Origin of the sequence: Massilia psychrophila (assembly GCF_002760665.1) — a bacterium.
GTDB lineage: Bacteria > Pseudomonadota > Gammaproteobacteria > Burkholderiales > Burkholderiaceae_D > JAFCUW01.
In genome coordinates this window covers 1-55046 of the sequence record NZ_PDOB01000025.1, presented here as the reverse complement: position 1 = coordinate 55046, position 55046 = coordinate 1, and the positions used below count along the sequence as shown (strand labels likewise).

The following is a 55046-nucleotide window of genomic DNA, read 5'->3' as shown; positions in this document are numbered from 1 at the left end:
GTGGATGATCCGTTCGTTCTTTTTTTACATCCTGTGGCTGGTGATCGCCACCATTCTGTTCGTCACCGTCATCGGCATTCCGCTGGCCTGGCTGATCGGGGTAGTGGCGTGGGTGTGGAAGGCTTACCGGCTGATCAAGGGCTTCGTCGACCTCAACAACAACCGCGCGATGTCGGTTTAGCAGTACGATGCTCGGAGTATCCCTCGCCTCGTAAGACGATATTGCGCCACCTGGCGCCGCCTGAACGGCTTGATGTCGACCCCGGCATGATCAGCCCGGCCATCCGGCTCAAACCGGGCGCGGTGATCCTGGCGGCCGACGACTCGGTGGTGGCGCGCGCGCTGCTGCGGGTGTAGCCGTCGAGGTTTCCAGGTCGTCTTCGCGAAAACGGCGAGCCAATCTTCGTCGCATAGCCACTAAATGGAATCCCCGCTTGCGCGAGGATGACGGTCTTTCAGATATGGCTAGAATTACAGCGTTGCCAGCGCCTGCTCGATGTCCGCAATCAGATCCGCCGTGTCTTCCAGCCCGATATTAAACCGCACCAGGATGCCGCCATCAGGCCAGCTTGCCCGCATCGCCTTGACGCGGTACGGCATCACCAGGCTGTTGGCCCCGCCCCAGCTGTAACCGAGGCCGAACAGCGCAAGCGCGTCGACGAAGCGGTCGGTCTGCGCTTCGCTGTACTTCGCGTCGAACAGCACCGAGAACAAGCCGCCGGCGCCGTTGAAGTCGCGCTTCCAGGTGTCGTGGCCGGGGCAATCGGCGAACGCCGGGTGCAGCACCCTGGTGATCTCTGGCCGCGACTTCAGCCACGCCGCCACTGCGCGCGCGCCGGCGTCATGGGCTTCGAAGCGCAGCTTCATGCTCGGCAGGCCGCGCATCACCAGATAGGCGTCGTCCGGGCTCACGCCCATGCCGAGGCGCATGTGCGCCAGCGCCAGGCGGTCGTTCAGGTCACGGTCGCGTGTGATCAGTGCGCCCATCAGCACGTCCGAGCCGCCCGACTGGTATTTTGTGAGCGCCTGCATGATGATGTCGACGCCAAGGTCGAAGCCGCGCAGCGCCAGGCCCGCCGACCAGGTATTGTCGAGGGCGACCAGCACGCCCTTGTCGTGGGCCGCCTTGCAGATCGCCGGCAGGTCCGGCACTTCCATCGACACCGATCCCGGCGCTTCGGTCCAGATCAGCTTCGTGTTCGGCAGGATTAGCTCGGCAATGCCGGCACCGACCAGCGGATCGTAATAGCGCGCCGTCATGCCGAAGTCGCGCGTGAGCCAGTTGCCAAGCTCGCGGTTCGGGTTGTAGACGTTATCGGGCAGCAGCACGTCATCGCCGGTTTTTAGCAGCGCGAAGTCGACCATCGCAATCGCGGCCAGCCCGCTCGGCGCCAGCAGGCAAAAATTTCCGCCCTCGATCTCGGCCAGCCGCGCTTCCAGCGTGAACGTGGTCGGCGTGCCGTGCAGGCCGTAGGTATAGGCGTTTTTCTCTTTCCAATCGCCCGAGCGCATGGCGGCGACGTCCTTGAACAAGACCGTCGAAGCATGGTGGATCGCGGTCGGAAACGCCGCAAAGCCTGGCGGCGGCGCGTAGACGCTGTGAATCAGCGTGGTCTGCGCGGATTTTTTCGCGCTCATGTTCAGGCCACCGAAGCCCACAGGTCATGCGCGTCGGAACCGGTGATGACGACGTCGGCGAATTCGCCCACCACTAGCTTCTTGCCCGCCACCAGCGAGCGCTTGATGTGGACCACGCCGTCGATTTCCGGCGCGTCCGCCGACGAGCGGCCGAGCGCTTCTCGGGTATTCACTTCATCGACCAGCACGCGCACGGTCTTGCCGACCTTCGCCTCCAGGCGCTTGGCCGAAATTTCTTCCTGCAGCAGCATCACGCGGGCGCGGCGCTCTTCGCGCAGCGCTTCGGGCACCGGATTGTCGAGCAGGTTGGCGGTGGCGCCTTCAACGGGCGAATAGGCGAAGCAGCCGAGGCGGTCGATCTGCGCCTCTTTGAGGAAATCGAGCAAGTACTCGAATTCGGCTTCGGTCTCGCCCGGGAAGCCGGCGATGAACGTCGAGCGGATCGTCAGGTCCGGATTTAATGCGCGCCAGGCCTGGATGCGGTCGAGGTTTTTTTCGCCGCTGGCCGGGCGCTTCATGCGCCTCAACACCTCGGGGTGGGCGTGCTGCAACGGGATGTCGAGGTAAGGCAGCACATGCCCGCCGCTCATCATCGGGATCACCTGGTCGACGTGCGGATACGGATAGACGTAATGCAGGCGCACCCACGCGCCGTACTGCGCCGCCAGCTGGCCCAGCGCCTCGACCAGTTGCGTCATGTGGGTCTTGACCGGGCGGCCGTTCCAGAAACCCGAGCGGAATTTGACGTCGACGCCGTAGGCGCTGGTGTCTTGCGAAATCACCAGCAATTCCCTGACGCCGGCCTTGAACAGGTTCTCCGCTTCGAGCATCAGGTCGGCGATCGGGCGCGACACCAGGTCGCCGCGCATCGACGGGATGATGCAAAAGCTGCAGCGGTGGTTGCAGCCTTCCGAGATCTTCAGGTAAGCGTAGTGTTTCGGCGTCAGCTTGACGCCCTGCGACGGCACCAGGTCGAAGAACGGCTCGTGCGGCTTGGGCAGGTGCAGGTGAACCGAATCCATCACCTCGGCCAGCGCGTGCGGTCCGGTCACCGCCAGCACTTTCGGATGGATCTTCATGATGATGTCGTCACCGAAGCGGTCTTTTTTGGCGCCGAGGCAGCCGGTGACGATCACGCGGCCGTTCTCCGCCAGGGCCTCGCCAATGGCGTCCAGCGACTCCTGCACCGCGGCGTCGATGAAGCCGCAGGTGTTGACGATGACGAGGTCGGCGCCGGCGTACGACTTGGCCGTTTCATAGCCTTCCGCACGCAGCTGGGTCAGGATCTGCTCGGAATCGACCAGCGCCTTCGGGCAGCCGAGCGAGACGAAGCCCACCTTCGGGGCGGCGACGGGAGCGGTCATCATGGTTGCGGTGACGGCAGCGGCGGGCGCGACGGGAGCGGCGGGGATACGGCGAAGTTCAGACATGGTGGGGGTCAATGCAGGCAGGCTAATCCTCCATTGTACCGCGCCCGGCGCCCTCACGGCAAAACGCGGTTCCAGCCAACATTTAAAATAGGGTCAGACCCGTTTTAAAAGCGCTAAAACACGTTCTCCACCGATAAACAAACGGGTCAGACCCGTTTTAAAATCGCCGAAATAGAGTTAAAACCGATAAACAAACGGGTCAGACCCTGTTTTTGGGGCAACTTGATGCAAGGGGAATTATTTCTTTTCGACTGGCGGGAAGGGAAAGGTGCTGAAGATGGTCTTGCTCTGGCTTTGCATCTGTTCCTGCATCTGCACGAACAGGTTCTTGCTCTGGTCGATGTAGTTGTTCATCATCCCTTGCATCATCGGACCCTGGACGTTCATGAACTGGGTCCACATTTCGGGGCTGAAGGGCTTACCTTCGAAACCGGCGGCCTGCCCGGTCGTGAATTTGTTCTGGATATCGGTAAACGCTTGGACATTTTTTTCGAGGTAGGAGCCCATCATGCCCTGCATCGCATGGCCGTAGTAGCGGATGATTTGCGACAGCACCACGCTGGTGAACATCGGCGCGCCATTGGATTCTTCTTCCAGAATAATCTGAAGCAAGATGCTGCGGGTCAGGTCTTCGCTCGACTTGGCATCGATGACGGTGAATTCGTCAGCGTCAAGCACCAGTTGCTTTACATCCGTCAAGGTGATGTAGGAGCTGGTCTGGGTGTCGTACAGACGCCGGTTTGGATACTTCTTGATCAGGCGTTCGGTACTTTTTTTTGCACTACTCATCTCGAGAGTTCCACTTATTGCGCCGCAGCGCTTTCAAATAAAAAGCGGACGGCTGTCCGCTTCACGACAAGCCTACGATCTGCATTATAGGATGGATTTTAGCAAAAATACCATGTTGTAAGCGAGGATCGAGCATTTATTGCGGAGCAACTTCAACGCACTGCGCCGCAACATGCATTGCCCTCACATGTCATCGTTCAATCGGCCCGCACCTTGACGTAACGCCCTGGCGCCGCTTCGATCGGCGTGTACTGCTTGTTGCCAAGCTTGCTACGCGGCTTGACTTCCTTGCCACCGTGACCGGCGAGGAAGGCGGACCACTCGCCCCACCAACTCCCCTTGTGCTCGGTGGCGCCGCTGTGCCAGGCATCGAAGTCGGCCGGCGGCGCGGCCTTGGCCGATTTGCCGCCGGCCCCGTCGTTAGTCCAATAACTGCGTTTGCCCTTGGAGGCTGGATTGATGACCCCGGCAATGTGGCCGGAAGCACCCATCACGAAGCGGTTGTTACCGGCGTTGCCAGGATTGAGCAGCCCGATCGCCTTGAAAGCGGCGCTCGAGGGCACGATGTGGTCTTCGCGCGAGCAATAGATGAACACCGGCGCCTTGATCGCGCCGAGGTCGACAGCAAAGCCGGCCGTGGTCAACGCGCCCGGTTCGCGCAGCCTGTTTTCCAGGTACATATTGCGCAGGTAGTAGCAAAACATCGGCCCCGGCAGGTTGGTGCTGTCAGAGTTCCAGTACAGCAGGTCGAACGGCGGCGGCTCCTTGCCCTTCAGGTAGTTCGACTGCACGTAATTCCACACCAGGTCGTTCGGCCGCAGCGCCGAAAACGTCGTCGCCAGGTCGCGGCCCGGCATCAGTCCGCCTTTTGCCAGGCTCGCTTCGCGCTTGGCAACCTGCTTTTCGTCGATGAACACGTCGAGCACGCCCGTGTCTTCGAAGTCGAGCAAGGTGGTGAGCAGGGTCAGGCTGGCAGCCGGCTGTTCGCCGCGCGCGGCCAGCACCGCCAGCGCAGTGGTGACGATGGTGCCGCCGACACAGAAGCCGAAAGCGTTGATCTTGTTGCTGCCGGAAATGGCGCGGGCGACGCTGATCGCCTCGATCGCGCCCTTCTCGACGTAATCGTCCCAGGTGATGTTGGCCATCGAGGCGTCGGGATTGCGCCACGACACCAGGAACACGGTGTTACCCTGCTCGACCGCGTAGCGCACCAGCGAATTTTCAGGCTGCAGGTCGAGGATGTAGAACTTGTTGATACACGGCGGCACCATCACCAGCGGCACCGCGTGCACGGTGGCGCTGGCCGGCGCATACTGAATCAGCTGGAACAGTTCGTTCTCGAACACGACCTGGCCCGGGGTGGTGGCGACGTTGCGGCCGATCTCGAAGGCCGACTCGTCGGACATCGAGATGCGGCCTTTCTGCATGTCGGACAGCATGTTGGCGAGCCCCTTGGTCAGGCTTTCGCCCTTGGTCTCGATCAGCTTTTGGTGGACTTCCGGATTGGTGGCGAGGAAGTTTGCCGGCGACATCGCATCGACCAGCTGCTGCACGGCGAAGCGGATTTTTTGTTTTTCGCGCGGGGCCGCTTCGACGGCATCGGCCATCGAGGTAAGGAAATGCGAGTTCAACAAATAGACGGCGGCGCTGAAAGCGGATAGCGGATTGGCGCTCCACTCGGGCGCGGAAAAACGGCGGTCCGGCAGCGCCGGCGTTTTCATCGTCGCCATGTCCTGCCATAATGCAGCGACTTTCTGCAGATAGTCATTTTTGATCGTTTCCAGCGAAGCCGGGTTGATCGTCGCATCGACGTCGCGGAGCATGGAAACGAGCGGGTTGACATCGCCCGCTTGAGCGACGGCGGCCGATTCCGGCAGCTTCATCCATGACTGCCATGACTGCAATAGCGCCGGGTCGGCAAACTGCGACATCCAGCCGTTGGCCATGGCGTGAGGATCAGGTGTATTCATGTGCGTAGGTCCCTTGTTTTACAATTGATAAGATTGAAGTTTCTGCAAAAGGATGCGTATGTGGATTGTTGCCGTTGCCTGGATCTACGTGGTTGGCCTGATGGCGATCACCGAGCTGAATGTCGTTGCCGGGGTGATGACGTTTTTGGGTTACTGCGTGTTGCCATTATCTATACTTTACTACCTATCCGGTTCGAAGCGAAGACGATTGCGTAATCAGGCAATGGCCGAGGCAGCGGCGCGCGAGCGGGCGAAGCAGGACCAGGTCGGCCAGGACCAGGCCCGCGACTAAGTAGGCGCCGGAAAATTATTGTAAATTTATAGCGAACAGAAACGGATGCGATGCAAGGCGCCCGCCGCGACGCAGTGCGGGCACTGCTAGCGGTGGGCAACGCAGCAGCGCGCCGTTTATGGCAGCTAGAAATCATAATAATTTTGTGGCGCCTACTTAGGTCTCCAGCCAGATCAGGCTGGCCTGGCGGCCGGTAACGCCGTCGCGCCGGTAGGAATAAAAACGGTCGACCTCGGTGGCGGTGCAATGGCCGCCGCCCCATACCCGCGCCACGCCGTCACGCGCCAGCAGGCCGCGCGCCAGTGCATTCATGTCGGCCAGGTATTTGCCGGGGCGGCCTCCGAACGGCGCGAACGCCGCCCTCACCTGCGCCATTTCCAGGTCGTTGCGCGCGCCCGCCACAAACGTGTCCAGCACGTCGGCGCCCACTTCGAAGTGGGCCGGACCGATTGCCGGCCCCAGCCACGCGGTCAGTTCGCCGGCGCCGGCCGAGCGCATCGCCGCCACCGTCGCGCCCAGCACGCCGGCAGCCAGGCCGCGCCAGCCGGCATGAGCGGCGCCGACCACCTTGCCGTCGAGGTCGGCGAACAGCACCGGCAGGCAGTCGGCCGTCATCACGACGCACACCACGCCAAGCGTCGTGGCAATGCTGGCGTCGCCGACTTGCACCGGCGCACCAGGCTGGACGCTGGCGGCGTCGACGACATCGACGCCGTGCACCTGCGAAATCCAGGCCGGCGTGCCCGGCAGCAAGCCGCGCAGCGCGGCGCGGTTGCGCTGCACGGTTGCCGGATCGTCGCCGACGTGCAGGCCCAGATTGAACCCGCCACCGCTGTCGCCATCACCGTACGGGCCCAGGCTGAAGCCGCCGCGCCGGGTGCTGGCCAGCGCCTTGACGTTGGCCGGCGCATCGGGCCAGTCCGGCTCGACAAGATCGATCGGCCCGGTCAACCCGGCGCTTCCCATGCCACCAATTCCGGCTCAGGAATGCCGGCAGTGTTGATCAGTTCGGCGAAATCGTCCGCCAGCGCCACGATCCATTCGCACTCAGCGCCGGTGGCCGGGTGCACCAAACCGAGGCGGCGCGCCTGCAGGGCCTGGCGCGGAAACACGGGCGCCAGGTGCTGCTTGCCGTACACCGAGTCGCCTACCAGCGCGAAGCCGAGGTGCTGCATGTGGACCCGAATCTGGTGGGTGCGGCCGGTTTCTAGCTGGCACTGCACCAGGCTGACCGGACGCCGGTCGAGCAGGCCGCTGCCGATCAGCTGGAAGTGGGTAATTGCCGGCTTGGCGGAAAAATTGGTCGACACCGCCATCTTGACCCGGTCTTTCGGGTGGCGGCCCATCGGCGCGTCGATGGTGCCGCTGATCCGCGGCGTGCCCCATACCAGCGCAAAATATTCGCGCTTGACACTGCGCGCCGCCAGCTGGCGCACCAAGTCGGTTTGCGCGGCGAGGGTCTTGCCGACCACCATCAGGCCGCTGGTATCCTTGTCGAGCCGGTGGACAATGCCGGCACGCGGCACGCCGGCCAGTTGCGGCGCGTGGAACAGCAGGCCGTTGAGCAAGGTGCCCGACCAGTTGCCGGCGCCCGGATGGACCACCAGGCCGGCCGGCTTGTTGATCACCAGAATGTGTTCGTCTTCGAAGACGATGTTCAGCACAATCTGTTCCGGCGTGTAGGCAGCGTCTTCGGGCGCGCTTTGCGGCTCGATAACGACTAATTCGTCGCCATATGCGGTATCCTTGCCGCGCGCCGGTTTGCCGTCGACCAGCACGTGGCCGGCATCGAACCACAGTTGCAGGCGGCTGCGGGAAAATTGCGGCACCAGGCCGGCAATGACTTTATCGAGGCGCTGGCCGCACGCTTCCGGCGTCAATTCGAGGGTAATGGGCGTGAGGTCGATGCCACGCTCGAGCGGCATGAATTCGACGTCAATCTCGTCGTCGAAATCAGGGTCAAAAGGTAAATCCGCCAAATTCGGCGTTGGAGTTAATATCACAGCAGTCCCATCGGCTATAATCAGCCTTTCGTTGAATCTCGGTAAATACTCTCTTGCAAAAGCTCATGCAAAAAAAATTATCTCTGTTGGTTACTTCGTTTGCTTCGTTTGCTCTGCTAAGTATGTCTGCTTGCAGTTTGTTGCCGGAAAAAGCCGACGAGACCAAAAACTGGTCGGTAACGAAATTATACGCTGAGGCGCGCGATGAAATGAATGGCGGCCACTACGAGGCAGCCATCAAGTTGTTCGAGCGCCTCGAGTCGAGCTATCCGTTCGGCACCTACGCCACCCAGGCGCAGATGGAAATCGCCTACGCGCATTACAAGACGCAGGACCAGGCCCAGGCACTGGCGGCGATCGAGCGCTTCATCAAGCTGCACCCGAACCACCCGCAAGCGGATTACATGTACTACCTGCGCGGCCTGGTTACCTTTAATGACCAGATCGGCTTCCTGTCGGCGATCTATTCCCAGGACCCGACCGAGCGCGACCCGAAAGCGACGCGCGAATCGTTCGCCGCCTTCAAGGCGCTGGTCGATAAATTCCCGGACAGCAAATACGCGCCTGACGCCATCTCGCGCATGAAGTACCTGGTCAACGCGATGGCGCAGTACGAAGTCCACGTGGCCAATTATTACTACCGCCGCGGCGCCTACCTGGCCGCGTTCAACCGGGCCCAGGGCGCGGTGGCCGACTACGGCGACGCCCCGGCCACCGAGGAAGCGCTGTTCCTGATGATTCGCAGCCACGACAAGATGGGCAACCTGCTGCTGCGCGACGATGCCCAGCGCGTTTTCGTGAAGACCTACCCGAACAGCAAGTTCCTGAACCCGAATGCGAAACAGCGCAGCTGGTTTAATTTCTGGTCGAAGAAGACGGACTAGGCGGTTTTAATAGTTTAGCTGGGTGGCTCAAGCCGCCACCTTGCGCCTGAACACCCAACTCGTCGCCGTCGAATCACCCTTGCTGAACGCGTAGCCGTCGACCTCGAATCGCTTCAGCTTTTCGGCGTCGACGATGCCCTTCTCGGCCGCGTATCTCGCCATCATGCCGCGCGCGCGCTTGGCGTAGAACGAAATGATTTTATACTTGCCGTTCTTCCAGTCTTCAAACACCGGGCTGATCACCGGCACGCGCAACAGCTTCGGCCGCACCGACTTGAAATACTCTTCCGACGCCAGGTTGACCAGCACGCCTGCGCCGTTCGCTTCGACCGCGCCGTTGATCGTGTCGGTCACCGTATCGCCCCAGAAACCGTACAAGTCTTTTGCGCCTTCGGTGGCCAGGCGACTGCCCATCTCCAAGCGGTGCGGGTGGATCAGGTCGAACGGGCGCAGCACGCCGTACAGCCCGGACAGGATGCGCACATGCCGCTGCGCGTAGCCGAGCGCCTTCGGTTTGAGCGAACGGGCGTCGAACCCGGCGTAGACGTCGCCGTTGAAAGCCATGATGGCCTGGCGTGCATCCTGTGGCTCACGGCTCCAGCTGGCGTAGCGCGCCACGTTCAGCGCGGCCAGCGGATCGGACAGGTCCATCAGTTCGGCCAGTTCGCCAGGCGAATAGCGCCGCAGCACATCGATCAGCGCGCCGGCGTGCTCGAGGTGCTCGGGCGTGGTAGTCAGCTTGGTGGTGGGGCGGGTGTCGAAGTCGAGCGACTTGGCGGGCGACAGTACAATCAGCATAGTTTTGAATACATACGTTTAATCACATCCGACAAATGGAACAGCCGACATGATACCCGTACCAGCCGAACGCATCGTCATCGATACCAATGTCTGCCTCGACCTGCTGGTGTTCCACGACCCGCGCTGGGCCAGCCTGCTGGCCGCGCTCGAATCGGGCACGGTCGAAGCGGTCACCCGCGCCGACTGCCGCGATGAATACAACATCGTGCTGCACTATCCGCACCTGCCGCTCGACGACGCCAGCCGTCCGGTCGCAGCAAGCCGCTTCGACGCCTTGGTGACCGTGATGGCGCCCGACGCCAGCCCCGTGCGCCTGCCGGTTTGCACCGACCGCGACGACCAGAAATTTTTAGAGATCGCGCGCGACACAAGCGCCAGCGTGCTGATCACGAAGGACAAGGCGCTGCTCAAACTTGCGCGCAAGCTTGGGCAGGCCGGGCTGTTTCGCATCATGCTGCCCGAGGCGTGGGTGAAGGAGCAGTCTCAAGCTCAAACCCTGGCCAAGGCTGAAGCTGAAGCTGAAGCTGCGCTAAAATAAACGCCTGATTACTTCGCATTGCCGCTCATGACCACACCCGTCCTTCGCAGCCGCCTGCCCGCCGTCGGCACCACGATTTTTACCCGGATGTCGGTACTGGCCGCACAGCACGGCGCCGTCAACCTTGGCCAGGGCTTTCCCGACTTCGCCTGCGATCCGGCCCTGCCGCAGCTGGTCACCGACGCCATGCGCGACGGCCACAACCAGTATCCGCCAATGGCCGGCGCAGCGCCGCTGGTCGACGCCATCGCGGCCAAGGTCGCCGCGCTGTATGGGCGCAGCTACCACCCCGCGCTTGAAATCACCGTCACCGCCGGCGCCACCCAGGCCTTGACCACGGCGATCCTGTGCTGCGTGCATCCGGGCGACGACGTGATCGTCATCGAACCGGCCTTCGACAGCTACCTGCCCGCCATCGCGCTGGCCGGCGGCGTGGCGGTGCCGGTATCGATGAAAGTGGGCGAACATGGCTACAGCATCCCGTGGGACCAGGTAGCCGCCGCGGTCACCGCGCGCACCCGGCTGATCATCGTCAACTCGCCGCACAACCCCACCGGCTCGGTGCTGCGGCGCGCCGACATCGACGCCCTGTCCGACATCGTGCGCGGCACCGACATCCTGATCCTGTCCGACGAGGTCTACGAACACATGGTGTACGACGGCGCGCCCCACCAGTCGGTCTGCCGCTACCCCGACCTGGCCGAGCGCGCCTTCGTCGTTTCCAGCTTCGGCAAGACGTACCACGTCACCGGCTGGAAGATCGGCTACGTGGCGGCGCCGGCGGCGCTGTCGAAAGAGTTCCGCAAGGTCCACCAGTACAACGTGTTCACGGTAAACACGCCGATGCAGCACGGCATCGCCCGCTACATGGCCGATCCGGCGCCCTACCTCGCCCTGCCGGCCTTCTACCAGCGCAAGCGCGACCTGTTCCGCGCAAGCCTGGCGGGCAGCCGCTTTACCTTGCTGCCGGCCGACGGCACGTATTTCCAATGCGTCCGGTACGATGCGATTTCAGCGCTGCCTGAGGCGCAGTTTGCCGAGTGGCTCACGCGCGAGGCCAAGGTCGCGGCGATTCCGGTGTCGGCGTTTTACAGCCAGCCGACCGAATCGGGCATCGTGCGGTTCTGCTTTGCGAAACAGGACGAGACCTTGCATCTGGCGTTGGCGCGGCTGGCCAAGTTATAAAATCCGCCCCACAACCGGATACAGTGCGTTGATGATCGATCTGCTTGCGGCATATATATTCATCGGGTTGGTCACGCTCGCCGCGGCCTTCCAGATTGCCTTGCTGGCAGGCATGCCTTGGGGAGAATTGACGCTGGGAGGAAGGTATCGCGGCCGTCTTCCGGGTCGCATCCGCGTCGTGAGCCTGATTTCGGCGTGCCTGTTGATCGTATTTGGCTTCATCGTGGCCACGTCAGCCGGCCTTGTCTTCGACAACATGCACACGGCCGCGACCAAGGCGATATGGTTCGTCGTTGGCTATTGCGCTCTCGGTGTTGTCGCGAACGCAGCGACCCGTAGCAAGCGCGAGCGGATAGTGTGGCTTCCCGTCGTCTCGCTGATGCTGTTAGCATCACTGAGAGTTGCACTTTGACGGTAGGAAATTGCGTAATATTTCACGTAGGCTAAGTTGTTCGTCGGAGGGAGAGTTGCCAACGCCATTCGTCCTCGCGAACGAGGGTGTCGCAAAAGGGCGCTCAACCCTAAGTACCCGCCAAAAAATAAATGTGCATTTTGGCGTCCATAACCGCCGCGCTGCTGTGTTGGCCGCTGCTTGCAGTGCTCGCACTGCGGCGCACCGACCGCCTTGCATCGCATCCGGTTCTGTTTGCCAAAACCTCACATTTATTTCTCGACGAGTACTTAGAGCCGTCGTTTTCGCCATTGACGGAAACGACGCATGCCGGCATATTCAATCTAAGAAAATAAGCAAGCGCCTCGATCGCTGCTCGCTGCAGATTGAACCGGTCGGCCCGAAGCACATATCAGTGACCGGGGTACGCTAAAAACCTTTATTGCCCCAGCTGCAGCAGCTTGCGCTCAACAAATGCCTGCAATTCCGGCACCAGGCTGGCCGACGCCTTGGCCCGCTGAAACGCGTCGCGCGCGTCGGCGTTGCGTTTGTCGGCTTGCAGCGAAATACCGAGACCCATCAGCCAGACGCCGTTTTGTGGATTGGCGCGCAAGGCCGCCATGTATTGCTCAGCCGCTTCGCCGTGGCGCTGCAGGCGTTGCAGCGCGCCGGCCAGGAAGGCGTGGTAGTCGGCATTGCCGGCCGCGTAAGCCAGGCTGCGCTGCAAGGTGTCGATGCCGGCTGCGCCGCGCTCGATCTGCAGGCGCGCCAGCAGCATCGCCATGGCCGGCTGGCGCGGGTCGGCGGCCAGCGCCAGCTGCAACTGGCGCATGGCCTCGTCGGGCCGCTTGTTTTCGATCAGCAGGCCAACCAGGGTCTGGCGCGCCGCTTCATGGCCCGGGTCCAGCTTGAGCGCCTGCTCGAGCGCCGCGATGGCGTCGCCAATACGCCCCTCCTGTAAGTGCGCCAGCGCGCGGCGGTACTCGCTTTCAGCGCGCTGTGGCGCGCTCGTCTGGCGGCCGGTGTCGAAAACACTGGCTGGCGCCGGCGTTGCAGCGTCCGCGGGCACAGCGCGCTGTGCTGCCCGCGGCGCCTTTGCAGCGCCCTGCTCCTTGCGCACGGCTGCGCCGGGCGCTGCGACCGGCACGTCTGCAGCCGTAGCCAAGGCGGCCGGTGTTTGCGGAACCGGTGCCGGTGCGGGCAAAAGTGCCGGTACAGGTACAGGTACGGGTGCAGGTACGGATGCAGGTGCGGACTCCTGCGTCATCAATACCGACGGCGCGGCCGCCACCGCGACGGTCGGCACACGCGTGACGTAGCGCCATCCGAACCAGCCGGCGGCAGCCAGCACCAGCAGCAAGCCGGCGCCCAGCGCCAGCGGCACCGTCATCGGCGCGCGCTGGCGCTGCACCGGCTTCACGTTCGGCTCGGCGGCGTCCGCGTGCGAGCCGCGCGCATCGAGGTCCTGCAGCATCTTGTTGATCAGACTCATTGTATGAATGTCCAGGCGAGTGCGCCGGCGGCGGCCAGCAGCAGCGACCCGGCCGCCAGCCACGGCCACACGTGGCGTTTGCGCACGATGGTGTCGCTGGCCGCATCATTGACGTGGCGGCGGTTGACCTGCGCTTTGCCCTGGCCGAAGCTGAGCATCAGCGCCTTGTGGGCGAGGATGTTGACCAGGCGCGGAATGCCGCCGCTGGCTGAATACAGGCGCGACACGGCGCCGCGGCTGAACAGGCGCGCGCCGGTAAACCCGGCCACCCGCAGGCGATGCGCCAGGTAATACTCGAGGTCGTCGCGCGTCAACGCGCCCAGGTGGTAATGGAACGTGATGCGCTGGGCCAGCTGGCGGATCGAATCGAGTGCCAGCTTGCGGTTCAGCTCGGGCTGGCCGAACAGCACGATCTGCAGCAGCTTGCGCTTTTCGGTTTCCAGATTGGTCAGCAGGCGCAGCGCTTCCAGGCTTTCCACCGGAATCGCCTGCGCCTCGTCCAGGCACAGCAGCACGCGCTTGTCGGCGGCCGCCAGCGCCATCAGGCGATGGGTGATCGACTTGAGCAGCTGGTGCTGGTCGACGTCCTTGTCGAGCGCGATCTCGAGTTCGTCGGCCAGCGCCAGCATCAGCGTGCGCGGTTCGAGGTAAGGATTGGGAATGTAGGCGGTGACGAAGCCTTCGCCCAAGGTCGCCATGAACTTACGGCACAGCAGCGTCTTGCCGGTGCCGACCTCGCCGGTGATCTTGATGAAGCCCTCGCCATTCCTGGCCGCCACCAGCAAGGTGTTGAGCGCCTCCTGCGCGTGCGGGCTGGTAAAGAAATAGCTGGTGTCGGGAGTGATCCCGAACGGCGCTTCGCGCAAGCCAAAGTGGGCGGTGTACATTTATTTGCGTGCCGGGTCGCGCAAATCGAGCTGCTGCATACGGCCCCTGGTATCGAGCAGGTCCTCGTTCCAGCTGCCGGCGCCCTCGACGATGGTCGGCTTGATCAGCACCACCAGTTCGCGCTTCTGATTCTGCTTGGCCTTGTTGCGAAACAGCGCGCCCAGCACCGGCACGCTGCCCACCCCGGGCAGCTGCGACGTGTCGGAGGTCGACGACTGGCGCATCAGCCCGCCTATCGCCACCACCTGCCCGTTCTGGCCGCGCACCATGCTGTCGATTTCCGACGTGGCCGAAGCCGCCAGCGGCAGGGTCAAACTGCCGGCCGCGCCGAGTTTGATCTCCTTGGTGACGGTGCTGACCTGGCTCACCGACGGGTGCACGTGCAGCAGGATATTGCCCTTGTCGTCGATCTGCGGCGTCACGTCGAGCACCACACCGGAGAAAAATGGCTGCAAGGTGACGCTGGGCGTGACCGTGTTGCCGGTGGCGCTGGCGACCGTGGTGGTAGTGACCCCGGTGACAAAAAATTCGTCGGTACCGATCTTCAGTACCGCTTTCTCGTTGTTCATCGCCGTCACGCGTGGGCTCGACAGCACGTGCACCGTGCCCTGCGATTCGAGGAAGGAAATCAAGGCAGCGAAATTGCTCGTCTGGACCGCCAGGCCGAACAGGGAGTTGGCCGCCGCGGCCGCGTTCGACAGCGAGAAGCCAGTGCTGGCCGAAAAGCCCGAACCGGTGCTGAGGACGGGCGGCTGGCCGCCGGCGTACGGCAGCGGTGCCAGGGTGGTGCCGGGCGACAGGAAACCGCCCGAGACGCGGTTCGCGTGGCCGCTGCGAAACGAGGCGAACGAGGCCCAGTTGATGCCGCTCTGAAAACTGTCGTTCAGTTCCACCTCGAGGATCTTGGCTTCGAGGATGACCTGGCGGTCGACCGACAACTGGGTCGCCTTGAGAAACAGGTCGACATTGCGCAGCTCGTCGGGCATGGCGCGGATCACCACCACGCCCGATTGCGGGCTGACCATCACGCTGCGCCCGCTGTCCTTGCCGGTTCCCACAATGGCCTCGATGGCCGCCTTCAGCTCGCCCCAGAAGTCGTTGCTGGAGACGGTATTGACGTTGGTACTGTCCTGCTGCTGGTTGTTGCCGCCGCCGCCGGGGTTGTTTTGGTTGTTGTTCTGGCCGGGCTGGTTGCTCGGGTTACTCGGGTTGCTCGGGTTACTCGGGTTACTCGGGTTACTCTGATTACTGCTGACGGAAAGCGAAGTCGAGCTCACGCGCAGGCTGGACTGGCCCTTGCGACTGCCGATCAGATAGTTCACATGAAACATCCGGGTCTGCATGGTCAGCGGCCGGATGTAAATGCTGGTGCCGTCGATCTTGTAGTCGAAGCCGTACAGCTCGCGCACCGCGTCGAGCGCCTCGGTCAGCGTGACGTCCTTCAGGTTGGCCGTGATGGTGCCGCCGACATCGGGATGGACCAGCATGTTGTAACGGGTGCCGGTCACCAGGGAATTAAAGAACTGCTGGGCCGGCACCTTGTTGAAGGCGACATTGAAACGTTCCTCCAGCGCCGGGCGGGCCTTGGGCAACTGCACCGCCAGCGCGGACACCGGCGGCAGCAGCGCGTTCGCCACCGCCTCGTCGAGCGGCGCGGCGGCGACCGGTTTGGCGGCGCGCGCCAGTTGCTCTTTGATGGTGTCGAGCGTGGTAGGCCGCGGCGCCGAGGTGCAGGCGCCCAGGCTGGCGGCACATCCGAACATCAAAGTTATTAAAAATACATTTCGCATGCGGTTTCTGTCTCTATTTTGGTGATGGCGATCGATGCGCGGCCGCCGGATACAACCGCAACACCAGCTTGTTGCCACCGCGCAGCAGCACCGCCTGGTTGTCGGACACGCTGGCCAGTACCGCACCCTTGAATTTTTCGCCGATGCGCACCGTCTGACCGTCGATCACGGCCACCCTGCGCCCGCCAGGCAGGTGCCCGATCAGCACCGACTGCAGCACCGGCCGAGCGGCCTCGGCCGGTGCTGCGCCGTCGCCGGCCGGCGCCAACTGCGCCGGCGGCAAGGTTGGATCGCGCAAGGCCTGCGCCGATGCGGTGCCGGCCGAGGCCGCGACCCACAACAGCGCCGCCAGCAGGCGCGCGGTCATAGCGCGATCCATGTGCGCTCCAGCCCGAGGGTATAGAGCGTCAGCGTCAGCGTCGCCTGCGGATACTGCGCCGTCTCGAGTACCGCCTTGCCCCAGAACAGCCGGTTCGGCATCGCTTCTAGCGCACTCATGTAGTCAAGCATGTCCAGGTAATTGCCTTGCACGGCCAGCTGCACGCCGTGGCGATACAGCAGCGCGGCGGGCTTGGCGGCCGGCACGGCGGCGGGGGCGACAGCGGCAGTGGCAGCGGCAGTGGCAGCGACGGTGACCGGCGCGGCCGCCGCCGCTGTTTCTGCATCCTCGTCCAGGCTGCTGACCGGCAGCGTTTTCATCGACACCAGCCGCAGCCGTCCATTTGCCTGCAGAATGGCTTCGAGCAGGGGCACGATCTTGTGCGGGGCGACCAGGTCTTTTTGCACGGCGCGCAGTCCGTTGGCAAGCTGGATCGATTCAGCGGCGACCGCCTGCAGGCGCACGCGCAGCGCCGCGTCCGGATCCTGCGCATATTCCCGCACCTTCCGGGTGATTTCCTCGTCGATGCCGGCAATATTGTTACGCTGCTGGGCGATCTGGCCCTGCAGCACCGCCCGCCTCGCATACATCGGATTGAGCGCCACCGCATAGACCAGGAACAGGATGATGGCGGCAGCGGCCGCGAACAGCGCGACGCGCTCGCGCAGGCTCAGGGCGTCGATGCGGCTGCTCAGCTTGAAGAGGGTTTGCTTCATGGCCGCTCCGCGCCCGCCACGGATTGCAGGCTGAATTCGACATACGGCGCCTGCACGGCGGCGCCGCCGCCCTTCGGCGCCAGCATCGCTTGCTCGATCTGAAGGCTGGAGAAAGTCTTGCCGCGCATGATGCTTTCGCTTCCAAGGCGCCCGATGTAGGCCGGCACCAGCGCCGGCTGCGAGGCCCTGCCCTGCACGCCGATCTCGATGCCGGCGCCGCCGATCGACACCCCGGTCAGCCACACACCGCTCTCGCTCTGGCGCGCCAGAGCGCGGAAGTAACCGGAATAGCCGCGCGTATTGCCGATCTCGCCGCGCTGCAGCACCCCGGCGACCTTGTGCAGCGACTGCAGCTCCTGTTCGGTCGCCGCCAGGTTCAATGCAATTTCGGCATTTTTCTGGCGCGGTGCGAACTGGGCGCTGGCGCTCGCCAGGCGCGCCTGGCGCTGTGCCAGCTGCTTGCTGGTGATGGCCGACTCGTCCGCCAGTGCGGTAATGCTGCGCTGGCCGTAGTACGCCAGCGCCAGCACGCCGGCCAGCAGGACACCGAGCGCCTCGGCCATCGGAACGGCGGTGAAGATCTTCTTCTGCTTGAGGAAAATCGGATTGAAGAGGTTGATTTGTTGGCTCACAGCAGCGTCTCCTCAAGCCGCAGGGCGGCGCCCAGGGTCAGGAAAAATCGCTGCTGCTGCTCGACCGCGGCCAGTTCCGGCACCAGCGCCAGGTCCAGCACGGCGGCCAGGTCGAGCGATTCGACCGGCATGTACAGATTGCTCGACAGGTAAGTCTCGAGGCCAGGCGCGACATTCGGCGCCAGTACCAGCTTGGCGACGTTGATAAAATGGTATTGCCGGTCGAAATGGTCGAGCGAGCGCTGCAGTTCCAACGTGATCCGATCGAAGCTGGCATGCAGCTTGTCGTGGTCGGGCTGCATCAACTGTGCCTGGGAAATGTCGATCCGGCGCGACAGGTACAGTTCGCCATTGAACGTCACCGTCAGTAAACCACCATCGGCAGTAAACGACAGCATGGCAACCCCGTGCCCGTCGGGCTCGACCAGGGCCGCGATGTTCCTTTGCGCCATTTCAGGAATATCGATGACAGACAGGGCCAGCTTGGCCGCGGCGAACAGGTTCTGGCGCTGCTCGATCACGCTGTTTCGCGCCGCCACCGCGAACATGCCGTGGCCGGCACGCGCGGGCGCCGCTTTGTCGAGCGGAATTTCGAGCACATCGATGGTGGCATCGTCGACATGGAAGTCGAGCATGTCCTTGAGGCGCCAGCGGACCGCAATCTTGAGCTCGTCGGGCGGCACGTTGGGCGCTTCTACCGCCAGCAACTGGTATTCGCCGCCGCCAAGCAGCGTGGTGCACTGGTAACGGCTCGCCTGCAAGTCTTTCCCGAGCTTTTCCAGCACGTCCGCTGGCGGCACCGGCGCGCCCGGGTAAAACATTGCCAGCTCGACGGCAGGCCTGGCCGGCGGCACGCGCCGGACGCTGACGGCGGCGAGCCCATCGCCGAGAAAAGCAATCGCCAGCGAACCCGCATTTTTCTGTGCTTTTCTAAAAAGACGCATGCCGACGATCAGGATAAGGAGATGAAATGTAAATATTGCGGAAGCCGCATGATTATTTCATCTTGTTAGGGATGTTGAAAGCAATTTTCCACTAGGATAATAAAATTGCTTGTTTTTCATATACTGTCTGCCGGTTTCGCGCGCCAAGCTGCTCAGTATACTTCCCTGAAGTAAATCAACGGACTCTTGTAGATGCCAAACACTAAGCGCCCGGGCGCGACAGGCAGCCAGGACGGGTTGTTCAGCCTGATCTCGACGCTGCCGGTATTGCCGCTGCCGAGCGGGCGCAGGCGAATTTTCCCGGCGCCCGCCACCAGGATGATCTTCGCGCCCGAGACCTGCGAAAACACGTCCTTGCAGTTGTTCGGCGCGGCGACTGCGCTTTGCAGCGCCTTGCTGCAGTTGGAATAGCTGACGTTCGGCGCCAGCGGATGGAGCAAGGTGCTGTTGTCGGCACTGTTGTTTTCCCAGCGGCCGGTCGTGCCGCCGGTCCAGTACTGGGCGCGCAAGTCGACCGGCATCATCATCAGTTCCGAGCCGAAAGCGTTTTGCACCTGTAGCCGGCCGCTGGCAATCATGATGCCGCCTTCGACGCTGCCGGTGGCGCGCTTTGACGTTACCGCCGGCACCGCCGTCTCGCTGGCGCGCAGGTAGATCACGGTCGGCGTGCTCCAGTCCAGCGCGCGCGGTGCGGCGCTGGAAAAAGGCCGCGGCAGGATGTAGGTCAGCGTCGGCGCCAGCGACGCCAGGCTGAAGTCGGCGGTGCCGCGCGTAAAGGCGCTGGTGGCGACGCTATTGCCGGCCAGCGTGCCGCCATTCGGATTGGCGCCGGTGTCCAACCCGGCGGATGTCCAGGCCGTCATGGTCAGCGCGCGCGCAAAAGCGCCTTGGTAATTTTGCACCGTGTCGTTGGTGGCGTTGCGCGCAATGATGCGCGTCGCGAACGACTGGGCCGAGTAGGCCATGCGGCTGATCGGCAGCACGCAGCCCATATTGGCGGGGCAAGCGTTCACGGCGGCAGTCTCGGTGTCGAAATGGTCGGGCACGAAGCGCCCAACGTTGACGGTGGCGCCAGGGACCACGCCGCCGCCGAGGTAGTTGCCGGAGGCAAGGCCGGGCGTCAGCGGCAGGATCCCCACTTCCGGCCACGAGAAAGTGCTGCCGGAAGCGGCGCCGAGCGCAATCGCCCCGAACGTGCCGGACAGGGCTGGCATCTGCGTCATGTCGGGAAATGGGCTGACCACGGGCCATTTCAGCGAGAAAGTCTGGGGTGAGCTTTCGCGGCCAAAATTAGGTGCCGGCACGTTTAGCGCAGTGTAGGCACCGATGGTCATGCTGAACGGCACGCCGGCCGCCACGAAAGCACCGCCGGTGGCATCGACCGGGGCCGGATTGCCAGTAACGCTGAGCACAATCCTGGACGGCATGGAAACGAACGGCAGGCCGCCGACGATGGTGTTGGCCAAGTCGCGCAAGTAGACAGCGACCTTGCCGACATCGTTGTACTGGAAACCGGCCGTCATCGGGGCCGACGGCGAATGAGCCGGGAATGCCGCATTCACGGTCGCTGACCATTCGGCCGCGCCGGTACCGGGAGCCGCGCCGTTTGGCGTGCACAAGGGCAAAATCACGCCCGCAAAGGTTGCCTTGGTCCCCGCAGCTGGATTATAGGTGGTCGGGTTGTGGCAACTGAGGGCAACCTGGATCTGAACGATGGCGTCCTTGTTGCTGAGCGCAGTCGGCACGCCAGTCGCTTGCGTCAGCACCGTCAGGAATACTTTTGACATGACCGTGCCCGCCTCCAGCGGGGCCCAGTTGGCCATCTTGCAAGGCTGGGCGGGGTCGCCAAACGCCTTTCCGGCGACGCAAATCTTATCGGTGAAAACAGCGACCGGCGAAGCCACCGCGCCGGTGTCGCTGTCGCTGTTGTTGGCGGCAACGTTGTCGAACATGCTGCCAGCGACCGTGGCGGTATTGGTAAGCGAGCCGGAGGTATTGACCATTGCCGCCACCGTCAGCGGCGGCAGCGAGGCGCCCACCGCCAGCGCGGCGCTGTTGCGGCAAGTGATCACCTGTCCAGACACGCTGCAGGTCCAGTTGCTGCCGCTGGCCGACACAAAGCTCATCCCCGCCGGCAGCGTGTTGGTGACCACCACCGGCCCCGCTTCGGCGCTTGGGCCGATGTTGCTAACGGTTAAGGTATAGCTGGTGCTGGCGTTCACCTTCAGCTCGTTGTTGCGCACCATCGAAATCGACAGATCGGCCGCCAGCACGTTGGGCATGGCAATCACTTCGACGTTCAGCAGCACTAGGTCCTGGCCCGACTGGTACAGGGTCTTGACTTCGCTTTGGCCTGCCGCGATGACCGGCGAACCGATGGTATAGGCGTCGAAATCGATGCCGTACGACGCCGCGTCGTTGTTGATGTTACTGGCCGAATTGAATTGATTCTCGCTCGGGTTAAGCGAATCGGTCATTTCGACGCCGTTGACCATCAAGCGCTCACCGTTCGCAACCAGCGTCGCGTCGCCCTCCCAGGTGATGTGGGCGACGCGCCCGGTGGCGCTATCGAGCGGGGTGGGAGTGAGAAAATTGCTCAGCGTAAGCGTAAGAGCGCTGTTCAAGATATAGCGAAATCCCTCGTAGATGTTCAGCACGCGATACTGCTCGGCCGGATTGGAATACACCACCAGCAGCGAGAAGCCGCCGATCACGCCCTGCACGCTGCAATACGGGCTGCCGGTATTGACGTTCAGGCCCTTGAAGGTGTAGGTGCCGTTGCGCGTGGCCTTGACCTGCGTGGTGACGTCGGCGGCGCCACCGAAATAGTCATAGCCGACCGTGTTCGAAAAGTAGCGCCGCGTGCTCGGCGCGGACACGCTGCTGCCTTGAAACGTGACGGTATAATCGGCCGAACTGTTCGAGGCAGCCCAGTACAGTTGCGCACTGAGGATGGTGGCGCCGGCGGGGATGCCGGCCAGCGTCGCGCTCAGCTCGGTGTTCGCGCCGACGGCCGCGCACGGATCTTTCGCATTGCTGGCCGTGCGCATGGTTTTCTGGGTGCCGACGAAATTCACGTTGCCGGCGAACGACTGAAACAGCCTGATGTCGGTATCGGCGCGCGCGCCAGTGCCAGCCAGCATTGACGCCGCCGCCAGCAACAGCGCGCAGCAGTGCCGCAACAGCGCCTTCAAAACTGCACCTCGATCTTGCGTTCAACATAGTCTTGGCTAGTGCCTGCGCCCTTGCACGCGGCGCCCGCGATGCCATTGCAGGCCGTCGCCGTCACCCGGAAATTGGCCGGCTGGCCGGGAAACGGATTGGCGTTGCAGGTGACGCTGACCGTAAAACTGCTCAGGCTGGTGTTGGCGGGCAGCGCGAAGGTGGTCGGCCCGGGCAGGCAGGAATTGTTGACGCGCTGCTGGAACAGCGCCCATTCGACGCCGGCGCGCGCGCCCTGGTAGGCGCGCGCGCCCAGCACATCAAGGCTCGATGCGGCCTGCTGCGCGCTTGACAACGTCGCCATTGCCACTGCCAGCCCGGCCAGCACCACCAGGATGAAAATGGCGGTGACGAGGCCGACGCCGGCCTGGCGGCCCGGTGCGTACGAACGTGAGCGGAGTCGGTGGTTCATGGCGTATTGTTGACGTGGACCTGATGCAATAAAGTAAGGGTAGGATCATTGCTGCCGGGCACGCGCAGGCTGATCGTCAGCACCACCAGCGCGCTGCGCCTGGAGGCCGCGCTACTGTAATCGAAGTTGCACGACACCACCCGGTTGGCCAGCAAGGCACTCTTCGGGGTGCCTGACGCCGGGCTGTTTTGCGCTGCACTGATCGGATAGGCCCATTGCCGCAGCAGTGTACCGGCGCCGCCGGTCGCGCCGTTGCAATAATACGTCACCGGCCCCGACACCACGTGGAAACGGGCGCCGGGCGACTGCATCGGCGCGGCCTGGACGGCAAACGGATTGCTGATCAAGGCGACCAGGTTGCCGCCGCTGTTGCCCCTATCGTAGAGCGCGCGATTGGTACCGCTGTAGGCATCGGCCTGGGGAAAATCGGGGCCGAGATTGTAGACCACGATGGCGTCGCCGTCGGCAATTTGCTGCTTGCCTGCCGGCATCGGGCCGATCACGGTAAAGCTCTTCTTGGCCGGGTCGAGAAAGCTCAGGTGCGGGTTGAGCAGGTCGCCGTCTTCGGCGGCCAGGTAGCGTCCGCCGGACTTGGTGAGGAGCATTTCGAGCGATTTGCCGTCGTTGCTGACGCGGATCGAGTTCGGCAGCGCCAGCCGCAGGTCGCGCGAGATGCGGCGCAAGGCGCCGTCGGCGACGTCGCTCAGCTCGGCCCGCGCGACACTGTCGACATAGCCTTGCACCGGGACCCGGATGAACACCGCCACCATCCCGCCCAAAATGCCGATGATGACGATCGCCACAATCGCCTCGACCAGCGTGAAACCGGCCTGCGCCAACCTGCCAGGAAGCCGTCGGTCGCTCATTGGTCGTTCGGCGCATAGCGCGCGCGGTAGCCGTCGAGCACCAGCGCCTGGCCATCGAAGTTGACGGTGACGGTGATGCGCAGCACGTTCTCGTTTGCAGTAACGCCGCTGACGGTGATATTGTTGAGCGCCTCGGGGCGGATCGTCAGGCTGACCGTGTAGCCGGTCACATCGATCGGGTTGCCGTTGGCGTCGAGCGGTGCGCCGTCGGCGCTGCTGACCATGGCCCCGCTCGGCGTGTTGCCCGCGACGACATAGTCGTTGACGTTGTCGTACGGGCGCGGCCCCATTACCTCGCCGCCCGACAGTTGGCCGAATGCCTCCGCAACGGTGCAGTCGCCGGCCTGGGTGGCGCTGTCGGCGTTGTCGGAGGCCGGATCGCAATAGGTGAATTTCGCCATCTGCACCTCCTCCATCACGCTCTCGGCCAGCATCAGCGCCTGCTTGCGGCGCAAGGGATCGGCACTGTGGGCCGCGTTGTAGCGCAACACTTGCAGCACGCCCACCAGCGCCACCGAGACGATGACGATGAACATCAGCAGCTCGACCAGGGTGACGCCGCCCTGGCGCGGCCAGCGCGCGCTAATACACATAGCCGGTTTCCGGCACCACGGTGACGGTGCGGCTGGTGCCGCCAGCGCTGACGGCCACCGTCAACTGGACGAAGGTGGAATCGACGATGAGCAGGTTGTCGCTGCCGGCATACGGCTTGCCCTGGGCATCGAACGCGAAACTGGTCGGCGCCGGCCCAGGCGTGAGCGTATAGCCCAGGTTGGCAGGCAGGCCCTCGCAATACCAGCTGGCATTATTGGCGCAATTGGCCCTGGTGCTGGCGCTGCCGCTGTTGGCGCCGCCGGGAGCGCTCACCAGCATGGTTGCCGAACAGCCGCTGTCGAAACACAGCGCCATGCTGCTGGACGTGAGGCGGACATAGACCGCCCGCCGCTGAGCCACCGCAAGTTTTTGGCCGTAACGCAGCATCGCGCGCGTCTGGTCGGCGATTGCGGCGACGTCGAAGGTGGCGCGGTCAAAAAAGCGGGAGACGCCGAACGCTGACAGAATGCCGATCAACATCAGCGTGACCACCAGTTCGATCAGCGTGAAACCGCGTGTGGCGATGCTTTCATGAGCTTGGCTCGGTAGACCGGATTGACGACTACGAACCGCAATAAAAAACAGGTCAAGGCGCGAGCGGTTTGACCTGTCGATACACATGCGGCGAACCGGAAGCGCTAAATTACTGGCAGTTGCCCACGGTTGGCGCGCTACTGAACGAAGGGGCAGCGCCGGCGGTGCTCGCTTCTGTGTACGTGATACTGCAAGAAGTGCGACCGGTCTGGTCGGACGATACTTTAAGCACCTTAGTGGTGCCAGTGTCCGTTTTGTAGTCGGCCAAGCCTCCAGCCGATACGAGCATGTCGGCTGCGGTCGGGTAGCCATTTATGTACCCGATGGCTACACCCTCTTGCTTAATAGTTGAGGTGGCAGCGCCTGCGTCGGCTGGCGAACCCGCCGCCAACCATTGCGCATGAAAAGTTGCTGATGCGGACTTCATGGCACCAAGCGCACCTTGCATTTTGGCAACACGCGCGTCGGCCCCCAAATCAGCAAATTTCGGCAGCGCGGTCGCAGCCAGTACGCCCAGGATGACGATGACGACGATCAGTTCGATCAATGTGAAGCCCGTTTGGGCGTTTTGGCCTTTGATGCTCAGTTTATTCATATTTTTCTCCGCATCCACATAATTGACGGATCCGACAATCAGCCGATCGTCAGTCCAGGGTTTCCGCTACCTCATTCAAAACAATGCTGTACGGCATGCTTGCAAGAATGCCACGTTCGGACTCTGCACGCAATAATATTTGTTTAAATTTAAGCAATTTTATTTTCTTTCCTTTCAAATCGTTCCCGTTATGCATCAAATAAACCAAGGTATTCGTGCCTGGGTCGTAATACCAACTACCCGATTCCAGGCCTTCGATATCGGGCGAGTAATATTCGCCCAAGTAATTATTTGGCATACTGGTCAGCCAGCGCATCGGATTTTGTTCAGTCAGCGCGATAAACTCCTGGGAATTGCCATGTGCGTACACAACGGCCGCCTTCATCCGTAGCGTGCTGCGCAGCACGCCCACGACCTGTTGCACTTTCGCCAGTTCGGCCTGGCACTGAACCACGTGTATGCGCTGCAGCAAAATACCTACCAGCAGCGCAATCACCGCCAGCACGATCACAAATTCGAACAGGCTGGCGCCACGCTTTCTGTGCAAAAAACAGACAGTGTTGTTTTTTGGCGCAACAGCCGTGACCATCATGGATGCAATGCCGCTTTTCCCAGGTCCCAGATCGGCAGGAAAATGCCGAGTGCCAGCACCAGCACCATAAAACCAAGAAAGGTGATCAGGATCGGTTCGATCTGCGACGACAGCGTCCTTAGTTCGTAGTCGACCTCGCGCTCGTACATCAGGGCGATTTCATCCATCAGGTCGTCGAGCGAACCGGTCTCCTCGCCGACCGCGATCATCTGCAGCACCACCGGGGTGAATACGCCGGCCGTGGTGCCGGTGCGCAGGATGGTTTCGCCGCGCTCGACGCCGTCGCGCATCTGTTCGATGCGTGCTGCCAGATAGGCGTTGTCGACCGTCTGCGACACCACCGTCAGCGCCTGCACGATCGGCACGCCGCTCTTGCTCGAGAGCGCAAAACTGCGGGCAAAACGCGCCATTGTGCCTTTCAGGATGATCTTGCCGGCGATCGGCAGGCGCAGCTTGTTGCGGTCCCAGCTGTAGCGCCCGGCCACGGTCTGCACCCAGGAGCGCGCCGCCAGCATCGAGCCGATTGACAGTACCAGCATCACCGGCCACCAGGCCACCGTGAAATCGGAAAAGCCGATCAGGATGCGCGTCATCAACGGCAACTGGGCATGGAAACTGGCGAACACCTTGGTAAATTGCGGGATCACGAAAATGTTGACGATCGCCATTGCCATCACCATGGCCGCGACCACGAAACCGGGATAGCGCAGGGCCGTCTTGACCCGGTCGCGCATGTCGCGGTCGAATTCGAGGTGGTCGAACAGGCGCAGGAACACGTCCTCGAGCCGGCCCGTCATTTCGCCCACCCGCACCATCGACAGGTAGAAATTGCTGAAAATGTCGGGGTGGCGCCGCATCGCCGCCGACAGTTCGCGGCCCGAGTCGAGCGAATCGCGCAAGTCCTTGAGGATGCGCCCGAACGCCGGGCTGATGGCCGATTCCTGCAACCCGGCCAGGCCGCGCATGATCGGCACGCCGGCCTTGAGCAGGGTGTGCATCTGGCGGCTGAACAGCTGCACGTCCATCGGCGTGACACTTTTCTCGGTCAGGCTGGTCCACCACGACTGGCCGGCGCCGGCATTGCTGGCGCTGCGCTTGGTCGGCGCGATCACCAGCGGCGTCACACCGGTACCGAACAGCTGGTCGGCCACGGCGCCGCTGTCGGCCGCCTCCAGCACGCCCTCCATCAGCTCGCCGCGCACGTTGCGTCCCTTGTAGGCAAACAACGGCATCTCAGTCCTCCAGCTGGTGGCTGATGCGCATCGCCTCGGCCACCGTGGTGCGGCCCTGTACCGCCAGCTGCACCGCGTGCCGGCGCAGCGTTTCGCCCGCCATCTCGGTGCGCGCCGCGCGCAGGAAATGGGCCGGGTCGTGGTGGTTGGCCGCATCGACCACCGTGGCCGTCATCTCCAGCAATTCATAGACGCCGGTACGGCCACGGTAACCCATGCCGTTGCAATGCGAACAGCCTTTGCCGTGGAAGAAGGCGGTGTCCGGACCGCTTTCGCCCGGTTCGGCGCATAGCCACAGCCGCTCGGTCGGGCTCGGAGAATACGGCTCGCTGCAGCTTTCGCAAATCACCCGCACCAGGCGCTGTGCCAGCACCGCCTGCAGCGAACTGCCCACCATGTAGCGCGGCACCCCCATGTCCATCAGGCGCAGCGGCGTGCTGGCGGCGTCGTTGGTGTGCAGGGTCGACAGCACCAGGTGGCCCGTCATCGCCGCGCGCAGGCCGATCTGGGCGGTCTCCTGGTCGCGCATCTCGCCCACCAGCACGATGTCGGGATCCTGGCGCAGCGCCGAGCGCAGCACGCGCGCGAAACTGAGCTCGATCTTGTCGTTGACCTGCACCTGGTTGATGCCGGGCAGCCGGTACTCGACCGGGTCTTCGACCGTGATCAGCTTTTTTTCGACCGAGTTCAGCTCGGACAGCGCGCTGTACAAGGTCGTCGTCTTGCCGCTGCCGGTAGGCCCCGTCACCAGCACCAGGCCGTTTGGACGCCCGACGATGGCGCGAAAGCGTTCGACCAGGCGCGCCGGCATGCCGATCGCGTCCAGCCGCAAGGTCGTGCCGCCCTGGTTAAGCAAGCGCATCACCACCGATTCGCCGTACTGGGTCGGCATGGTCGAGATCCGCACATCGACCCGCTGCTGCTTGACCTTCATTGCGAAGCGGCCGTCCTGCGGCAGGCGCTTTTCGGAAATGTCGAGGTCGGCCATCAGTTTGAGGCGCAACGCCAGCGAGGTGGCGATCTTGATGTCGGCCTCGGTCTGCAGATGCAGCACGCCGTCGATCCGAAAGCGGATCTGCAGCCGGGTTTCCTGCGGCTCGATGTGGATGTCGGAGGCGCGCACCTGGGTGGCGTCGTCGAACACCGACTGCAGCAGCTTGACGATCGGCGCCTCTTCCAGCCCCGGGTTGGCGGCCAGTGCACCGAAGTCGACGACGCTGTCGCCCAGATCCTGTTCCAGCTCGCGCGCAAAATCGGTGATCTCGTCGGTGCGGCGGTAGATGCGGTCGATCGCCTGCAGCACCTCGGTCTCGGTGACCACCGCCAGTTCGACCGCCTTCTTGACCTGGCGCGCGATCTCGTCGTAGGCGAACAGGTCGGTCGGGTCCGACATCCCCACCAGCAGCGAGGTGCGGCGGTCTTCCAGCACCAGCGCGCGAAAGCGCCGCGCCTGCGTTTCCGGCAGCAGGCGCACCACCGCCGGATTGGTGTTGTAGAACTTCAGGTTGATGTAGGGGATGTCGAGCTGGCGGGCGATGGCGCCGGAAATCTGTTCTTCGGTGACGAAGCCGTTTTCGACGAACACCCGGCCGAGCTTGCGGCCGGAGCGTTTCTGGTCGGTCAGCGCCAGCCCGAGTTGTTCCTCGGACAGCAGCCTTTGCTGGACGAGGATCTCGCCAAGTCGGATTTTTTCGGGCCTTGCCATGGACTACCTTCAAATGGTTAAAAATGTTGCTGGACCATTTTATGACAGTTCACACAGGAAAGATTATCTTGAACGCAAATTTTCTTCCCGAGCCCCGGTGATACTATACAAGCATGACCGAACCGACACCCGCCCCGCGCCGCCGCATGTTCCTGATGCGCCACGGCAGCGTCACGTACTTCGACGCCGCCGGCAAACCTTACCTGCCGGAAACCGTTGCCCTCGACGAAGAAGGCCGCGCCCAAGCCAGCGCGGCCGGCCAGTCGTTCGCCGCCGCCAACGTGCGTTTCGACCGCGTGATTGCCTCCAGCCTGCCGCGCACTGTCGAGACGGCGCGCCGGGTGCTGGCCGAAACCGGCCAGGACATCGCTGTCGACTGCTGGCCGGAGCTCGATGAAATCCGCGGCGGGCGCTTATCAAGGATCCCGGACGCCGAATTACGCAACGCGTTCACCGGCGTCTTCGAAGGCATGGTCGGCGCCGACCAGCGCTTCCTCGGCGGCGAATCGGTCGGCGAACTGCTGGACAGGGTCCACCCGGCGATTGCCTGCCTGCGCGCCGATCCGCACTGGGACACCGTGCTGCTGGTGCTGCACGGCGGCGTCAACTGCGCCATTTTGTCGCTGGCGCTGACCGGCCAGCGCCTCTTCCTCGGTGCCCTGGCGCAAAGCGCCGGCTGCATCAACGCCCTCGATGTCGGCCCGGACCACGCCGACTGGGTGGTCCGTTTCGTCAACTACGCACCACCGGCGCCCCTGCATGGCGGCGCGCGCACCACCACGATGGAAGTGCTGTTCGAACAATACATGAAATCTCGGTGATGCGGCCCAAACAAATAGTACGGTCGCTCTATTTCATCAGCTAGAATAAGCAACCAACAAGAGAGCGGAGACAGCATGTTCGAAGAAATGATAGGAACCAAGCCGGTGTCCGAGCGGCAGCGCTTTGACGTGCTGGCGCTGGCCGGATACCTGCGCGCGCACATCCCGGGCTTTCCCGCGGGCGAGGTGACGGTCGAGCAATTCAAGGGCGGCCAGTCGAATCCGACTTTCAAAATTGGCGCTGGCGGCAGCCATTATGTGCTGCGCACCAAGCCGGGACCGGCCGCCAAACTGCTGCCGTCGGCCCATGCGATCGACCGCGAATACCGGGTCATGGACGCGCTCCACAAGGCCGGCTTTCCGGTGCCGCGCCAGTACCTGCTGTGCCTTGACGAGTCGGTAATCGGGCGCGCCTTTTTTGTCATGGAATGCATCGAAGGCCGGGTATTGTGGGACCAGTCGCTGCCCGGCATGGCGCCTGCCGAACGGGCCGCCATCTACGACGAGCTCAACCGCGTGATCGCCCAGCTGCACGCGATCGACTTCAGCGCCGTCAAGCTGGCCGACTATGGCAAGCCGGGAAATTATTTCGCGCGCCAGATCGAACGCTGGACCCGCCAGTACCAGGCTTCGAGCACCGAGACCATCGAAGCGATGGACCAGCTGATCGCTTGGCTGCCGGACAATATCCCGCCCGGCGAAGCGACCTCGATCGTGCACGGCGACTTCCGACTCGACAACATGATCTTCCACCCCACCGAGCCGCGCATCCTGGCGGTGCTGGACTGGGAACTGTCGACGGTCGGCCATCCGCTGGCCGATTTTTCCTACCATTGCATGAGCTGGCACATCGAGCCGGGGCAGTTCCGCGGCATTGCCGGACTCGACCTGGAAGCGCTCGGCATTCCCAGCCAGCAGCAGTACATCGCCAGCTATTGCGCGCGCACCGGCTCCACCATCCGTGCGGAAGACTTCAATTTCTATCTTGCCTACAACATGTTCCGGCTGGCCGGCATCATGCAAGGCATCATGAAGAGATATGTCGACGGCACCGCGTCGAGCGCCCAGGCGCTGCAGAACGGCAAGGCGGCGCGCCCGATGGCCGAACTCGGCTGGAAATACGCCTTGGCCGCGATGGCCTGACCTGACGCATTCCACTTCCTATCTCACTTCAAGGACCAACCATGAATTTCGATTACTCCGAGCGCTGCATGGAACTGCAGGCGCGCCTGCTCGCCTTCATGGACGAGCATGTCTACCCGAATGAAAAAGCGTTCAAGCAGGAGGTGGACCGCAACGGCCTGGAACGAGGCAACCGCTGGATCCCGACCGAACTGATCGAACGCCTGAAACCGCTGGCGCGCGAACAGGGGCTGTGGAACCTGTTCCTGCCCAAATCGGCGCGCGCGCCGGAAGGCCTGTCGAATCTCGATTACGCGCCGCTGTGCGAGATCATGGGCCGCGTGGTGTGGGCGCCGGAAGTGTTCAATTGCGCCGCCCCCGACACCGGCAACATGGAAACGATCGAGCGTTACGGCTCCGAGGAGCACAAGCGCGAATGGCTGGAGCCGCTGCTGCGCGGCGAGATCCGCTCGGCGTTTGCAATGACCGAGCCGGAAGTCGCCTCGTCGGATGCGACCAACATCGCCACCCGCATCGAGCATGACGGCGACGGCTATGTGATCAATGGCCGCAAGTGGTGGATCTCCGGCGCCGGCGACCCGCGCTGCGCGATCTACATCCTGATGGGGAAGACCGATCCGTCAGCAAGCCGCCACGCCCAGCAGTCGATGATCCTGGTGCCGGCCGACACACCCGGCATCACCGTGGTGCGCCCGCTGCCGGTGTTCGGCTACGACGACGCGCCGCACGGCCATTGCGAAATCCTGTTCGACAACGTGCGCGTGCCGGCGTCGAATTTGCTGCTGGGCGAGGGGCGCGGCTTCGAGATCGCCCAGGGCCGGCTCGGACCTGGCCGCATCCACCACTGCATGCGCGCCATCGGCGTGGCCGAGCGCGCGCTCGAACTGATGTGCAAACGCCTCAACAGCCGGGTCGCCTTCGGCAAGAAGATCTCCGAGCAGAGCACCTGGCGCGAACGGATCGCCGAGTCGCGCATCAAAATCGACACGGCCCGCTTGCTGACCTTGAAGACGGCGGCGCTGATGGACAGCGTCGGCAACAAGCACGCGCAGGCGGAGATCGCGATGATCAAGGTGCTGGCGCCGAACGTGGCGCAGGAAGTGCTGGACTGGGCGATCCAGGCCCACGGCGCCGCCGGCGTGTCGGACGATTTTCCGCTGGCGTCGCAGTGGGCGGGCAACCGCACCTTGCGCCTGGCCGACGGGCCGGACGAGGTGCACCGCAACGCGATTGCGAAGCTGGAATTGGCCAAGTGGATTTGAGTGGGTGAGGATGGCTCGCTGCCGCTGATGCGCTCCTGATTCGCTCACCGGAAAACCGGCGTCCTCGCACATGCGGGGACGACCGGCGTTGGTCATGGATATCGCCGCATCACAAATTCAGCCACGCACACCGGCCGCTCGCTGCCTTCGCATTCCACCACCACCGACCACACCAGCTGTGCCCCGGCCTCGATATCGTCGACGCTGGCGAGCGTCAGGCGCGCCCGCAGGCGACTGCCGACCGGCACCGGCGCCGGGAAGCGTACCTTGTTCAAGCCGTAGTTGAGCGCCATGTTGACGTCGACCATGCGTACTGCGTTTTCGAACATCGCCGGCAGCAGCGACAAGGTCAAAAAGCCGTGCGCCACCGGGCCGCCGAAGGGCGACTCGCGCTTGCAGCGTTCGACGTCGACGTGGATCCACTGGTGATCAAGCGTGGCGTCGGCAAACGTGTCGACCCGCTGCTGCGAGATGGCGATCCAGCTTGACACGGCAAGCTCGGTCCCGACCAGCGCCTTCAATTCTGCCAGATCGGCGATATTACGCATCGCACGCACCGCACGCATCCGGCCGCCGCCCGAACCTCCCCAGCCCGATCTCCCGGCCGGGAAACAAATCCTCAACATGCCAGTTGACCGGTTTCATTCGCCGCGATCGATCGCAAATTCCGGCTGCGCCATGAAGCGCCGCAGGTGATGGTCGGAGTCGCCCAAGGTCAGTTCGATCATCGTCAGACGCTTGAAATAATGCGCCGCCGGCAGTTCGTTCGTCACGCCCATGCCGCCGTGCAACTGGACCGCCTGCTGGCCGATGAATTTCATCGCCTGGCCGACCCGGAACTTTGCCGCGGCCACCGCGCGGCGGCGCTCGGCGGGGCCGCCCGAGCCGTCCGCCCCCAGCTTGACGGCGGCCAGCAAGGCCATCGAACGGGCCTGTTCGAGGTGGATGTACATGTCGGCCATGCGGTGCTGCAGCGCCTGGAATTTGCCGATCGGCACGCCGAACTGGGTGCGCGTCTTCAGGTAATCGAGGGTGGCGGCAAATAGCGCCTCCATTACGCCGAGCGCCTCGAAGCACAACAGGCCGGCGCCGTAATCGGCCGCTGCTTCGAGCGTCTCCCAGCCGGCCCCAAACTGGCCCAGCAGAGCGGACGCCGACACGCTGACGTTGTCGAATTTGACGTCGGCGGCGCGCATGCCATCTAAGGTGCGGTAATCGGTGACGGTGACGCCAACGGTGTCGACCGGCAGCACGAACAACGAGATGCCGGCCTGATCGCGTTGTGCACCGCCGCTGCGGGCCGAGACAATCAGGCTGCCGGCTTGAGCGCCGTGCAGCACCACGCTCTTGCGGCCGTTGATACGGTAGTTGTCGCTATCGGCCACAGCGCTGGTGGCGATGTCGGCCAGGTCATGGCGCGACTGCCGTTCGCCCAAGGCGCAGGCCAGTTTCAGCTGGCCCGACGCGATTTGCTCGAGCAGGGCACCGTGGCCCCCCGCCAGTTTCAGCAATTGCGCGCCCAGCATGGTGGAAAAGTACGGCTCGACCACCAGGCCGCGGCCAAGCTCCTGCATCACGACCAACATGTCGACCGCGCTGCCGCTGAAACCGCCCTGCTGCTCCGGCACCGGCAGCGCCGTCATGCCCAGTTCGGCCAGGGCGGCCCATGCCGCGCCGGACACGCCTTCCGGCGAACCAATGATTTTGGCGCGCTCATCGAAACTGTAATCCTTCGCCACCCAGCGTTTCATGGCATCGGCGAACTGCAGCTGTTCTTCCTTGAAGTTGAAATCCATTGCGTGCCTCACAGTCCCAGGATCATCTGGGTGATGATGTTTCGTTGAATCTCGTTCGAACCGCCATAGATGGAGGTCTTGCGCACGTTGAAGTAGTGGGCGGCGAGCGGCGCGGCATCGTCGTCCAGAATGCTGTGTTCATTTTCGCCGTCGAGGTAGGCCGGATCGAACGGCAGCGCCAGCGGGCCGGCTGCTTCGAGCATCAGTTCGGTCAAGGTTTGCTGGATCTCGGTGCCGCGCACCTTCAGCACGGACGCCTCGGGACCGGGGCCTTTTTCCGCTTGCGACAGCACGCGCAGCACCGTCATCTCGAGCGCCATCAGTTCGATCTCGAGCGTCGCCACCTTGGCGCCGAACAGCGGGTCGGCCAGCAGCGGCTTGCCGTCCAGGGTCTGGGCGGCGGCGAAGCGCTTCAGGAAGCCCAGTTCGCGCTTCGAGCGGCCCACCGCGGCGATGCCGGTGCGCTCGTGGCCGAGCAGGTACTTGGCGTAGGTCCAGCCCTTGTTTTCCTGGCCTACCAGGTTGTCGAACGGCACCCGGACGTTATCGAAAAACACCTCGTTCACTTCGTGGTCTTCGTCGAGCGTGATGATCGGGCGCACCGTAATGCCGGGAGTGTGCATGTCGATTAGCAGGAAGGAAATGCCCTCCTGCTTGCGCACGCCGGTATCGGTGCGCACCAGGCAGAAAATCATGTCGGCGTGCTGCGCCAGCGTGGTCCAGGTCTTCTGGCCGTTGACGATGTAATGGTCGCCGTCCGCAGTAGTTACCCGCTGAGCGGTGGTTTTCAGCGAAGCGAGATCGGAGCCGGCGCCCGGCTCCGAGTAACCCTGGCACCACCAGTCCTCGCACGACAGGATGCGTGGCAAAAAATAGTCCTTCTGGGCGGCGCTGCCGAACGCCATGATGACGGGCGCGACCATGTTGACGCCGAACGGCAGGATCGCCGGCGTGCCGGCGCGCGCGCACTCGTTTTCCCAGATATGACGCTCTACCTGATTCCAGCCGGGACCGCCGAATTCCACCGGCCAGCCCGGCGCCACCCAGCCCTGTTTGGCCAGGATGCGGTGCCAGCGCACGTAATCGATCTTGTCCATGCGCAGGTGCTGGCGCACTTTCTGCTGCAGGTCGGCCGGCAGGTTCTGGTCGAGGAAGGCGCGCGCGCTGTCGCGAAACGCCAGGTCCTCGCCGGTGTAATTCAGGTCCATACAGTCTCCTAGTTTTCGTCCCGGCCGGCGCCGCCCGTTCGGGCGTTCGCAAAAAAAGCACGATCGTTCACAAGAATTGTACCCGAAAAAAAACCCGCCCATGCATTTCGCCGGGCGGGTTTTCTTGCGGGGCAGCACCTTTTACTTGGCGATGTCCTTGGTGGGCGCCATGTACGGCATGGTGCGCGAGGCCATGCGGGTGTCGGTCTTGAGCATGCCGGCTTCGTCGGCGAGGATGTGGGCCGTTTCCTGCAGCAGCACATCCTTGGCGTTCTTGGCCGCTTTCTCGGCCGCCAGCTCGGCCACCAGGTTGCGCTCGTCGGCCTGCAGGCCGTCGTCCTGGCGCGCCGCGCCTTTCAACGCCAGCGCCTTGGCCTGCTTGGTCGGCACAGGCACCTTGCTGCGCGCGTCCTTGCCTTCGGCGCCGGTGCCGGCATCGTCGGCAGGGCTTTGCGCGGCTATGCGCGCATCGCGCAGCTTGGCGCGCGCTTCCTGCGTGTCGCGTTCCTTGCGGCGCACGGTTTCGTTGAGCGAGATGGCATTTTCCTTGCGCAGCTTGCGCATTTCGGCGATGTCTTCGTTCAGGTACTGGAAGTCCTTGTCCTTGGCGATACGCACGTCGTGGCGCTTCTGCAGCGGCGCGAACAACTCCTTCAGGTCGCCGGCAGGCACATAGTTGGCAGGCTTGATCGAGGTCCACGGCAAGGCGTTGTCGTAGCTCGACTCGCCAAAGCTTTCGCTGTCGCCCAACACCGGCAGCTTGATGTCGGGCACGACGCCGCGCAGCTGGGTGGTGCCGCCGTTGATGCGGAAAAACTGGGCGATCGTCATTTTCAGCTCGCCGTAACGCACCTTGTCGGTGGGGGCGAATTTGTCGAGCGAGAGCAGCTGCTGCACGGTGCCCTTGCCGAAGCTCGGTTCGCCGATGATCAGGCCGCGGCCGTAATCCTGCATCGCGGCGGCGAAAATCTCCGACGCCGACGCCGAGCCGCGGTTGATCAACACGCCCACCGGGCCATCCCAGGCCAGGCCCGCATTGGTGTCGCTCTCGACTTCGATCCTGCCTTCGGCGTTGCGCTGCTGGACGACGGGACCCTTGTCGATGAACAGGCCCGTCAGCTCGATCGCTTCGATCAGCGAGCCGCCGCCGTTGTTGCGCAGGTCGATCAGCACGTTGTCAACTTTTTCCTTTTTCAGCTCGCCGAGGATGCGGGCGACGTCGCGGGTGGCGCTCTTGAAGTCCTTGTCGCCGCGGCGGCGGGCGTCGAAGTCGAGGTAGAAGGTCGGCAGCGAAATGACGCCGATGCGGCGCTTGACGCCGCCTTCGCGCACGTCGATGACCGACTTCTTCGCCGACTGCTCTTCCATGCTGATTTTTTTGCGCACCAGCGCGACCTGGGTGTGCTTGCCGTCGGTGCCGGCGTCGGCCGGCAGCACGTCGAGGCGCACGATCGAATCCTTGGCGCCGCGGATCAGCTGCACGACGTCGTCGATGCGCCAGCCCAGCACTTCGACGAAGGGCGAGTTCTCGCCCTGGGACACACCGACGATACGGTCGCCCGGCTTCAGCTTGCCCGACAGGCCGGCCGGGCTGCCCGCCACGACTTCGCGGATCACCGTGTACTCGTCGCGCGACTGCAGCACCGCGCCGATGCCTTCGAGCGACAGGCGCATGGCGATGTCGAAATTGTCCGCCGAACGCGGGCCGAGGTAATTGGTGTGCGGCTCGATCGACGTGGCATAGGCGTTCATGAACATCTGGAACACGTCCTCGTTGTTCAGCTTGCGCATGCGGGTCTGGTAGTTGTCGTAGCGCTTGTCGAGCGTTTCGCGGATCGATTTGTCGTCCTTGCCCGCCAGCTTGAGGCGCAGGAAGTCGTTCTTGACACGGCGGCGCCACAGGTCGCGCGCCTCGTCCTCGTTCTTTGGCCAGGCCGCTTTTTCGCGGTCGATCTGGAAACTTTCGTCGGTGCTGAAGTCGAATTTCCCTTTGATTAGTTCGCGGGCAAACGTCATGCGCTGGTTGAAGCGCTGCTGGTAGACGTTGTAGATCGAAAACGGCAAGGTCAGGTTTTCGTTGTTGATGGCGTCGTCGAGCTTGTTGCGCACGCCGTCGAACTGGTCGATATCGCTCTGCACGAAATACAGTTTTTCGCCGTCGAGCGTCTTAAAATAACGGTCGAAAATCTTTTCGGACAGCGAATCGTCGAGCGGCATTGCCTTGTAGTGATAGCGTGCCAGCACTTTCGAAGCCCACAAAGCCGCCTGCGCCTGCGAAGGGTCGGCCCGCATCTGGACCGCGGCGACTTTTTCGGGCTGGGCCCAGGCAACCGGGGCGGACATGGCAAACGCCAGTGCAACGATGAATATCTGCTTCTTCATTCTTGGTCTCTCCGTGCTGAGTTCTTCGTAACTGCGTCGGGATAACTGCGGGCGGCGCGGGATCGAAACGGCAAGCTGACGCGCCAAACGGACAATTCAATTGATTTTAACAGGATGGCGAATTGGCATAGAGCGAGCTTGGGGCTACAGGCTTAGGAGCAGCTTAAGAACTTAACCGAGCTGAAACGGCAAGCGGGCAGTCGAGGAAGGCGCGAAACGAGAACAAGCGCAGCTGCGGCTGCGCTCAACAAGTCAGCAAAAGCTCAGCTGTAAAAACACCTGGCGCAGACTTGACGATAGCGCTCGTTGCCGCCGATGCTGACCTGCTCGCCTTCGCGGATGCGCTTGCCCGCCGCGTCGACGCGCACGTTCATGGTCGCCTTCTTGCCGCAGGCGCAGATGTTTTTCAGTTCTTCGATGTCGTCGGCCAGCGCCAGCAGGTAGGCCGAGCCGGGAAACGGTTCGCCGCGGAAATCGCTGCGCAGGCCGTAGCAGATCACCGGTACGCCGCGCACCTGGGCCAGCTGGTGCAGCTGCTGGACCTGGGCGGTGCTGAGGAACTGGGCTTCATCGACCAGCACGCAAGCCACTTTCGGGGTGTCGGCCAGAAAGTCGGTGTTGGTGTCGAAGGTGTCGACCTGGCGCTGCGGCCCGAGGCGCGAAGTAACCTTGCCGAGGCCGTAGCGGCGGTCGATGGCGGCGGTGAACAGGCGCACCTGCTGGCCCTGTTCTTCGTAGTTGTGCGCCACCTGCAGCAGCGCGGTTGACTTGCCGGCGTTCATCGCCGAGTACCTGAAATAAAGTTTAGCCACTGCGCGCCCATAGCCTGACCGGAAGTGCGCGATTATACCAAGCCAGGCAGGCGCCGCCAAAGCAAAAACAGCCGCGGCGCAGGCCGCGGCTGTTGAGCTATGTGTCAGCGATGTATCAGCGATGTATCGGCAAAGTTCAGCCGAGTTCGGCCAGGTTCTGCGCCAATCTGCCTTCACTGCGGCGGCACGCAGAGTAGCCCACCAGCGCCAGGCCGGCCAGCAGCATGGCGTACGTTTCCGGCTCCGGCACCGCGGTCACCATCCCCAGCGTCACGTTGTTGGCGGTGACCCAGTACTCGGTGCTGGGCATGCCGTCCTGGCGCAGCGTGACCGACGTCAGCGCATTGTCAGCGATGAAGCCGAGGAAGGTCGTCGTCGTCGTGTCGGACAAACTGACGGTGCGCGTGGTGCTGCCGTCGTTGGCGGTCAGTACCACGGATTGGCCCGGCAGAAAGGCGCCGTTGATGTCGGAACCGAAGAAATTGCCGCCAAACGCGCGCAGCCCAGATGAGAAACTCGAGAACGTGATCGCGTCCGAGGAAAAAGTGGTGGCCAGCCAGGTGTCCGAGCCGCTGCCGGCCGGATAGAAGTCGGACACCGGTCCGGCGCTGACCCGGTAGGAATACGGGCCGGCCAAGCGATATAGCGGCGTGTCGGTCTGGCTCACGGTGAGGTCATCGAACGTGTCGACACCGGGTAGCTGGAGCGCGGCGAGGAAAGCGGCGCGGTTGGTAAAAACGATGACATCGGCCTGCGCGGCGGCGGTCGCCGTGCACAGCAGGACGGCGAGGGTCAAGCTTTTTAGTGAGGACGGTGTAAGTTTCACGATTGCACTCCTGTAGAAATGGTTTGTTCGAGACAGCGGGAAGCTGGCTCAAGTAAAACGCATTCCGGATGGGCTTGCAATAAGATTAAGATTAAACTGATAACACTTTGCGCGATGTTGAACTAACCGATGCTCCTAAGAATTACTTACCCGGATGGTATTTTCGCTCGAGGAATTTTTCGATGTCCGCCTTGTAGAACAGCACGTCCTTGAACTGGCCCTTGCTGTACATTTCGGCCTGATCGTCAAAGTGCCTGGAAGCCGGATTGGCGCTTTCGCCGCCGGCCAGGATGCTTTTGGCGCGCAGGCGCGGACCGAATTCGACGACCGCCACGAAACTGTTGCCGCGGTCGCCGTAAATGCGCCTGGTCTTCTGTTTGGCGACCATGCCGAACGAGGCCAGCGAGCCCCAGGTGGCCGAAGTGAATGCGACCGGATAACTCGGCTTGCTGTCGTCGTACTGCTGGTCGACGTCGCCGCTGATGCGCTGGAAGCGGTTGATTTCGCCCCACGGCGTTTGCCAGCTGCCGAAGTCCGCTTCCAGCTTTGCCGTCGCCCGCAGCAGCGCCTGCAGCCGCTCTTGCCGCGCCAGGCTGGTGGAGATGTAATCGGCCACCGGCACCTCCCTGGCGCGCGCCGCCTTCGACGCCGCGGCCACCATCTGCTGGCCCCAGTACACCGCCAGCGAGGTCGGTACCGAGGTCGTCGAAAAGCGCAGGTCCCAGCCGCGTAGCGCCGCCACCTGGCCGGCCAGTTGCGCCTTGAGCGGGTCGCTTGCCGCCAGCGCGTCCCAGTCCTTCGCCAGCGCCGGCACCAGCAGCTCGAATCCCGTCAGGTAGCTGTCGTAGGCGGTGGCGATCAGGCTGTCGATGGTGAAGCCGGCCTGGTCCTTGAGTACCCGGACCGCGTGCAGGCCGCGGGCGTTTTCCGGCAGCGTCCACATGTAGGCCGGATAGTCTTGTACGCGCGGGCTGTTGGCGCCGGCCGCCGCGAACGGCCAGTTGTTCGTATTTAAAATGTAGCCGCTGGGCGGGTTGAACAGCGTGATGGTCTCTTTTATCGCGTGCAAACCCTGCCACTCGGTGGCCGGATTGCTGCCGTCGACGGGATGCGCCCAATCGAAGAGGGGATCGCGGCGCGGCACGAAATTGCCGTGGAAGTAAGCGATATTGCCGTCGGCGTCGGCGTACACCGTGTTGTTCGACGAATTGGTGCGCAGCTCCATCGATTTGTAGAAAGCCGCGTAACCGGTCGCCTTGGTGCGCGCGTAGGATTGCGTGAGCGCCTTTATCGGCTCCTCCATCAGCTTGGTCGACACCCACTTGCCGCCGGCCTCGCGCACCACCGGGCCGTGGTGGGTAAAGTAGGCCGTGACGGTCTTGCTGGCCATGCCGCCGGCAGTCTTGTACGGCAGCGTCACCGGCACCGCGCGCATTTCGCGCAGGCCTGCGCCGTACCGGTAAAAGAACCTGCCGTCTTTTTCGACCACGGTTTCGAGGTACTCGTCGATCACGTCGCCGCCGCCCGAGGTGTGCATCCACCCTGCCCGCTCGTTGAATCCCTGGTAGACGAAAAACTGGCCCCATGTCACGGCGCCATAGGCATTCAGGCCTTGTTCGCTGACCATGTGCACTTCGGGGCGAAAGTAGAACGATGTGTGCGGATTGATCAGCAACAGCGCGTTGCCGGACGCGCTGCGGGCCGGCCCGATCGCGAACCCGTTCGAGCCGCGTGGCTCGGCGTCGAAGCCGGCGCCGGCGCTTTCAACGGCAATGGCCTGCGCAACCGGCGCGCGCCCGCTTCGCTCGCCGCGCTTACCATACATCTGCTCGAGCAGCTTGAGGTCGATCGACTCGATGTCGCCGCCGATGCTGCCCTCGCTGAACGCCAGCGCCATCCAGGGCTCGAAACGGCTGAGCAGCTTCGGTTTGACTTCCGGGTGCGTATGCAGGTAGAAATTGAGGCCATCGGCAAAGGCATTCATCAGCTTTTGCAGCCAGGCGGGACTGGCCGCATATTTTGCCTGCATGGCGTGCGGCGTGATGAACAGTTTCATGCGCAGGTCGCGCCAGATTTCGGCTTCGCCTTCGACTTCCGCCAGCCGGCCCAGGGCGTTGATGTAATTAAGTTCGATCCGATTGAAATCGTCTTCCGCCTGGGCGTACAGCAGGCCGAACACGGCGTCGGCATCGGTTTTGCCGAACACGTGGGGGATGCCCCATTTGTCGCGCATGATGGTGACCCGCCGGGCGCTCGCCTGCCAGCGCGCATGCTCCGCCACGTTCGGCTTCGATGCGGCAGGCTTCGTCGCAGTCAGCGCCCCCTCGAGCGACGACGCCTGCGCGGGAAGCTGGGCGAACAAGGTGGCGCTGGCAAGCAGCGTGCAGATAATCAGGCGGGTTGACAGCATGTGGCGCTCTCCGGTTGAGCAAGCAAGCAATTATGCAGCGTTGGCCAGCAGTTCCCTGAGCTCGGCGTTTTCCCGCTCGAGCGCGTCGACCTTCTGGCGCAGGCCGGTCACTTGCGCGCGCAGCGCGAGCGCGTCGTCGGCCGGCGCCTCTTTTGGCGCGCGGCTGCCCGCCTTCTGCTCACGCACCTGGCGCGCCGCCAGCTGCAGCTCCTTGCGCCCGCCGGCGACGGCGGCGATCTGCTCCGACTGCGGCAGCGAGGCGACGTTGGCCGCGGCATTGATCGAGATTGTCCCGGCACGCACCGCCTCCACCAGCTGCGGCGTCGCCGCTTTCTGGATCCGCTCGATCTGGCTGATCGTGTTGCTCGAAACCCGGGCTGCCTTGGCGACGTCCTCGCGCGTGTTCCATGGTGGAGCAGGTTGAGAAAGACCCGATGCACCCGATGTACCCGATGCACCCTGCGCATCGGGTACGCCGGCACTGTGCACGGCGCGCGCGGTGACGATGTCCTTCTTGCGCAGCGCCATCACGCCGCGCTGGTAATCGGACACGCTGCGCCGCGCCAGGTGGTTATCGATCATCCACAGCATGACGTCGTCGAGCGAGCTGAAACTGCTGTTTTGCACGGTGCGAAATTCGATGTCGTGGCGGCTGCAGATCTCGTAGCGGTTGTGGCCGTCGATCAGCACCTCGCCCCACAGTACCAGCGCATCGCGGCAGCCTTCGGCCAGCAGGCTGCGCTCTAACGCGGCCGATTCGTTGACAGTGAGCGGATCGATAAACGAGCGCAGTTCTTCGTTGATAATGATGTTCAATTCGTGTCCTTGGAGTTCAGGCGCGCCAAGATCGCCGGCGCACCGCCACGAATGCTACACCATCCGAAGGACAGCAGTGAACGCTACTTCGCCGTGGCAACGGCCGTTCCCCAGCGTTTCGGCTGGAATTTTTCATCGACCACCAGCGCCGGCGTCCCCGGCGGCAGCACTTGCAGCGACTTCAGAAATTCGATCAGCGCGTCCTGGTCGGATTTGGCAGCCGTCTGGAACGCCTTGCGCGAGTCGATCGCTTCGCCCGCGTGTCCCAGCACCGCCTGGCGCATGGTCGAAAACATCCCGTGGTGAAAGTACGGCCCCGAGTTGGCGATCCCCCACAGGCGGCGCGTCAGGAAGCGTCGGTTGCCGACCGCGAACTTGGGTGCCCACACCGGCCAGTTCATGTCGAGCGACTCAACTGGCATGTCGTCGGCCTCGCCGGAAACGTCGTTCAGCTTGAAGTCGGTGTAGGCCGGCACCATCATAATTTCGTCGCGCGGCTGCGCCGGGGCCAGCCGCGGCAGCGGCAGCGCGCGGTCGTTGAGGTCGACCTTCAGGCTGCGCACGTCGCCGGCGCGCAGGTTGCCGGTCGGGTTGAACGGTCCCGGCTCGGAAAAAATCCAGCCCTGGCGGCTGAGCGGCAGCGCCGGCACGTGGCATTGCGCGCAGCGAAACTGCGTAAACAGGCGCTGGCCGTGCAGGATCGCGCGTTCGACTTCCGGGTCGTTCGGCACGACCTGGCCGGGCACCGCCATCACCGCCTGGAACACCGTGACGGCAGTGACGTCGGCGCGCGTCATCTCGTTTGAAAAGCCATCGCCATCGGGATCGACGCCGGCGCCGAAGCGTTCGGTCGCCCAGTGCCTGGCGCGCAGGCACGTCAAAGTGGCACGACGCGGGTCGCGATTGAAGCACTCGCTCCGTCTGCGGTAGCTCTCATGGTTGTTGTGACCAGCATCAGATTGGCGCCTGCTATGACGCCGACTACCTTCACGCAGCGCGATCCTGGCATGTCGCTGACGTCGCGCCGCTCCAACTGCTGGCCGTCCCGGCTATCCGCCACGGTGGCGAAACATTTGCCGTTTTCGGGGTGCAGCGCCACCAGCCGGGTGTTCGACAACAACACGCCGACCGGCAGTGGATAGGATGGTTTTTGGACAATCACCAGACTCTTGACTGGTGCGAGCGCGGCGTCGAACAGGTGCGCCGTCACCAATCCGGGAATGGTGCTGCGGGTCGACACGACGAAGCGCTTGCCGTCGGGGCTCTGCTGCGGCCGCGATACCAGACCATTTACTTGATGGCGGCGCAGCGTTGATCCAAGATCGGCGGTGCGCAATTCAAGTTCGTTCGCCACTTGCGCTGCGAGGCCGGGGCTCCCATTGGAGCTGACGACGACGAACCGGTCAGAGCTGCCGCGTAGCCGCAACGCCGCCTGGAACTCGGCGGACCGGGCGATCGGCCGGATAGCCTTCACAGACAGATCTGGATTGAGCGTCACCAGCGAGCCATTGCCCCTGCTGCGCACGCCGATATCGAGTCCGCCGTCATCGAGGGCCTCGATGTTTTGAACACTGAGGTCGCCCGAGGCCAGTTCGGTTGGCAGCACGAGGTCGACGCCAACAAAGCGTCCATTGCGCACCTTGCCCAGCCGTATCGCACCGGCGCCTGCTGCCTTCGTGAAGTACAGATCGCCACTGTTTGAAAACGTGTACTGGATATCGTCAGCGCGCGATCCATCCAGTTCGGGAATTTTTGTGAATGCGCCCGCGCCGCCCGCCACCGGCACGACGACGAGCCCGACTTCTACAAATGGGCCGAAATCCTTGCCGGGAGAGCGCCGGCCAGCCACAACGATCAAGCGCTCTCCGTTGGCGATCACGCTGACGCCGAGCGCCTCGAGGTTGTCCCCGACGCCAGTAACGGGCGCGGCAGAAAGTTGGCCGGCGCCGGTGGTAATGAGCGCGGTGATATACAAACGTGCAAGCATGGTGGACACTATGTTCTCCTTATTGGGGGCGACCGGTCGTCAGGGCGCGGTGACCGGCCGGCAGCAGGTGCAGAATTGCTGCTGGCGATCACGATACGCGCTTCCCCCTACTTGGCGCAACACGTTGAAATAGGTCGTGGCATAAAGGTCGTGGCATAACCCATGCATTCGGTCCGCGCATCGGCGAACTCAGCGGCATTGTCGGATCCCGCCGCATACGGGTTGGGCAGGCGGTACGCCACATCACAGACCTGCTCGGCTTTGGTGCGCAGGTCGGCGTCGGCGTCGGCGTTGGCCTGGAGCCGCCCGCAGGTCTGATAGCCGACGTCGTGCCAATTGCATGACAAGTCGCGACCAGGCGCGTTGGTTCCCGACATCGGCGGATTGCCTTCTTCCGCACCGAAAAAGGTGGAAGTGCCGGGCCGATTCAATTGAGTAAATGGATGGGTCACGGCCATCGGGTTGTCGGGGGAATTCGAACAGCCATCGATGATGTGACGCAGGGACTGGTTTTGCGAGCGCAGCGCCGGGCTGCATTGTTGCATCAAAAGGTCGTAAGTAGGAGCGATGTTAGGGATCTTATTGCCCTGGAAGCAGCAACTGAGCTCGTCGTTCGGATTTGGGATCTGACCCGCCAAAGAGGTAGGAACTCCATTCTTGCACTCTTTGCAGTCCTGGTCGGTTTTTTCAGAATCCTTGTTACGGTTCTCCACACTGCCGCCATTGCAGAACTGCTCCTTGCAATCGGTGGGCGACGCTTGCGGCGCGGTCTGGGCAGGTGCCGGCCGAGCCGGTGGTGCTCGGGTTGCCGCCGCAATGCCAGCCGGCCTTGATCACGCCGGCGCCGATGTCGGACATGATGGTCGAGCCGTCCTGGCTGACCGTGGCGCTGCCGATCGCGACGAAACTTGCCAGGTCATGGTCGTACGAATACATCTCGGTCACCGCGCGTGGCGCCAGCCCGTCGACGTTCGGGATCGTCATGCGCGCCGGCGGATTGAAGTGGGTGCCGACCGGCTCGATGGTGACGATGAAACGCGGCTGCTGGCCAAAGCCCGGCGACATCGGCACCTTGTCCATGTTGACCGGCGTGACCGACACGCAGCCGCTGCGCGAACCGCCCGGGAAGGTGGCCGAACCGGGCGCGATGGTCAGGGCGAAGCCGGGCGCCTCCGGGATGGTGACGGTGCCGCCGGTGGTCTCGTTGACGCATACCCGGTTGGCCGGATTGAGTTCGGGCAGATAGACCGGCATGCCGACCGTGTTGTCGTGGCCCGAAATGGTGATCATGTCGTAATCGAGCGTCGGCCAGCTGCCCGAGCGCGCGGCGGTGCCGCCGTCGGCCATCAGCTTGAAGATCCCGACCGGCACCGGCTGCATCAAAAATTGCCCCTGAAGGTTGGTGCGCACCGGCGTTGCCATCTCCTGCGCGATGTTGCTGGCGTTGCCCTGGGTGATCTGCAGCAGGCGCATCGTCACGCCGGGAATCGGCTGGTTGCTGTTGTCGAGCACGACGCCGCTGATGCGGGTCAGGTTGGCCGGTCCCGGCACCATGCCGGTGGCGGCGAACGCCGCCGAATACCCGGGGTTGTCGCCGAAGCTGACCTCCACCACGTTGTTGTTGACGCCCGCGTCCGGGCCCATTACCAGCGTCGCCGCAACGCCGCCGTCGCTGTCGCTGACGCCCTGCAAGGTCGGGCTGCGTGGGGTGCCGAAGCCGCCGCCGCCGCCGGTGACGCTGAAGGCGACGGGAATGCCGCGCAGGCGGTTGTTGCTGGCGTCGGTGACGATGGCGATGAACGGCAGCGGCAGCGCCTGCCCCACCACGCCGAACTGGTTGTTGCCCGAGTCGACCACCACCAGGCGCGGACCGCCCGGGCTTGCCGTGGCGACGAAATCGACGGTGGTGGCGATGCCCGCCGCGCTGGCCTCGACCAGGTTGTTGCCGGCGCCGGCGCCGGCGCGGCTGCCCAGCCTGAAGTAGCTGCGCGCCTGCCCTTGCGCATCGGTATTGACCGCCACCGCGCCGAGGCCAGGCCCGGCCGCCTGGTTCGGGCTGACCGTGCCATCGAGTCCGATGACGCGAAACACCACCGGCTTGTTCACTTGCGGCGCGCCGCGGCTGTCGACCAGCGACACCACCAGCGGCGCGGCAAGGTTGGCGCCGACGGGCGCGCTCTGGTTATTGCCCGACAAGACCGACAGCCCGGCCAGGTTCGGCGCCGCCCGCGTCAGGTTGACGGTGGTGGTGGCGCGGTTGCCGGCGCGGTCGGTGGCGACCGCCTGGATCGCATTGGCGCCGACCGTCAGCGGCACGTCGCGCGCCATGAAGCTGCGGTTCAGCACTTCGGCGACGACGCCGTTGACGGTGACCGTCGCCTGCTGCGAGTTGACGGTGCCGACCACGATGTCGTTGACCACGCCGGTCACCGTCAACGTGGCCGCGCCGGTGCTGGTGCTGCCGTTGCTGTTGGCCGCCACCGCGGTAATGGTGTTGGGCCCTTCGTTGAGCGGCACAGCGGCGGCGAAGCTCTTGTCGCTGTGCGGCGCGGCGATGCCGTTTATTTTGACCTGCGCGGCGTCGTCGCCGACGCTGCCGGTGAGGGTGATGACCGGGGTGTTCAGATAGGCGCCGTTGGCAGGCGAGGTGATGGCGACTCCGGTCGCGGTGCCGGTGATCGCGATCGGCAGCAGCGCTGAATACACGGTCGCCGCGTCGTTGGGGAACTGCGCTGCGATACGGTAGTTGATTGTGCCGACCTGGTTTTCCAGCACCGTGGTGCGCAGGCTGAAGGTCTTGTCGCCGGCGCCGGCGTCACCGTCGTTGCCGTCGTCGTGCAGGTTGCCGAGCGTGGCCAGCACGGCGCCGTTGCCATCGAGTTTTTGCAGCACCACGGTCGTCGGCACAGTTGCGCCGTTGTCGATCAGCGCGGTGACCGTGGCGATCACGCCGACCCCGGCCGGGGTGGCACCCGGCGCTATCTGCGCAGTGCCGATCGTCGGGGTCGCCGCCGTGCTACCCACCACCAGCGCCAGCGGTCCCGCCATGACGCGCTTAACTTCCCCTTTGAAGCCGGCCGAAACCTGGAACTTGAGCGTGCCTGGCAGCGCTTCCAGCAGCGTGGCGCGCAGGGTGTAGACCTTGTCGCCCGCCACCGCATCGCCCTGCAGGCCGTCGTCATGCAGCAAGCCGAGCACCGAAACGATACCGCCGGCCGCGTTGAGGCGCTGGACGTTGGCGCTGCCGGCAGTGTAGTTGGGGTCAGTGATGCTGACGCTGAAGGTGACGGGCGTCGATGTCGCGGCCGGCATGCTGCCCGGCGCGATCGACGGCGTGCCGAGCGTGCCCGCGCCTGCGCCGGCAAACCTTGGGGTGGTGTCAGGAACGGCGCAGCCAGCCGCGGCGGCGCAGGCCGGCCGCGATCACGCCAGCCATCAGGGCGATCGAGGATGGCTCGGAAATACTGGTGGCGCCATCGTCGACGGTGAGGTCGTCGAGCACGACCGTAGATCCGCCGGAGGATGTAATGGTGATGCGGGCGATGAGACCGTTCACGTCGGCAAACTGAAGAAATTCGTTGGGGGAGCTGCTGGCATCGCCGCTGCCGTCGATGAGGTTGTTGGCGTACGCGCCGGACAGCTCGCCGAGCAAGGCACCACGGCCGTCGTAGATGGCAATGGCCAGTCCACTGTCGTAGGTAAAATAGCCGCCCACGCCAAACACCGGCGTCAAAAAAACAACGGTGATCGGGCCGCCGATATTGAGCACGACACCGTCCGCCGAGTGCGGGGAAAACGCCGTTTCGTTAAGGGACAGCCCGGCCTTCCACACGGCCGCGTTCGTAAAGGTCAGGCCGGCGTACCCGGTGGCCAGCGGCGTGTCGTCATCGAACGTATCGAAGTCGTAGACGATGGTCCCCGCCGTCGCCGAACAGACAATCCCTGCGGCCAACAGAGCCGCCCCAAGCAATTTCACTGCCGCTTTTACCAGATCCATGAAGTTGCCGGTCCCGAGGTTAAAAGTTATGTTGATTGGGAAACACATGGCATATTTCGTTCCAGCAACGTAACTACCTGATTTAGTAGAATATCTTTTTGCAATTATTTCTAAGTGTAAAGAAATCCGACAAGGGCGTATGCAGTTTGGGTAATCGTTGTGTTGCTCGCAATCGCGATCGAGCGCGGCAAGGCTGGGGTGTGCTAAAATCTCGCGCGCTGCCCGGGTGGTGAAACTGGTAGACACCCGAGACTTAAAATCTCGTGTCAGAAATGGCGTACCGGTTCGATTCCGGTCCCGGGCACCATGTCAATGTATCAAGTCGTCCCAAGACGTCCACAAAGCACTCCTTCCTGCTATGACGACCGGCCTCGATATAGGCCGAGTTCGTCCCAAAAAAATGCGAGGTCATCCAGGCCGTATACCGTAAAATTTGCCGGTATACCGAAGTTGGTTGAAAGAAAATACCGTCACCGGTATGGGAGAACCGCCATGGCACTCACCGACACCTTCGTACGCACCGCCAAAATTCGACAAGCCGACCGGCCAGAAGCACGCAGACGGCAACGGCATGTACCTGCTCGTGACGCCTACCTGAAAGTATTGGCACCTCGACTACCGCCACCTCGGAAAGCGCAAAACGCTCGCACTGGGCGTCTACCCCACCATCACCCTCGCCAACGTGCGCGCGCTGCGCCGACGCCAGACGCCTGATCGCGCACGGCCGCGATCCTTTCCGGGCCAGGCAAGAAAAAACAGGAGGAGATTTTCGCTGCCACGCAGACGTTCGAACTGGGCGCGCATGTGGATGGAGAAGACCGCAACCAATCGCGCCGAAACCACGCGCCAAAAGGTCACCGGCTGGCTCCAGAACGACGTCTTTCCCTATATCGGCAAAGCCGCCGTTTCGACGCTCAAGCCTCGCGACGTCCTGGCGTGCGTGCAGCGCATGGAAGCGCGCGGTGTGCACGAATCGGCCCATCGCGTAAAGCAAATCATCGGCCAGGTCCTGCGCTTCGCGGTGGCGACGGGACTGGCGGAGCCCGATGTCACGCCGGACCTCAAGAGAGCCTTTACCATACCGGCCAAGCTGTCGGCGCTCCTGCTCGTGCGACCCGGCGAACTGCGTGCTGCGGAATGGCGCGAGATGGACCTGGACGACTCGGTCTGGCGGATTCCCGCTGCCAAGATAAAGATGCGGCACGATCACGCCCGGCTTTTCTGTCCGATGTCGTCCAGAGCGATGCGGGTTTCGTCCGTCAGTACTGCCATCGCCTGCGCGATCGGCTCCAGCATCGACGCCAGTTGATCCGCGCTCTCGATCTTCGCCTGGCGCAGCGCTTCGATCCGCGTCCCCAAGTCCGCGATGCGCTTCTCGTTCGCGCTGGCGGCCAACTGCCGCAACGTCTCGGTTTTTTTCATAGCTGATTCCCCGTTTGGCCAGTCCCGCCGGGCTGTATCCCTTGCCCAGGTCACTACCCTTCATCATTACGCCATCGAGCTGGTACGACAGTCCGGATAACTTGGCGCCATCGAGCTGGGTTACCGGCACCAGCTCCACGCCGGCCGCTTCAAGCCGCTCCGCGTAGTCGCTGTAGTTATGGCTTGTCGTTGCAGCGCCGTCGCACAGCTGCTGCAGGCGCTGGCGCGTCGACGCCACACCGGTTCGCAGCCACTGTTCGATCTCGCCCTTGGTCGCCGCACGGCGTTCGGCTTCGATCGATGGTCGCACCGGCTGCAGAGAAAAGTCGCGTTCGATCGCGCGCATCAGGATTTCGTGGCGGCGGTAGTCGTGACTTCGCCGTCGAACCGGACGCGATTCACCAGCAGATGTACGTGCTCGTGCTCCGTATCGTGGTGCCGCGTGATCAGGTCCTGGTTGTCGTTTAGTCCCATGCCGTGCAAATAGCGCTGCCCAGGTTCGGCCGCAGCTTGCGGATCTCGCCGAATTTCCTGGCCAGCTCGCGCAGGCCAACGCCCTCCATGTTGGTGTCGATCACGCGCCCCTGTTCCTTGCTCAAATCGTATTCGAGCGCGCCACGAAAACCCTTGCCTTTGATGGCTTTAGCGATCATAGCCTGCCTCGCCGATCCCAAGTAACGCCAAGCGCAGACGCTTCGCCTCAATCGTCATGCGCTCAAGGAGGTCATTGGCGACGGTCACGCGTCCTCCTTCGTTGGCGAGCCTAATCAGCTGGTTTAGGTTCGCGGCCAGGCGCGCCAGCTCGGCGTACTGCTCGCGATTGATTGCCTCGACTGGCGGCGATGGCAAGCACCGCGCAAGCGCTGCCTCGCGCAACCACTGCGCCGGCGTCATGTGTAACTGCGCTGCCTTCGCGCGCAGCGTTGCGTACTCGCTGGCCGAGACGCGCACGCCGATCGTCGTGCTGCACACGGCTGCGGGATCGCCCTTGGGGCGGCCGCCGGCGGATCTGCGTATGGCGGCATCGGGCTGCATGATGTGGTCGTGGCTGGTGGCTAGGTATTAGGTTGTGGCGAGCGCAGCGAAAATTCCCCGCAGGGCGAGCAGTTTGAGCGAAGCGAAAACATGGCTTGCTCCGAACCGGCGACTCGATATGTACCAGCCTATTTGACGATATCAACGTGCGACTGAGCAGCGTCAACCAGCACCACCTTGCTAAAAAGCCCACGGTCGACCGTGGACGCGGCCGGTCGGCGCTGGATAACGCGGCCAACAGCGCCTGTCGTGCGTTCGCAACGCGTATGCGCTGGCTGAGCTGTCCTTTCTCATGCGCGCCGGTCTCACGACGACTAACGCCTGGGACAGTTGGCGAAGAAAAACGCTGGACGAATAAGCCGCAACAGCGATCCCGATGACAGTCGCATTCGTAACGCTTTGACCGACCTCGATGGCTACCGCTACGCTTGACCTCATGATGGAGGTTGCGTAAAAGTTTATTACGGAGGACCGAATGGGACGCGAAGCCACGGTCACTTACGGGCAGGTCGCGGCGGCCGCCGATGCAATGTGCTCCGCGAACATCCGGCCTTCGTCGCGCACGGTGCGCGAACGGCTCGGCAATACCGGCAGCATGGGCACGATCAACCGAGCTGGCGACGTTGCAGGGTCGAATCGCGCAAATGGAGGGCGAAATGGTCAACGCCAGGCAGGAGGCGATTGGCGCGCGTGAGCACGGCGCCAAGGCGCATATCGACTTGGTTAAGGCGCTGCTCAAGCTTGAAGCGATGCCGCGCCTTGAAGTTGATCTTGCAACGCTGCGCGAGGAACACCAAGGAAGAACGGCAGCTACACAGCAGGCGGCCGTTCTTGACGCCAAGCTTGAAGCGGCGCTAGAGCGGGCGGTCCAGGCGGAGGCATTCGGCTTGGAAATCAGGGCCGCGGTGGCCAGCCGTGGTCCGACCGAACCCAATGCCAGCCGTGTGAACGGTATCGACCGCCGTGGCAAGCCCGAAATAAAAAGCTGAACGCTCGATGCCTGCAAAATCAACCTAGCCTGCATGCGATCCCTTCCGCCCAACCTTCCGCCAAGAAATTGCGTTGAAGCAATCACATCAACGGATCGGGATACTAAGATAACGGTTGGCTCAATTGGGTGACCCACCTTCGTAAATTTTCGTTACCGCGAAATGAAGGACAAAAGATGGCGACTCAGGCACCGATCAAAACCGCTTTCGAAAAATGGCAAGACGGACTCAGCAAAGCCATCAACGACCCACGTTGGGACGCTTACGACGGTGAGATCAAGACCGCGGTGAGCGAGCTCAACCAGCACTTGAAATCCACCTCCGGATTCAGGCAACTCGACTGGCGGTTGATCAAAGCGATGCTCTGGACTGAGTCCGGCGCGTCAAGCTCCGAGTGGCATACCAAACCAATGCAAATCGGAGTGCCCGGCGATCCTGGACTGGCCTCCTTCCTTTCAAACAGGGAAGGCGGTGAACTTATTTTGCCGCCAAAATGGCAAGGTAGGCTAACCATCGGCACCGTCCGAACAATACCTTCCCACAATATTCGGGCGGGCATCGGTTACCTTCTCATGCGGACGGCATATTTCGAATTTCAAAGCGTCTTGGCCTCGGATGAAAAAACAATTCATGAAGTGACGATAAAACATGGCGATAGCCTGGCCACGATCGCCAAGGCACAAGGCTGTACGCCGGAGATCTTGAGAAAATTAAACCCCACGGCAAATGTGCTACGACCTGCACAGATCTTGCGGTTTCAACCAAGATCGATTCAACGGGTTATTACACGATGGCGTCCAATCAGTACCGATAATATTGCACAACGCTACAATGGTGGCGGCGATCCCTATTACGCGAAAAAGCTCGACTACGCGTTCCGTCTGATACGCTCATGAGAGGAGTCACTATGCGAATTCCGAATTTCATCGTCTTGGCAGGCTTGCTTGCTTTGCCCGGTTTGGCGACCTTCGCCAACGGGGCCGAACTTCAAAACGAGCGTAGTGCTGTCGAAGAGTGCGGCGCGCACTCGGAATCAGCCATGCGCGAATGCCTTTCCAAAAGGTCTCAGCAGAGCAAGCGAATGTTGGAGCAAGCAGAAGCGCAGGCCGCAGCCCGGCTTTCGATGTGGGACGAAGATAGCAAATACATCAGCCGTGCAAAGGAAAAGCTACGGACCTCGAGCAAAGCGTTCGAGCAATACCGCGACGCGCAGTGTGCGTTCGACTCGTCACTTGGGGGCGGCGCAATTGGCAACGCGCTCGAAATGCGGCGGTTGGGCTGCCTGATCGGATTGAACACACGACGTTCGGAGCAGCTCAACTCAACTGTGGCGGCTCTGCCGGCAAAGTAAGCCAAGAGCCCGCTCAGCCGGGGCAACTAACGTGATGACCTTGCTTGAAGTTTCTCACGCGACCGTCGATCGTACGGTTGGTAGGGGAATTGGAATTGGTGGGCTAAGCGCACCTCGTTATACATCTTGATCCACGCCGGAAATCGTCCTGGGCTTGTTTCGATAGTCACTGGCGGGCGCTAGCTCCTGCCTGTGCATACCTTTCACGGCTTCCGCACTGAGCGCATCAACGAGCAGCAGCTCGGGGCCGTCAAGCGGCCGAAGGTAGATGTCGCCGCCCTGGGCGTTCATGCGTATGAGCCAAGGCACGTTTTTCACCAATTCTGATGCGTTCCATTCCCGCCTGGTTTGCCGCCCGGTCTTCGCGTTGACGATCACCACCTCGTACCGCTCAGCACCCATCGCGCCTATTTGGGCTTTGACAGCTTCAAGGCTTCGATCGCGGGCCGCAGGTACTCGGCTACCTACGCTGCATCCAGACGATTCACCACCGTCGGCGGGCGCCAGCCAAAGCCAGAATGCGCTCACGAGGGCAGCAGTCAAGAGGCCCGTCGCCACCAACAGCAGATTGTGCGTCAATTCCATGCTCTGGCCGGCCCTGCTCATGCGATCGGCCGATTCGTTCGCCTTCGCCGCTGCCTGCTGCATCGCCGCAGCCGTAACCTCCCGTTCGAACCTCTCGTTGTGCGCCCGGCTTTTCTGTCCAATCTCGTCCAGGGTGATGCGGGTTTCGTCCGTCAACGCTGCCATCGCCTGCGCGATCGGCTCGAGCATCGACGTCAGTTGATCCGCCCTCGATCTTCGCCTGGCGCAGCGCTTCGATCCGCGTGCCCAGGTCCGTGATGCTGTTCTCGTTCGCGCTGGCGGTCAATTGCCGCAACCGGTAGCCGTCAAGCTAGTTGGCGCCATCGAGCTGCGTCACCGGCACCAGCTCCACGCCGGCCGCATCAAGCCGCTCCGCGTAGTCGCAGTAGGTATGGCTTGTCGTTGCAGCGCCATCGCACAGCTGCTGCAGGCGCTGGCGCGTCGACGCGATCCGGGTGCGCAGCCCTTGTTCGATTTCGCCCTTCATCGCCGCATGGCGCTCGGCGTCGATCGATAGCCGCACCGACTGCAGCGTGTTATCGCGCTCGATCGCGCGCATGAGGACTTCGTGTCGAGGTGCCGCGTGACCAGGTACTGGTTGGCGTCCAGACCCATGCCGTGCAGGTAGCACTGCCCTATCTCGCGCCATTGATCGTCGCTCAAATGTTCGCCCGGAGCGGCAGACAACGAAACGTGCCGCACCGCCCTGCCCAAATTCGGGCGCAGCTTGCGGATCGCGCCAAACTCCCTGGCCAGCTCTCGCGGGTCGGCGCCCTCCATGTTGGTGTCGATCACGCGCCCCTGCTTTTTGCTCAGGTCATATTCGAGCGCACCGCGGAAGCCCTTGTCCTTGATGGCTTTAGCGATCATCGCCTGCCTCACCGATTCCCAGCAACGCCAGGCGCAGTCGCTTCGTCTCAATCGTCATGCACGGGTCAGCTGGTTAAGGTTCGCGGCCAGGCGCGCCAATTCGGCGTACCGCTCGCGATTAATTGCGGAGACTGGCGGCGCCGGCAAGCACCGCGCGAGCGCCTTCTCGCGCAGCCACTGCGCCGGCACCAAGTCCATCTGCGCCGCCTTAGCTCGCAGCGTTGCGTTCTCGCTGGCCGATACGCGCACGCCGATCGTCGTGCTGCGCACAGCCGCAGGATCGCCCTTGGGGCGGCCGCCGGCGGATCTGCGCGCGGTGCCATCGGGCTGCATGGTGTGGGCGAGAAATCGGGAGCGGAACTCCAGGGTAAGCGGGAATTTCACCCCACCTTCCAATCGTGAGGTAAGCCTTCCAAAATTGCGGCTTCATCAATCACTGGAGCCAACGCAATGCGCAATGAATCGGCGAGACAAGCCTGGATGGTCCGGCTACAGGAGCAGGCAAATTCTGGACTGGGCATCCGGCCCTGGTGCGTTCGCGAAGGCGTAACGGAGGGCAGTTTTCACTACTGGCGCAAGCGGCTGGCGCCGCAGTCCACAGCCACCAGGCTCATTGCGCTGCCGATGGTGGCAGGGTACCAGGAACCGGTGCTGGAACTGCGCACTCCGCACGGCTACGTAATCCGCCTTTCACACCACGAGCAGGTGCGCTGGCTTGGTGGCGTGCTCGAGGCGCTGCGCTGATGTGGGGCACACCGCAGGGCATGGTGTACCTGGCCACCGGCCACCATGACATGCGCAAATCGATCAATGGCCTGGC

59 protein-coding genes, 1 tRNA gene and 1 pseudogene (1 of these 61 running past the window's edge) are annotated in these 55046 nt (G+C 63.1%); 18 read left to right on the top strand and 43 right to left on the bottom strand.

Annotated features, from left to right (window positions below; genetic code table 11):
• A protein-coding gene (locus CR103_RS15180) for a DUF4870 family protein (protein WP_099916803.1) crosses the window boundary here: on the top strand, positions 1-181 show its final stretch. Its footprint begins 182 nt before the window's first position; the window shows 181 of its 363 coding nt (coding positions 183-363); its start codon lies off the left edge, out of view; it ends in the stop codon at positions 179-181.
• A 41-nt stretch (positions 182-222) separates the two neighbouring features.
• Positions 223-357, top strand: coding sequence for a hypothetical protein (locus tag CR103_RS23875; protein ID WP_267874005.1), 135 nt, complete (start codon positions 223-225; stop codon positions 355-357).
• Between the two features lie 114 nt (positions 358-471).
• Here CR103_RS23875 and CR103_RS15175 read toward each other — a convergent pair whose 3' ends face one another.
• The 4 genes from CR103_RS15175 to phaC all read right to left on the bottom strand — a co-directional run bounded on the left by CR103_RS15175 (position 472) and on the right by phaC (position 5827).
• Positions 472-1638: a cystathionine beta-lyase gene (locus tag CR103_RS15175; RefSeq protein ID WP_099916820.1), complete on the bottom strand. Its 1167-nt coding sequence runs from the start codon at positions 1636-1638 to the stop codon at positions 472-474.
• A 2-nt stretch (positions 1639-1640) separates the two neighbouring features.
• Positions 1641-3005 carry a 30S ribosomal protein S12 methylthiotransferase RimO gene (rimO, locus tag CR103_RS15170; protein WP_180279408.1) on the bottom strand — a complete coding sequence of 455 codons (1365 nt, stop codon included), beginning with the start codon at positions 3003-3005 and terminating at the stop codon, positions 1641-1643.
• 300 nt (positions 3006-3305) lie between these two features.
• Positions 3306-3857 (bottom strand): polyhydroxyalkanoate synthesis repressor PhaR, encoded by a 552-nt coding sequence (gene phaR / locus CR103_RS15165; RefSeq protein ID WP_099916801.1) that lies wholly within the window; start codon positions 3855-3857, stop codon positions 3306-3308.
• Positions 3858-4054: 197 nt separating this feature from the next.
• Positions 4055-5827, bottom strand: a complete 1773-nt coding sequence (gene phaC / locus CR103_RS15160) for a class I poly(R)-hydroxyalkanoic acid synthase (RefSeq protein ID WP_099916800.1) — start codon at positions 5825-5827, stop codon at positions 4055-4057.
• 58 nt (positions 5828-5885) lie between these two features.
• Here phaC and CR103_RS15155 point away from each other — a divergent pair, with 58 nt between their 5' ends.
• Positions 5886-6119, top strand: a complete 234-nt coding sequence (locus tag CR103_RS15155; protein WP_099916819.1) for a hypothetical protein — start codon at positions 5886-5888, stop codon at positions 6117-6119.
• 156 nt (positions 6120-6275) lie between these two features.
• Here CR103_RS15155 and pgeF read toward each other — a convergent pair whose 3' ends face one another.
• Both pgeF and CR103_RS15145 read right to left on the bottom strand, forming a co-directional pair.
• Positions 6276-7085, bottom strand: a complete 810-nt coding sequence (gene pgeF, locus CR103_RS15150; RefSeq protein WP_229443131.1) for a peptidoglycan editing factor PgeF — start codon at positions 7083-7085, stop codon at positions 6276-6278.
• On the bottom strand, positions 7067-8044 hold the full coding sequence (locus CR103_RS15145) for an RluA family pseudouridine synthase (protein WP_099916817.1): 978 nt from the start codon (positions 8042-8044) through the stop codon (positions 7067-7069). The genes pgeF and CR103_RS15145 overlap by 19 nt, the downstream gene beginning before the upstream one ends.
• Before the next feature lie 143 nt (positions 8045-8187).
• Here CR103_RS15145 and CR103_RS15140 point away from each other — a divergent pair, with 143 nt between their 5' ends.
• Positions 8188-9006: an outer membrane protein assembly factor BamD gene (locus CR103_RS15140; RefSeq protein ID WP_099916816.1), complete on the top strand. Its 819-nt coding sequence runs from the start codon at positions 8188-8190 to the stop codon at positions 9004-9006.
• A 27-nt stretch (positions 9007-9033) separates the two neighbouring features.
• Here the strand turns inward: CR103_RS15140 and yaaA are convergent, their stop codons facing one another.
• The gene (yaaA, locus tag CR103_RS15135) at positions 9034-9804 is read right to left on the bottom strand and encodes a peroxide stress protein YaaA (RefSeq protein ID WP_099916799.1); all 771 of its coding nucleotides are present in this window, start codon (positions 9802-9804) and stop codon (positions 9034-9036) included.
• A gap of 49 nt (positions 9805-9853) precedes the next feature.
• Between yaaA and CR103_RS15130 the strand changes: the two genes are divergently transcribed.
• From CR103_RS15130 to CR103_RS15120, 3 genes are read left to right on the top strand one after another with little or no spacing between them, the layout of a single operon-like run.
• The gene (locus CR103_RS15130; protein WP_099916798.1) at positions 9854-10345 is read left to right on the top strand and encodes a putative toxin-antitoxin system toxin component, PIN family; all 492 of its coding nucleotides are present in this window, start codon (positions 9854-9856) and stop codon (positions 10343-10345) included.
• Between the two features lie 27 nt (positions 10346-10372).
• Positions 10373-11530: a pyridoxal phosphate-dependent aminotransferase gene (locus CR103_RS15125; protein ID WP_099916797.1), complete on the top strand. Its 1158-nt coding sequence runs from the start codon at positions 10373-10375 to the stop codon at positions 11528-11530.
• A gap of 28 nt (positions 11531-11558) precedes the next feature.
• Entirely contained in the window at positions 11559-11942 is a 384-nt protein-coding gene (locus CR103_RS15120) for a hypothetical protein (protein ID WP_143752635.1), read from the top strand.
• Between the two features lie 418 nt (positions 11943-12360).
• Here the strand turns inward: CR103_RS15120 and CR103_RS15115 are convergent, their stop codons facing one another.
• The 16 genes from CR103_RS15115 to CR103_RS15040 form a co-directional block, all read right to left on the bottom strand.
• Positions 12361-13413 (bottom strand): tetratricopeptide repeat protein, encoded by a 1053-nt coding sequence (locus CR103_RS15115; RefSeq protein WP_099916795.1) that lies wholly within the window; start codon positions 13411-13413, stop codon positions 12361-12363.
• Complete coding sequence (locus CR103_RS15110) at positions 13410-14300, bottom strand: ExeA family protein (RefSeq protein ID WP_099916794.1); 891 nt, start codon at positions 14298-14300, stop codon at positions 13410-13412. Before CR103_RS15110 ends, CR103_RS15115 begins: the two co-directional genes overlap by 4 nt.
• On the bottom strand, positions 14301-16064 hold the full coding sequence (locus tag CR103_RS15105; protein ID WP_229443130.1) for a secretin GspD/PilQ domain-containing protein: 1764 nt from the start codon (positions 16062-16064) through the stop codon (positions 14301-14303).
• Positions 16065-16104: 40 nt separating this feature from the next.
• The gene (locus CR103_RS15100; RefSeq protein WP_229443129.1) at positions 16105-16470 is read right to left on the bottom strand and encodes an MSHA biogenesis protein MshK; all 366 of its coding nucleotides are present in this window, start codon (positions 16468-16470) and stop codon (positions 16105-16107) included.
• Entirely contained in the window at positions 16455-17186 is a 732-nt protein-coding gene (locus tag CR103_RS15095) for a type II secretion system protein GspM (protein WP_099916791.1), read from the bottom strand. The genes CR103_RS15100 and CR103_RS15095 overlap by 16 nt, the downstream gene beginning before the upstream one ends.
• Complete coding sequence (locus CR103_RS15090) at positions 17183-17818, bottom strand: PilN family protein (RefSeq protein WP_099916790.1); 636 nt, start codon at positions 17816-17818, stop codon at positions 17183-17185. The genes CR103_RS15095 and CR103_RS15090 overlap by 4 nt, the downstream gene beginning before the upstream one ends.
• Positions 17815-18762, bottom strand: a complete 948-nt coding sequence (locus tag CR103_RS15085) for a type IV pilus biogenesis protein PilM (RefSeq protein ID WP_099916789.1) — start codon at positions 18760-18762, stop codon at positions 17815-17817. Before CR103_RS15085 ends, CR103_RS15090 begins: the two co-directional genes overlap by 4 nt.
• 152 nt (positions 18763-18914) lie before the next feature.
• Positions 18915-21956 carry a DUF3344 domain-containing protein gene (locus CR103_RS15080; RefSeq protein WP_099916788.1) on the bottom strand — a complete coding sequence of 1014 codons (3042 nt, stop codon included), beginning with the start codon at positions 21954-21956 and terminating at the stop codon, positions 18915-18917.
• On the bottom strand, positions 21953-22396 hold the full coding sequence (locus CR103_RS15075; RefSeq protein WP_099916787.1) for an agglutinin biogenesis protein MshP: 444 nt from the start codon (positions 22394-22396) through the stop codon (positions 21953-21955). The genes CR103_RS15080 and CR103_RS15075 overlap by 4 nt, the downstream gene beginning before the upstream one ends.
• Positions 22393-23262: a prepilin-type N-terminal cleavage/methylation domain-containing protein gene (locus CR103_RS15070; RefSeq protein ID WP_099916786.1), complete on the bottom strand. Its 870-nt coding sequence runs from the start codon at positions 23260-23262 to the stop codon at positions 22393-22395. Before CR103_RS15070 ends, CR103_RS15075 begins: the two co-directional genes overlap by 4 nt.
• Positions 23259-23855: a type II secretion system protein gene (locus CR103_RS15065; protein ID WP_099916785.1), complete on the bottom strand. Its 597-nt coding sequence runs from the start codon at positions 23853-23855 to the stop codon at positions 23259-23261. The genes CR103_RS15070 and CR103_RS15065 overlap by 4 nt, the downstream gene beginning before the upstream one ends.
• On the bottom strand, positions 23845-24381 hold the full coding sequence (locus CR103_RS15060; RefSeq protein WP_267874006.1) for a pilus assembly FimT family protein: 537 nt from the start codon (positions 24379-24381) through the stop codon (positions 23845-23847). Before CR103_RS15060 ends, CR103_RS15065 begins: the two co-directional genes overlap by 11 nt.
• A gap of 118 nt (positions 24382-24499) precedes the next feature.
• Positions 24500-24985: a type II secretion system protein gene (locus CR103_RS24005; protein WP_099916783.1), complete on the bottom strand. Its 486-nt coding sequence runs from the start codon at positions 24983-24985 to the stop codon at positions 24500-24502.
• Positions 24986-25034: 49 nt separating this feature from the next.
• Complete coding sequence (locus CR103_RS15050) at positions 25035-25577, bottom strand: type II secretion system protein (protein ID WP_099916782.1); 543 nt, start codon at positions 25575-25577, stop codon at positions 25035-25037.
• Positions 25574-26809 (bottom strand): type II secretion system F family protein, encoded by a 1236-nt coding sequence (locus CR103_RS15045; RefSeq protein ID WP_099916781.1) that lies wholly within the window; start codon positions 26807-26809, stop codon positions 25574-25576. The genes CR103_RS15050 and CR103_RS15045 overlap by 4 nt, the downstream gene beginning before the upstream one ends.
• Before the next feature lies 1 nt (position 26810).
• Positions 26811-28514: a GspE/PulE family protein gene (locus CR103_RS15040; protein ID WP_099916780.1), complete on the bottom strand. Its 1704-nt coding sequence runs from the start codon at positions 28512-28514 to the stop codon at positions 26811-26813.
• Positions 28515-28627: 113 nt separating this feature from the next.
• Here CR103_RS15040 and CR103_RS15035 point away from each other — a divergent pair, with 113 nt between their 5' ends.
• The 3 genes from CR103_RS15035 to CR103_RS15025 all read left to right on the top strand — a co-directional run bounded on the left by CR103_RS15035 (position 28628) and on the right by CR103_RS15025 (position 31740).
• On the top strand, positions 28628-29335 hold the full coding sequence (locus CR103_RS15035) for a histidine phosphatase family protein (protein WP_229443128.1): 708 nt from the start codon (positions 28628-28630) through the stop codon (positions 29333-29335).
• 75 nt (positions 29336-29410) lie between these two features.
• Positions 29411-30478 (top strand): phosphotransferase, encoded by a 1068-nt coding sequence (locus CR103_RS15030; RefSeq protein ID WP_099916779.1) that lies wholly within the window; start codon positions 29411-29413, stop codon positions 30476-30478.
• 41 nt (positions 30479-30519) lie between these two features.
• The gene (locus CR103_RS15025) at positions 30520-31740 is read left to right on the top strand and encodes an acyl-CoA dehydrogenase family protein (protein ID WP_099916778.1); all 1221 of its coding nucleotides are present in this window, start codon (positions 30520-30522) and stop codon (positions 31738-31740) included.
• A 92-nt stretch (positions 31741-31832) separates the two neighbouring features.
• Here the strand turns inward: CR103_RS15025 and CR103_RS15020 are convergent, their stop codons facing one another.
• The 13 genes from CR103_RS15020 to CR103_RS14960 all read right to left on the bottom strand — a co-directional run bounded on the left by CR103_RS15020 (position 31833) and on the right by CR103_RS14960 (position 48022).
• Entirely contained in the window at positions 31833-32288 is a 456-nt protein-coding gene (locus CR103_RS15020; protein WP_099916814.1) for a MaoC family dehydratase, read from the bottom strand.
• Positions 32289-32381: 93 nt separating this feature from the next.
• Positions 32382-33536, bottom strand: coding sequence for an acyl-CoA dehydrogenase family protein (locus tag CR103_RS15015; protein ID WP_099916777.1), 1155 nt, complete (start codon positions 33534-33536; stop codon positions 32382-32384).
• Between the two features lie 8 nt (positions 33537-33544).
• Positions 33545-34744, bottom strand: coding sequence for an acyl-CoA dehydrogenase family protein (locus CR103_RS15010; protein WP_099916776.1), 1200 nt, complete (start codon positions 34742-34744; stop codon positions 33545-33547).
• A 141-nt stretch (positions 34745-34885) separates the two neighbouring features.
• Positions 34886-37126 carry a carboxy terminal-processing peptidase gene (locus CR103_RS15005; protein ID WP_099916775.1) on the bottom strand — a complete coding sequence of 747 codons (2241 nt, stop codon included), beginning with the start codon at positions 37124-37126 and terminating at the stop codon, positions 34886-34888.
• 263 nt (positions 37127-37389) lie between these two features.
• Positions 37390-37938, bottom strand: coding sequence for a thymidine kinase (locus CR103_RS15000; protein ID WP_099916774.1), 549 nt, complete (start codon positions 37936-37938; stop codon positions 37390-37392).
• A 136-nt stretch (positions 37939-38074) separates the two neighbouring features.
• Positions 38075-38764: a PEP-CTERM sorting domain-containing protein gene (locus CR103_RS23450; protein ID WP_229443127.1), complete on the bottom strand. Its 690-nt coding sequence runs from the start codon at positions 38762-38764 to the stop codon at positions 38075-38077.
• 142 nt (positions 38765-38906) lie between these two features.
• Positions 38907-41174 (bottom strand): penicillin acylase family protein, encoded by a 2268-nt coding sequence (locus tag CR103_RS14990; protein ID WP_099916773.1) that lies wholly within the window; start codon positions 41172-41174, stop codon positions 38907-38909.
• A 30-nt stretch (positions 41175-41204) separates the two neighbouring features.
• Positions 41205-41990, bottom strand: a complete 786-nt coding sequence (locus tag CR103_RS14985) for a hypothetical protein (protein WP_099916772.1) — start codon at positions 41988-41990, stop codon at positions 41205-41207.
• A gap of 83 nt (positions 41991-42073) precedes the next feature.
• Complete coding sequence (locus tag CR103_RS14980; protein WP_099916771.1) at positions 42074-42871, bottom strand: di-heme oxidoredictase family protein; 798 nt, start codon at positions 42869-42871, stop codon at positions 42074-42076.
• A complete protein-coding gene (locus CR103_RS14975) occupies positions 42868-43986 on the bottom strand; it encodes a hypothetical protein (RefSeq protein WP_143752634.1) in 1119 nt (372 codons plus the stop codon). Before CR103_RS14975 ends, CR103_RS14980 begins: the two co-directional genes overlap by 4 nt.
• 98 nt (positions 43987-44084) lie before the next feature.
• Positions 44085-44690 carry a hypothetical protein gene (locus tag CR103_RS14970; RefSeq protein WP_143752633.1) on the bottom strand — a complete coding sequence of 202 codons (606 nt, stop codon included), beginning with the start codon at positions 44688-44690 and terminating at the stop codon, positions 44085-44087.
• Entirely contained in the window at positions 44677-47289 is a 2613-nt protein-coding gene (locus tag CR103_RS14965; RefSeq protein WP_099916768.1) for a choice-of-anchor X domain-containing protein, read from the bottom strand. The genes CR103_RS14970 and CR103_RS14965 overlap by 14 nt, the downstream gene beginning before the upstream one ends.
• A gap of 67 nt (positions 47290-47356) precedes the next feature.
• Positions 47357-48022, bottom strand: coding sequence for a hypothetical protein (locus tag CR103_RS14960; protein WP_143752632.1), 666 nt, complete (start codon positions 48020-48022; stop codon positions 47357-47359).
• A 172-nt stretch (positions 48023-48194) separates the two neighbouring features.
• Between CR103_RS14960 and CR103_RS14955 the strand changes: the two genes are divergently transcribed.
• The 3 genes and pseudogenes from CR103_RS14955 (at position 48195) to CR103_RS14950 (ending at position 49283) form a co-directional block, all read left to right on the top strand.
• A tRNA-Leu gene (locus CR103_RS14955) sits at positions 48195-48281 on the top strand.
• Positions 48282-48584: 303 nt separating this feature from the next.
• Positions 48585-48671: pseudogene (locus CR103_RS24175) on the top strand (hypothetical protein); the annotation flags it as partial.
• A gap of 105 nt (positions 48672-48776) precedes the next feature.
• On the top strand, positions 48777-49283 hold the full coding sequence (locus CR103_RS14950) for a tyrosine-type recombinase/integrase (protein WP_099916766.1): 507 nt from the start codon (positions 48777-48779) through the stop codon (positions 49281-49283).
• Between the two features lie 458 nt (positions 49284-49741).
• On the opposite strand, the gene CR103_RS24170 is transcribed toward CR103_RS14950, so the two are convergent.
• From CR103_RS24170 to CR103_RS14935, 3 genes are read right to left on the bottom strand one after another with little or no spacing between them, the layout of a single operon-like run.
• On the bottom strand, positions 49742-49870 hold the full coding sequence (locus CR103_RS24170) for a relaxase/mobilization nuclease domain-containing protein (RefSeq protein WP_099916765.1): 129 nt from the start codon (positions 49868-49870) through the stop codon (positions 49742-49744).
• Positions 49861-50049, bottom strand: coding sequence for a hypothetical protein (locus tag CR103_RS14940; protein ID WP_099916764.1), 189 nt, complete (start codon positions 50047-50049; stop codon positions 49861-49863). Before CR103_RS14940 ends, CR103_RS24170 begins: the two co-directional genes overlap by 10 nt.
• Positions 50039-50431 (bottom strand): plasmid mobilization protein, encoded by a 393-nt coding sequence (locus CR103_RS14935; protein WP_099916763.1) that lies wholly within the window; start codon positions 50429-50431, stop codon positions 50039-50041. Before CR103_RS14935 ends, CR103_RS14940 begins: the two co-directional genes overlap by 11 nt.
• Before the next feature lie 475 nt (positions 50432-50906).
• Here CR103_RS14935 and CR103_RS14930 point away from each other — a divergent pair, with 475 nt between their 5' ends.
• From CR103_RS14930 to CR103_RS14915, 4 genes are all read left to right on the top strand, one after another.
• The gene (locus CR103_RS14930; protein ID WP_099916762.1) at positions 50907-51125 is read left to right on the top strand and encodes a DNA-binding protein; all 219 of its coding nucleotides are present in this window, start codon (positions 50907-50909) and stop codon (positions 51123-51125) included.
• The gene (locus CR103_RS14925; RefSeq protein ID WP_099916761.1) at positions 51088-51420 is read left to right on the top strand and encodes a hypothetical protein; all 333 of its coding nucleotides are present in this window, start codon (positions 51088-51090) and stop codon (positions 51418-51420) included. Before CR103_RS14930 ends, CR103_RS14925 begins: the two co-directional genes overlap by 38 nt.
• A gap of 176 nt (positions 51421-51596) precedes the next feature.
• On the top strand, positions 51597-52316 hold the full coding sequence (locus CR103_RS14920; protein ID WP_099916760.1) for a LysM peptidoglycan-binding domain-containing protein: 720 nt from the start codon (positions 51597-51599) through the stop codon (positions 52314-52316).
• 11 nt (positions 52317-52327) lie between these two features.
• Positions 52328-52771: a lysozyme inhibitor LprI family protein gene (locus tag CR103_RS14915; protein ID WP_180279406.1), complete on the top strand. Its 444-nt coding sequence runs from the start codon at positions 52328-52330 to the stop codon at positions 52769-52771.
• A 117-nt stretch (positions 52772-52888) separates the two neighbouring features.
• Here the strand turns inward: CR103_RS14915 and CR103_RS23445 are convergent, their stop codons facing one another.
• From CR103_RS23445 to CR103_RS14895, 4 genes are all read right to left on the bottom strand, one after another.
• Complete coding sequence (locus CR103_RS23445) at positions 52889-53545, bottom strand: DNA-primase RepB domain-containing protein (protein ID WP_229443126.1); 657 nt, start codon at positions 53543-53545, stop codon at positions 52889-52891.
• Between the two features lie 121 nt (positions 53546-53666).
• Positions 53667-53879, bottom strand: a complete 213-nt coding sequence (locus CR103_RS22160; protein WP_143752630.1) for a hypothetical protein — start codon at positions 53877-53879, stop codon at positions 53667-53669.
• Positions 53840-54226 (bottom strand): relaxase/mobilization nuclease domain-containing protein, encoded by a 387-nt coding sequence (locus CR103_RS14900; protein ID WP_099916757.1) that lies wholly within the window; start codon positions 54224-54226, stop codon positions 53840-53842. Before CR103_RS14900 ends, CR103_RS22160 begins: the two co-directional genes overlap by 40 nt.
• A 54-nt stretch (positions 54227-54280) precedes the next feature.
• Positions 54281-54610, bottom strand: coding sequence for a plasmid mobilization protein (locus tag CR103_RS14895; protein WP_229443125.1), 330 nt, complete (start codon positions 54608-54610; stop codon positions 54281-54283).
• Positions 54611-54676: 66 nt separating this feature from the next.
• Here CR103_RS14895 and tnpA point away from each other — a divergent pair, with 66 nt between their 5' ends.
• Entirely contained in the window at positions 54677-54970 is a 294-nt protein-coding gene (gene tnpA / locus CR103_RS14890) for an IS66 family insertion sequence element accessory protein TnpA (protein WP_099916756.1), read from the top strand.
• The last annotated feature ends 76 nt before the right edge of the window (positions 54971-55046 follow it).

Bases quoted from the DNA above. Each gene is read 5' to 3' on its own strand.
- CR103_RS15175 (WP_099916820.1), bottom strand. From the start codon at position 1,638: ATGAGCGCGAAAAAATCCGCGCAGACCACGCTGATTCACAGCGTCTAC.
- rimO (WP_180279408.1), bottom strand. From the start codon at position 3,005: ATGATGACCGCTCCCGTCGCCGCCCCGAAGGTGGGCTTCGTCTCGCTC.
- phaR (WP_099916801.1), bottom strand. From the start codon at position 3,857: ATGAGTAGTGCAAAAAAAAGTACCGAACGCCTGATCAAGAAGTATCCA.
- phaC (WP_099916800.1), bottom strand. From the start codon at position 5,827: ATGAATACACCTGATCCTCACGCCATGGCCAACGGCTGGATGTCGCAG.
- CR103_RS15155 (WP_099916819.1), top strand. From the start codon at position 5,886: ATGTGGATTGTTGCCGTTGCCTGGATCTACGTGGTTGGCCTGATGGCG.
- pgeF (WP_229443131.1), bottom strand. From the start codon at position 7,085: ATGGGAAGCGCCGGGTTGACCGGGCCGATCGATCTTGTCGAGCCGGAC.
- CR103_RS15145 (WP_099916817.1), bottom strand. From the start codon at position 8,044: ATGCCGCTCGAGCGTGGCATCGACCTCACGCCCATTACCCTCGAATTG.
- CR103_RS15140 (WP_099916816.1), top strand. From the start codon at position 8,188: ATGCAAAAAAAATTATCTCTGTTGGTTACTTCGTTTGCTTCGTTTGCT.
- yaaA (WP_099916799.1), bottom strand. From the start codon at position 9,804: ATGCTGATTGTACTGTCGCCCGCCAAGTCGCTCGACTTCGACACCCGC.
- CR103_RS15130 (WP_099916798.1), top strand. From the start codon at position 9,854: ATGATACCCGTACCAGCCGAACGCATCGTCATCGATACCAATGTCTGC.
- CR103_RS15125 (WP_099916797.1), top strand. From the start codon at position 10,373: ATGACCACACCCGTCCTTCGCAGCCGCCTGCCCGCCGTCGGCACCACG.
- CR103_RS15115 (WP_099916795.1), bottom strand. From the start codon at position 13,413: ATGAGTCTGATCAACAAGATGCTGCAGGACCTCGATGCGCGCGGCTCG.
- CR103_RS15110 (WP_099916794.1), bottom strand. From the start codon at position 14,300: ATGTACACCGCCCACTTTGGCTTGCGCGAAGCGCCGTTCGGGATCACT.
- CR103_RS15105 (WP_229443130.1), bottom strand. From the start codon at position 16,064: ATGTTCGGATGTGCCGCCAGCCTGGGCGCCTGCACCTCGGCGCCGCGG.
- CR103_RS15100 (WP_229443129.1), bottom strand. From the start codon at position 16,470: ATGGATCGCGCTATGACCGCGCGCCTGCTGGCGGCGCTGTTGTGGGTC.
- CR103_RS15095 (WP_099916791.1), bottom strand. From the start codon at position 17,186: ATGAAGCAAACCCTCTTCAAGCTGAGCAGCCGCATCGACGCCCTGAGC.
- CR103_RS15085 (WP_099916789.1), bottom strand. From the start codon at position 18,762: ATGCGTCTTTTTAGAAAAGCACAGAAAAATGCGGGTTCGCTGGCGATT.
- CR103_RS15075 (WP_099916787.1), bottom strand. From the start codon at position 22,396: ATGAACCACCGACTCCGCTCACGTTCGTACGCACCGGGCCGCCAGGCC.
- CR103_RS15070 (WP_099916786.1), bottom strand. From the start codon at position 23,262: ATGAGCGACCGACGGCTTCCTGGCAGGTTGGCGCAGGCCGGTTTCACG.
- CR103_RS15065 (WP_099916785.1), bottom strand. From the start codon at position 23,855: ATGTGTATTAGCGCGCGCTGGCCGCGCCAGGGCGGCGTCACCCTGGTC.
- CR103_RS24005 (WP_099916783.1), bottom strand. From the start codon at position 24,985: ATGAATAAACTGAGCATCAAAGGCCAAAACGCCCAAACGGGCTTCACA.
- CR103_RS15050 (WP_099916782.1), bottom strand. From the start codon at position 25,577: ATGATGGTCACGGCTGTTGCGCCAAAAAACAACACTGTCTGTTTTTTG.
- CR103_RS15045 (WP_099916781.1), bottom strand. From the start codon at position 26,809: ATGCCGTTGTTTGCCTACAAGGGACGCAACGTGCGCGGCGAGCTGATG.
- CR103_RS15040 (WP_099916780.1), bottom strand. From the start codon at position 28,514: ATGGCAAGGCCCGAAAAAATCCGACTTGGCGAGATCCTCGTCCAGCAA.
- CR103_RS15035 (WP_229443128.1), top strand. From the start codon at position 28,628: ATGACCGAACCGACACCCGCCCCGCGCCGCCGCATGTTCCTGATGCGC.
- CR103_RS15030 (WP_099916779.1), top strand. From the start codon at position 29,411: ATGTTCGAAGAAATGATAGGAACCAAGCCGGTGTCCGAGCGGCAGCGC.
- CR103_RS15025 (WP_099916778.1), top strand. From the start codon at position 30,520: ATGAATTTCGATTACTCCGAGCGCTGCATGGAACTGCAGGCGCGCCTG.
- CR103_RS15020 (WP_099916814.1), bottom strand. From the start codon at position 32,288: ATGCGTAATATCGCCGATCTGGCAGAATTGAAGGCGCTGGTCGGGACC.
- CR103_RS15015 (WP_099916777.1), bottom strand. From the start codon at position 33,536: ATGGATTTCAACTTCAAGGAAGAACAGCTGCAGTTCGCCGATGCCATG.
- CR103_RS15010 (WP_099916776.1), bottom strand. From the start codon at position 34,744: ATGGACCTGAATTACACCGGCGAGGACCTGGCGTTTCGCGACAGCGCG.
- CR103_RS15005 (WP_099916775.1), bottom strand. From the start codon at position 37,126: ATGAAGAAGCAGATATTCATCGTTGCACTGGCGTTTGCCATGTCCGCC.
- CR103_RS14990 (WP_099916773.1), bottom strand. From the start codon at position 41,174: ATGCTGTCAACCCGCCTGATTATCTGCACGCTGCTTGCCAGCGCCACC.
- CR103_RS14965 (WP_099916768.1), bottom strand. From the start codon at position 47,289: ATGCCGGCCGCGACATCGACGCCCGTCACCTTCAGCGTCAGCATCACT.
- CR103_RS14960 (WP_143752632.1), bottom strand. From the start codon at position 48,022: ATGTGTTTCCCAATCAACATAACTTTTAACCTCGGGACCGGCAACTTC.
- CR103_RS14950 (WP_099916766.1), top strand. From the start codon at position 48,777: ATGTGGATGGAGAAGACCGCAACCAATCGCGCCGAAACCACGCGCCAA.
- CR103_RS24170 (WP_099916765.1), bottom strand. From the start codon at position 49,870: ATGGGACTAAACGACAACCAGGACCTGATCACGCGGCACCACGATACG.
- CR103_RS14940 (WP_099916764.1), bottom strand. From the start codon at position 50,049: ATGATCGCTAAAGCCATCAAAGGCAAGGGTTTTCGTGGCGCGCTCGAA.
- CR103_RS14935 (WP_099916763.1), bottom strand. From the start codon at position 50,431: ATGCAGCCCGATGCCGCCATACGCAGATCCGCCGGCGGCCGCCCCAAG.
- CR103_RS14930 (WP_099916762.1), top strand. From the start codon at position 50,907: ATGGGACGCGAAGCCACGGTCACTTACGGGCAGGTCGCGGCGGCCGCC.
- CR103_RS14925 (WP_099916761.1), top strand. From the start codon at position 51,088: ATGGTCAACGCCAGGCAGGAGGCGATTGGCGCGCGTGAGCACGGCGCC.
- CR103_RS14920 (WP_099916760.1), top strand. From the start codon at position 51,597: ATGGCGACTCAGGCACCGATCAAAACCGCTTTCGAAAAATGGCAAGAC.
- CR103_RS14915 (WP_180279406.1), top strand. From the start codon at position 52,328: ATGCGAATTCCGAATTTCATCGTCTTGGCAGGCTTGCTTGCTTTGCCC.
- CR103_RS23445 (WP_229443126.1), bottom strand. From the start codon at position 53,545: ATGCTCGAGCCGATCGCGCAGGCGATGGCAGCGTTGACGGACGAAACC.
- CR103_RS14900 (WP_099916757.1), bottom strand. From the start codon at position 54,226: ATGATCGCTAAAGCCATCAAGGACAAGGGCTTCCGCGGTGCGCTCGAA.
- tnpA (WP_099916756.1), top strand. From the start codon at position 54,677: ATGCGCAATGAATCGGCGAGACAAGCCTGGATGGTCCGGCTACAGGAG.